Source organism: Planotetraspora mira (genome assembly GCF_016863275.1).
Classification (GTDB): Bacteria; Actinomycetota; Actinomycetes; order Streptosporangiales; family Streptosporangiaceae; genus Planotetraspora; species Planotetraspora mira.
Map to the genome: position 1 here is coordinate 170,360 of NZ_BOOO01000022.1, position 55,954 is coordinate 226,313.

Annotated in this window: 52 protein-coding genes (2 of these 52 cut by a window edge); 28 read left to right on the forward strand and 24 right to left on the reverse strand. The window is 69.6% G+C overall.

The features are described 5' to 3' along the window. A protein-coding gene (locus tag Pmi06nite_RS22095; RefSeq protein ID WP_203954973.1) for a serine/threonine-protein kinase crosses the window boundary here: on the forward strand, positions 1-1,253 show its 3' portion. 55 nt of this gene lie to the left of the window's left edge; the window shows 1,253 of its 1,308 coding nt (coding positions 56-1,308); the start codon falls outside the window, past its left edge; its stop codon occupies positions 1,251-1,253. Positions 1,254-1,472: 219 nt separating this feature from the next. Next, on the forward strand, positions 1,473-1,907 hold the full coding sequence (mscL, locus tag Pmi06nite_RS22100; protein ID WP_203954974.1) for a large conductance mechanosensitive channel protein MscL: 435 nt from the start codon (positions 1,473-1,475) through the stop codon (positions 1,905-1,907). 183 nt (positions 1,908-2,090) lie between these two features. Here the strand turns inward: mscL and Pmi06nite_RS22105 are convergent, their stop codons facing one another. Further along, positions 2,091-2,420, reverse strand: a complete 330-nt coding sequence (locus tag Pmi06nite_RS22105; RefSeq protein WP_203954975.1) for a hypothetical protein — start codon at positions 2,418-2,420, stop codon at positions 2,091-2,093. Positions 2,421-2,766: 346 nt separating this feature from the next. Between Pmi06nite_RS22105 and Pmi06nite_RS22110 the strand changes: the two genes are divergently transcribed. The 3 genes from Pmi06nite_RS22110 to Pmi06nite_RS22120 all read left to right on the forward strand — a co-directional run bounded on the left by Pmi06nite_RS22110 (position 2,767) and on the right by Pmi06nite_RS22120 (position 5,026). Then, positions 2,767-3,618: a helix-turn-helix domain-containing protein gene (locus Pmi06nite_RS22110; RefSeq protein WP_203954976.1), complete on the forward strand. Its 852-nt coding sequence runs from the start codon at positions 2,767-2,769 to the stop codon at positions 3,616-3,618. Between the two features lie 45 nt (positions 3,619-3,663). Further along, positions 3,664-3,879 (forward strand): DUF397 domain-containing protein, encoded by a 216-nt coding sequence (locus Pmi06nite_RS22115; RefSeq protein ID WP_203954977.1) that lies wholly within the window; start codon positions 3,664-3,666, stop codon positions 3,877-3,879. 931 nt (positions 3,880-4,810) lie between these two features. Beyond that, the gene (locus Pmi06nite_RS22120; protein ID WP_203954978.1) at positions 4,811-5,026 is read left to right on the forward strand and encodes a DUF397 domain-containing protein; all 216 of its coding nucleotides are present in this window, start codon (positions 4,811-4,813) and stop codon (positions 5,024-5,026) included. A gap of 256 nt (positions 5,027-5,282) precedes the next feature. Here Pmi06nite_RS22120 and Pmi06nite_RS22125 read toward each other — a convergent pair whose 3' ends face one another. From Pmi06nite_RS22125 to Pmi06nite_RS22150, 6 genes are all read right to left on the reverse strand, one after another. Beyond that, the gene (locus Pmi06nite_RS22125; protein ID WP_203954979.1) at positions 5,283-7,283 is read right to left on the reverse strand and encodes a glycosyl hydrolase family 28-related protein; all 2,001 of its coding nucleotides are present in this window, start codon (positions 7,281-7,283) and stop codon (positions 5,283-5,285) included. Positions 7,284-7,301: 18 nt separating this feature from the next. Continuing rightward, positions 7,302-8,882 (reverse strand): glycoside hydrolase family 13 protein, encoded by a 1,581-nt coding sequence (locus Pmi06nite_RS22130; protein WP_203954980.1) that lies wholly within the window; start codon positions 8,880-8,882, stop codon positions 7,302-7,304. A gap of 30 nt (positions 8,883-8,912) precedes the next feature. After that, positions 8,913-9,896, reverse strand: coding sequence for a carbohydrate ABC transporter permease (locus tag Pmi06nite_RS22135; protein ID WP_203954981.1), 984 nt, complete (start codon positions 9,894-9,896; stop codon positions 8,913-8,915). 12 nt (positions 9,897-9,908) lie between these two features. Then, a complete protein-coding gene (locus Pmi06nite_RS22140) occupies positions 9,909-10,766 on the reverse strand; it encodes a carbohydrate ABC transporter permease (protein ID WP_239114105.1) in 858 nt (285 codons plus the stop codon). A gap of 153 nt (positions 10,767-10,919) precedes the next feature. Next, positions 10,920-12,299 (reverse strand): extracellular solute-binding protein, encoded by a 1,380-nt coding sequence (locus Pmi06nite_RS22145; RefSeq protein WP_203954983.1) that lies wholly within the window; start codon positions 12,297-12,299, stop codon positions 10,920-10,922. 254 nt (positions 12,300-12,553) lie between these two features. Beyond that, positions 12,554-13,645: a LacI family DNA-binding transcriptional regulator gene (locus tag Pmi06nite_RS22150; protein ID WP_203954984.1), complete on the reverse strand. Its 1,092-nt coding sequence runs from the start codon at positions 13,643-13,645 to the stop codon at positions 12,554-12,556. A 290-nt stretch (positions 13,646-13,935) separates the two neighbouring features. Here Pmi06nite_RS22150 and Pmi06nite_RS22155 point away from each other — a divergent pair, with 290 nt between their 5' ends. Further along, a complete protein-coding gene (locus Pmi06nite_RS22155; protein WP_203954985.1) occupies positions 13,936-16,791 on the forward strand; it encodes a galactose-binding domain-containing protein in 2,856 nt (951 codons plus the stop codon). A 130-nt stretch (positions 16,792-16,921) separates the two neighbouring features. On the opposite strand, the gene Pmi06nite_RS22160 is transcribed toward Pmi06nite_RS22155, so the two are convergent. From Pmi06nite_RS22160 to Pmi06nite_RS22180, 5 genes are all read right to left on the reverse strand, one after another. Continuing rightward, positions 16,922-17,914, reverse strand: coding sequence for a LacI family DNA-binding transcriptional regulator (locus Pmi06nite_RS22160; RefSeq protein WP_203954986.1), 993 nt, complete (start codon positions 17,912-17,914; stop codon positions 16,922-16,924). 146 nt (positions 17,915-18,060) lie between these two features. Then, entirely contained in the window at positions 18,061-18,306 is a 246-nt protein-coding gene (locus Pmi06nite_RS22165; RefSeq protein ID WP_203954987.1) for a hypothetical protein, read from the reverse strand. Continuing rightward, the gene (locus Pmi06nite_RS22170; protein WP_203954988.1) at positions 18,306-18,527 is read right to left on the reverse strand and encodes a DUF6158 family protein; all 222 of its coding nucleotides are present in this window, start codon (positions 18,525-18,527) and stop codon (positions 18,306-18,308) included. The genes Pmi06nite_RS22165 and Pmi06nite_RS22170 overlap by 1 nt, the downstream gene beginning before the upstream one ends. A 196-nt stretch (positions 18,528-18,723) precedes the next feature. Next, positions 18,724-18,945 (reverse strand): DUF397 domain-containing protein, encoded by a 222-nt coding sequence (locus Pmi06nite_RS22175; RefSeq protein ID WP_203954989.1) that lies wholly within the window; start codon positions 18,943-18,945, stop codon positions 18,724-18,726. Beyond that, the gene (locus tag Pmi06nite_RS22180; protein WP_203954990.1) at positions 18,942-19,793 is read right to left on the reverse strand and encodes a helix-turn-helix domain-containing protein; all 852 of its coding nucleotides are present in this window, start codon (positions 19,791-19,793) and stop codon (positions 18,942-18,944) included. Before Pmi06nite_RS22180 ends, Pmi06nite_RS22175 begins: the two co-directional genes overlap by 4 nt. Before the next feature lie 144 nt (positions 19,794-19,937). Between Pmi06nite_RS22180 and Pmi06nite_RS22185 the strand changes: the two genes are divergently transcribed. The 9 genes from Pmi06nite_RS22185 to Pmi06nite_RS22220 all read left to right on the forward strand — a co-directional run bounded on the left by Pmi06nite_RS22185 (position 19,938) and on the right by Pmi06nite_RS22220 (position 29,012). Continuing rightward, positions 19,938-20,381 (forward strand): ATP-binding protein, encoded by a 444-nt coding sequence (locus Pmi06nite_RS22185; protein WP_203954991.1) that lies wholly within the window; start codon positions 19,938-19,940, stop codon positions 20,379-20,381. A gap of 76 nt (positions 20,382-20,457) precedes the next feature. Next, positions 20,458-21,900: an MFS transporter gene (locus tag Pmi06nite_RS22190; protein WP_203954992.1), complete on the forward strand. Its 1,443-nt coding sequence runs from the start codon at positions 20,458-20,460 to the stop codon at positions 21,898-21,900. A 69-nt stretch (positions 21,901-21,969) separates the two neighbouring features. Further along, positions 21,970-22,092 carry a hypothetical protein gene (locus tag Pmi06nite_RS42635; protein WP_275409592.1) on the forward strand — a complete coding sequence of 41 codons (123 nt, stop codon included), beginning with the start codon at positions 21,970-21,972 and terminating at the stop codon, positions 22,090-22,092. A 180-nt stretch (positions 22,093-22,272) separates the two neighbouring features. Next, on the forward strand, positions 22,273-22,764 hold the full coding sequence (locus Pmi06nite_RS42020) for a PH domain-containing protein (protein ID WP_239114106.1): 492 nt from the start codon (positions 22,273-22,275) through the stop codon (positions 22,762-22,764). Beyond that, positions 22,761-24,422 carry a PH domain-containing protein gene (locus Pmi06nite_RS22200; RefSeq protein ID WP_203954993.1) on the forward strand — a complete coding sequence of 554 codons (1,662 nt, stop codon included), beginning with the start codon at positions 22,761-22,763 and terminating at the stop codon, positions 24,420-24,422. The genes Pmi06nite_RS42020 and Pmi06nite_RS22200 overlap by 4 nt, the downstream gene beginning before the upstream one ends. A gap of 91 nt (positions 24,423-24,513) precedes the next feature. After that, positions 24,514-25,527, forward strand: a complete 1,014-nt coding sequence (gene speB / locus Pmi06nite_RS22205) for an agmatinase (RefSeq protein WP_239114107.1) — start codon at positions 24,514-24,516, stop codon at positions 25,525-25,527. A gap of 120 nt (positions 25,528-25,647) precedes the next feature. Further along, the gene (locus Pmi06nite_RS22210) at positions 25,648-26,757 is read left to right on the forward strand and encodes a penicillin-binding transpeptidase domain-containing protein (protein WP_203954994.1); all 1,110 of its coding nucleotides are present in this window, start codon (positions 25,648-25,650) and stop codon (positions 26,755-26,757) included. After that, positions 26,754-27,881, forward strand: a complete 1,128-nt coding sequence (gene rodA / locus Pmi06nite_RS22215) for a rod shape-determining protein RodA (RefSeq protein WP_203954995.1) — start codon at positions 26,754-26,756, stop codon at positions 27,879-27,881. The genes Pmi06nite_RS22210 and rodA overlap by 4 nt, the downstream gene beginning before the upstream one ends. 15 nt (positions 27,882-27,896) lie before the next feature. After that, on the forward strand, positions 27,897-29,012 hold the full coding sequence (locus Pmi06nite_RS22220) for a DUF2293 domain-containing protein (RefSeq protein WP_203954996.1): 1,116 nt from the start codon (positions 27,897-27,899) through the stop codon (positions 29,010-29,012). A gap of 8 nt (positions 29,013-29,020) precedes the next feature. Here the strand turns inward: Pmi06nite_RS22220 and Pmi06nite_RS22225 are convergent, their stop codons facing one another. Together Pmi06nite_RS22225 and Pmi06nite_RS22230 are read right to left on the reverse strand one after the other, a co-directional pair. Beyond that, complete coding sequence (locus Pmi06nite_RS22225) at positions 29,021-29,911, reverse strand: serine/threonine-protein kinase (RefSeq protein ID WP_203954997.1); 891 nt, start codon at positions 29,909-29,911, stop codon at positions 29,021-29,023. A gap of 41 nt (positions 29,912-29,952) precedes the next feature. Then, entirely contained in the window at positions 29,953-32,076 is a 2,124-nt protein-coding gene (locus Pmi06nite_RS22230; RefSeq protein ID WP_239114108.1) for an N-6 DNA methylase, read from the reverse strand. A 56-nt stretch (positions 32,077-32,132) separates the two neighbouring features. Between Pmi06nite_RS22230 and Pmi06nite_RS22235 the strand changes: the two genes are divergently transcribed. Beyond that, entirely contained in the window at positions 32,133-32,894 is a 762-nt protein-coding gene (locus tag Pmi06nite_RS22235) for a PP2C family protein-serine/threonine phosphatase (protein ID WP_203954998.1), read from the forward strand. Between the two features lie 258 nt (positions 32,895-33,152). After that, entirely contained in the window at positions 33,153-33,557 is a 405-nt protein-coding gene (locus Pmi06nite_RS22240) for a DUF7144 family membrane protein (RefSeq protein WP_203954999.1), read from the forward strand. 34 nt (positions 33,558-33,591) lie between these two features. On the opposite strand, the gene Pmi06nite_RS22245 is transcribed toward Pmi06nite_RS22240, so the two are convergent. Further along, positions 33,592-34,131 (reverse strand): CGNR zinc finger domain-containing protein, encoded by a 540-nt coding sequence (locus tag Pmi06nite_RS22245; RefSeq protein ID WP_308442523.1) that lies wholly within the window; start codon positions 34,129-34,131, stop codon positions 33,592-33,594. Between the two features lie 102 nt (positions 34,132-34,233). On the opposite strand from Pmi06nite_RS22245, the gene Pmi06nite_RS22250 reads away from it, so the two are divergent. Genes Pmi06nite_RS22250 through Pmi06nite_RS22260 form a run of 3 tightly spaced genes read left to right on the forward strand, consistent with a single transcriptional unit; the run spans position 34,234 to position 37,012 of the window. Further along, on the forward strand, positions 34,234-35,007 hold the full coding sequence (locus Pmi06nite_RS22250; protein WP_203955001.1) for a class I SAM-dependent methyltransferase: 774 nt from the start codon (positions 34,234-34,236) through the stop codon (positions 35,005-35,007). A 52-nt stretch (positions 35,008-35,059) separates the two neighbouring features. Continuing rightward, positions 35,060-36,178, forward strand: coding sequence for an acetate/propionate family kinase (locus tag Pmi06nite_RS22255; RefSeq protein ID WP_203955002.1), 1,119 nt, complete (start codon positions 35,060-35,062; stop codon positions 36,176-36,178). Between the two features lie 42 nt (positions 36,179-36,220). Next, a complete protein-coding gene (locus Pmi06nite_RS22260) occupies positions 36,221-37,012 on the forward strand; it encodes a PhzF family phenazine biosynthesis protein (protein WP_203955003.1) in 792 nt (263 codons plus the stop codon). Between the two features lie 106 nt (positions 37,013-37,118). Here Pmi06nite_RS22260 and Pmi06nite_RS22265 read toward each other — a convergent pair whose 3' ends face one another. Continuing rightward, positions 37,119-38,228 carry a carboxymuconolactone decarboxylase family protein gene (locus Pmi06nite_RS22265; RefSeq protein ID WP_203955004.1) on the reverse strand — a complete coding sequence of 370 codons (1,110 nt, stop codon included), beginning with the start codon at positions 38,226-38,228 and terminating at the stop codon, positions 37,119-37,121. 272 nt (positions 38,229-38,500) lie between these two features. Between Pmi06nite_RS22265 and Pmi06nite_RS22270 the strand changes: the two genes are divergently transcribed. Continuing rightward, positions 38,501-39,793 carry a sensor histidine kinase gene (locus Pmi06nite_RS22270; protein WP_203955005.1) on the forward strand — a complete coding sequence of 431 codons (1,293 nt, stop codon included), beginning with the start codon at positions 38,501-38,503 and terminating at the stop codon, positions 39,791-39,793. After that, the gene (locus tag Pmi06nite_RS22275; RefSeq protein WP_239114109.1) at positions 39,790-40,464 is read left to right on the forward strand and encodes a response regulator; all 675 of its coding nucleotides are present in this window, start codon (positions 39,790-39,792) and stop codon (positions 40,462-40,464) included. The genes Pmi06nite_RS22270 and Pmi06nite_RS22275 overlap by 4 nt, the downstream gene beginning before the upstream one ends. Here Pmi06nite_RS22275 and Pmi06nite_RS22280 read toward each other — a convergent pair. Genes Pmi06nite_RS22280 through Pmi06nite_RS22290 form a run of 3 tightly spaced genes read right to left on the reverse strand, consistent with a single transcriptional unit; the run spans position 40,439 to position 43,966 of the window. Further along, positions 40,439-41,620: an allantoate amidohydrolase gene (locus tag Pmi06nite_RS22280; protein ID WP_203955055.1), complete on the reverse strand. Its 1,182-nt coding sequence runs from the start codon at positions 41,618-41,620 to the stop codon at positions 40,439-40,441. The genes Pmi06nite_RS22275 and Pmi06nite_RS22280 overlap by 26 nt on opposite strands. A gap of 47 nt (positions 41,621-41,667) precedes the next feature. Then, complete coding sequence (gene hutU / locus Pmi06nite_RS22285) at positions 41,668-43,356, reverse strand: urocanate hydratase (protein ID WP_239114110.1); 1,689 nt, start codon at positions 43,354-43,356, stop codon at positions 41,668-41,670. Positions 43,357-43,414: 58 nt separating this feature from the next. Continuing rightward, positions 43,415-43,966 carry an RNA polymerase sigma factor gene (locus Pmi06nite_RS22290; RefSeq protein WP_203955006.1) on the reverse strand — a complete coding sequence of 184 codons (552 nt, stop codon included), beginning with the start codon at positions 43,964-43,966 and terminating at the stop codon, positions 43,415-43,417. 150 nt (positions 43,967-44,116) lie between these two features. On the opposite strand from Pmi06nite_RS22290, the gene Pmi06nite_RS22295 reads away from it, so the two are divergent. The 3 genes from Pmi06nite_RS22295 to ybiA all read left to right on the forward strand — a co-directional run bounded on the left by Pmi06nite_RS22295 (position 44,117) and on the right by ybiA (position 47,233). Next, positions 44,117-45,802, forward strand: a complete 1,686-nt coding sequence (locus tag Pmi06nite_RS22295; protein WP_203955007.1) for a serine/threonine-protein kinase — start codon at positions 44,117-44,119, stop codon at positions 45,800-45,802. Positions 45,803-45,879: 77 nt separating this feature from the next. Then, positions 45,880-46,617, forward strand: a complete 738-nt coding sequence (locus tag Pmi06nite_RS22300) for a DUF4232 domain-containing protein (protein WP_203955008.1) — start codon at positions 45,880-45,882, stop codon at positions 46,615-46,617. Positions 46,618-46,669: 52 nt separating this feature from the next. After that, positions 46,670-47,233, forward strand: coding sequence for a riboflavin biosynthesis intermediates N-glycosidase (ybiA, locus tag Pmi06nite_RS22305; RefSeq protein WP_239114116.1), 564 nt, complete (start codon positions 46,670-46,672; stop codon positions 47,231-47,233). Positions 47,234-47,236: 3 nt separating this feature from the next. Here the strand turns inward: ybiA and Pmi06nite_RS42870 are convergent, their stop codons facing one another. From Pmi06nite_RS42870 to Pmi06nite_RS22330, 5 genes are all read right to left on the reverse strand, one after another. Next, the gene (locus tag Pmi06nite_RS42870; RefSeq protein ID WP_308442524.1) at positions 47,237-47,701 is read right to left on the reverse strand and encodes a DUF6247 family protein; all 465 of its coding nucleotides are present in this window, start codon (positions 47,699-47,701) and stop codon (positions 47,237-47,239) included. Then, the gene (locus Pmi06nite_RS22315) at positions 47,625-48,167 is read right to left on the reverse strand and encodes an RNA 2'-phosphotransferase (protein WP_203955010.1); all 543 of its coding nucleotides are present in this window, start codon (positions 48,165-48,167) and stop codon (positions 47,625-47,627) included. The genes Pmi06nite_RS42870 and Pmi06nite_RS22315 overlap by 77 nt, the downstream gene beginning before the upstream one ends. A 72-nt stretch (positions 48,168-48,239) precedes the next feature. Next, entirely contained in the window at positions 48,240-48,950 is a 711-nt protein-coding gene (locus tag Pmi06nite_RS22320) for a DUF6348 family protein (protein WP_203955011.1), read from the reverse strand. Between the two features lie 168 nt (positions 48,951-49,118). Beyond that, the gene (locus Pmi06nite_RS22325; protein ID WP_239114111.1) at positions 49,119-52,673 is read right to left on the reverse strand and encodes a CARDB domain-containing protein; all 3,555 of its coding nucleotides are present in this window, start codon (positions 52,671-52,673) and stop codon (positions 49,119-49,121) included. 554 nt (positions 52,674-53,227) lie between these two features. Beyond that, on the reverse strand, positions 53,228-54,592 hold the full coding sequence (locus Pmi06nite_RS22330) for a condensation domain-containing protein (protein ID WP_203955013.1): 1,365 nt from the start codon (positions 54,590-54,592) through the stop codon (positions 53,228-53,230). 229 nt (positions 54,593-54,821) lie between these two features. On the opposite strand from Pmi06nite_RS22330, the gene Pmi06nite_RS22335 reads away from it, so the two are divergent. The 3 genes from Pmi06nite_RS22335 to Pmi06nite_RS22340 all read left to right on the forward strand — a co-directional run. Then, positions 54,822-55,094, forward strand: a complete 273-nt coding sequence (locus Pmi06nite_RS22335; RefSeq protein ID WP_203955014.1) for a phosphopantetheine-binding protein — start codon at positions 54,822-54,824, stop codon at positions 55,092-55,094. A gap of 66 nt (positions 55,095-55,160) precedes the next feature. Further along, positions 55,161-55,292: a hypothetical protein gene (locus Pmi06nite_RS42645; protein WP_275409594.1), complete on the forward strand. Its 132-nt coding sequence runs from the start codon at positions 55,161-55,163 to the stop codon at positions 55,290-55,292. Beyond that, positions 55,289-55,954, forward strand: partial view of a non-ribosomal peptide synthetase gene (locus Pmi06nite_RS22340; protein WP_203955015.1) — the 5' end (the start) only. It continues 5,556 nt past the right edge of the window; the window shows 666 of its 6,222 coding nt (coding positions 1-666); its start codon is at positions 55,289-55,291; the stop codon falls past the right edge of the window. The genes Pmi06nite_RS42645 and Pmi06nite_RS22340 overlap by 4 nt, the downstream gene beginning before the upstream one ends.

The window sequence follows — 55,954 nt, forward strand, 5'->3', positions numbered from 1 at the left end:
AGGAACGGATCGCCACAGGCGGGGTGTCGGTCATCTGGCGCGCGTTCGACCAGTCGCTCCAGCGCGTGGTCGCGATCAAGGTGCTGGACGGCTCGCTCGACGGGGACGACCCCGGCCGGGAGCTGATCCGGCGCGAGGCGAGGGCGACCGCCCGGTTGATCCACCCTGACGCCATCGAGGTCTACGACTACGGCGAGACCGTGACGAGCGGCGGGAGGCTCGCGGCCTATGTGGTCATGCGCCTGCTCGAGGGCCGCCCGCTGTCCGACCGGATCGCCGAGGGCCCGCTTCCCTGGCGCGAGGCGACCGCGATAGCCCAGGGACTGGCCAGGGTGCTCGCGGCCGCGCACGAACGGGGTATCGTCCACCGCGATGTGACCCCGGAGAACGTGCTGCTCGCCGCCGACGGTGCCAAGCTGCTCGACTTCGGGATCGCGGCCTTCGTCGGCGAGACCGACGACCACCTCGTTGACGACTTCGGCACGCCGCCCTACGTCGCCCCCGAACGACTCAGGAGTCCGGCCGCCGACCCGGCCGTGGACGTCTACTCCCTCGGCGTCCTGCTCTTCGAGATGCTGACCGGGGCTCCGCCGTACCCGGAGAAGACCTGGGAGGCGATCGAGACCGCGCGGCGCGAAGGGCCGCCGCCCAGCCCCGACGGGGTGCCCGGCCTGCCCGCGCGAATCGCGGAGCTCTGCCGGCGCTGCCTGGCGGCCGACCCCGCCCTCCGTCCGGGAGCCAGGGAGCTCGCGACGGCTCTGCGATCGGCGAGCAGGCCACGTGGATCTCACCGTCTCGGCCGGGGTGCGACCGCGGCCGGTGTCATCGCGCTGGGCGTCGTCCTGCTCGCGGCGGAGGCGCGGGATCGGGGCGAAGTCCCAGGCGTGCCGGTGCAGGTCCAGACCTCGATGCCGGGCGACGGTCCGGCGACCGGGCCCTCCGCCGGTGATGGCGCGACGAATCCGGCCGTTCCGTCTCCAAGCACGGCCACCCGCACCGGCACGACGCTCGACCACACACTCGCCCGCTTCGACTCCCTGGTGGACGGCGGCGAATCGGCGCAGGAGATCGACGCCGACGTCGCACATGACCTCAAGCAGGTGCTGCGCAACTCGGTGAACGACCGGATCGGCGTCGCTGGCGTCCGGGACAAGCTGGGTGACCGCCAGCGCGAGGGCCGGCTGCCCACCTCGCTGAAGCGGAGGCTGGACGACGCCCTCGACCAGGTCGAGGGCGCGCTCTCCGGTAGGTGACTGGGAGCGCTCGCGGACGTCGGTCGCGATTTTCCGGATGCTCGCCGAGAAGGTTCCGTCAGGCGTGACCACCTCGCCACTCGCGCCGCCCGCCTGTCGGCCGACCTGCGGCGTCAGTCGTGAGGCCTGCCGATCCGGTCAGCTCCGCTGTCGAGCCGTAACCGAGATCTTGCCGTCCAGCTTGCACAGTGTTGACCAAACCGGATAGGTCATACCCCCATGACCGGATTCAAGAAATTCCTGATGCGCGGCAACCTCGTGGAGCTCGCGGTCGCCGTCGTCATCGGCGCCGCCTTCAGCGGTTTGATCGAGGCCCTCGTGGCCGATGTCATCACCCCCCTCATCGCCGCGGCGACGGGCGGCAGCCAGCCCGACTTCTCGAAGTACGTCTTTCACGTGAACGGCGCGGAGTTCAAGTACGGCGACTTCATCAACCATGCGTTGTCGTTCCTCATCGTCGCCGCCGTCATCTACTGGCTCGTCGTCATGCCGATGACCCGGCTCCTCAGCCTCTTCACGAAGGACAAGGAGGCGACCGAGAAGCCGTGCCCCGAGTGCCTGAGCGACATCCCCGTCGCCGCGCGCCGCTGCGCCTTCTGCACCGCCGAGCTCACCGTCCCCGCCCCCATCCACCCCGGCAGGCACTCCGCCTGATCTGCCAGATCTCCCCGATCTCCCTGATCTCCCTGATTTCTCGCACCGCGGCCGAGCCTGAATGAACAGGCGAGCCGAGCACCCCCTTGAACGCGCCCTATTTGCGCACGGTCCACCTCGCCCACACGGTGGGCACGGACGACCACTCACTTTCCGCGTGCTCGGCTCGCCCGTGGCCGCGTCTCATCGACGCGCGCTGTCAGGCGTTCCCTGGTCCGGGCTCCCGGGCGGTTCGAGCAGATTGAGCCGACCCGCCCCCCGGCAGGTACGGCAGGCGCTTCCCGAGTCCGTCTCTCCGGTGGCAGCGCAGGACGAGCAGGCCATGAGCGCGGCGAAGCGCCTGTCACGATAGCTGTGCGTGCGCCAAGTCCGCTCGATCTGCCATTGCTGCACCCAGGCGAACATGTCGATCTCGGCGAACGCCGATTCGCTGAGCGCCCAGGCGAGAGCGACGATGCGCATCTGCAATCCCACCTCGGGACGATTACGGACGCCGATGTGGTTGCGATTCACGAAGGATCGTCCTTTGCTTAGCGGCAATTCGGGTGGTCTTCTCCGCTGGGCCGATGTGGCGACATCGGCCCAGCGCTAGTAAGGAAACCGCTGACCGGAATCACGCCCTTCTTCCGAAACCCCTTCAGAGGACCGATAGCGGTGATGTGCGGTATACAGCCAGTTTCGCCCGCCAAGTAAAGCCGTACAACTGTCACTGGCAATTGCCACCGGAATATACCTTTGGCGGATACCTCCGGCCTTTGCCAATGGCGGTTACCTTTGGTGCTTAACAACACCCCTGTCGTCCCCCTTCGGCCTCCCGGTGCGAACCCCCGCAGCGGCACCAGGAAAGAAGACCGCGTCGATGGCGAGTCCCAACCCCACCCTGCGCCGGCGCCAGCTCGCCAACCGGCTGCGAGAACTGCGCCAGGGCAGCGGCCTGACCCTCGACGAGGTGGCGCAGGAGCTGCTCTGCTCGCCCGCCAAAATCAGCCGGCTGGAGACCGCCCAGCGCGGCGTCAGCCAGCGCGACGTCCGCGACCTGTGCCGCATCTACGGACTGACGGACTCGTCCGTCGTCGACACCCTGATGACACTCGCGCGCGAAGCACGGCAGCCCGGGTGGTGGACGGACTACGAAGACCTGGATCTCACTCCCTTCATCGGCCTGGAGGCCGACGCCTCGGCGATCACCGAACACACGACCTGTCTCATCCCCGGCCTCATGCAGACGGAGGAGTACGCCAGGGCGACCCTCCAGGGTCTGCTCCCCCGCATCCGCCGCGAGGTCCTCGAAGAGAGGGTGGACGCCAGGATGAGAAGGCAGCGGCTGATCATGCAGGATGACCCGCCCGACTACTGGGTCCTGTTGGACGAGTCGGTCCTGCGCCGCCATGTCGGCAGCAGGGGGATCATGCGCGCACAACTCGAGTGGGCGATCGAGATCGCCGAACTGCCGCACGTCACCCTTCAGGTCATCCCGTTCAGCGTCGGGGCGTACATGGGCCTCGACAATTCCTTCGTCCTCCTGGAGATCGCCGACGCGGCCGTCTCCGATGTGGTGTGCGTCGAGGGGGTCATGGGCCTCACCTATATGGAGAGGCCCGCCGAGCTGGAGAAATACCGAGAGGTGCTCGATCATCTGAGAGCCTCCGCACTCGACCCACGAGCCTCACTTGCGCTGATCACCGAAGCCGTCAAGATGTACGCAGAGTGATTACGGTTGCCCGCCCTCAGGGGCCGGCCCACCCAAGGAGAGACAATGAGGTCCTCGCGTTCTGCGCACTTCTCTGACCTTGATTGGCGCACCGCCAGCCGGTGCACCGGTGGCAATTGCGTGGAAGTCGCCACGGCGGGCGAGATAGTCGCCGTCCGAGACTCCAAGGACCCAGAAGGGCCTGTGCTCGTCTACACGGCCTCCGAGTGGAGCGAGTTCGCGGCGAAGGTGCGGAAGGGTCAGTACGACCGCCTCGCGTGATCGACTTCCTCGGAGATTCTGAGATGCATCCCGGGTGCATCTCAGAATCTCATAATCGGCCCGCGAGATCAGATCTGGAAAACAAAATTCGAACGATAGCGCCTGGGTCGATCCGGATAAAAGAGTGGCTACAGCCTGTTCAGTCATCATTTATCCTGACCGGCCTTCAATCCGGCCATAAGTGGAACGACAAGCCATCATTTCTGCTCGCTCGAGATTCGAGGCAAAGAGTCCTCACGTCGCTCCACGCAAAGGGTCACGATCCTTTGTCGATCCAAGGAGGAATGACGTGCCACGAGGATCGCGATCCACCCGCTACGCCAGCCTGATAACTGCCATCGTCGCACCTCCCGGCCTAGGCGGCGGCATATGGCTGACGATCCGATCAATTGTCGCGACGTCACCAAGAGAAGCCCTCTTGTGGGCAGCCATAACGACTGCCGGCGGCTACACGATCGCTTTAATCTTCGTATTCTTGTTTTACCTCCCCTCGATCACGACCGCCGCGGGCAGGCTATTCAGTCACTTGGACGTGCGGAGCGAACGAGATGCACAGGCGGCCCTAATCCGAGCACAAGCTCATGCAATAATCCTCGACAGTGAACCCCAAACGATCGATGTCATACCTGGATCAGAAAAGACCGAGAGCACGGAACTTTCACCAAGCCGGGATGCGACCGGGGCAGGCAGGCAAGAAAAAGCCATTCACCCGACGACTGAATCCGGCCCGAGGAACAGTGACGTTCAATCGGGTTGATCCTCGCTCTATGGCGGCTGACCATCTCACAGTCTTCGCCGAGAACCACGCGAACGCTCAGCCCCAGCAGCCACCCCAACACGTGCCAAGATGGTCATATCAGGACACACAATTTACAATCGGGCGTGATGACATCTCACGAGGGACCTCGTCGGCCTCCCGGAGAGGATGCACATGGGGATGGAAACCACTTTTCACGGCGCCAAATGGAACTCCAATTGCACAGGCGGCAGCTGTGTCGAGGTGGCCTTCCAGAACGGCTCAATCGTCGTGCGGGACGGCAAGAGCGGCGATGAAAGTCCCGTTCTCGTGTTCAGCGTCGACGAGTGGGAGGGCTTTCTGGCAGGCGTGCGCGAAGGCGTCTTCACGGTCGCCAGCCTCAGCCGCTGACCGACCATCCGGCCCTGACGGGGCCACCGGAGTACCCACCGATCCGTCCCGGACGACCCGGGCATGCCGCAGACGGCACGAAGGCGCATCCCGGTTGGGATGCGCCTTCGGCATGTGTCGGCCTACGACCGGTGGGTGGTGGCGTCCGGGGGGCGGGTGGTAACCCGCCCCCCGGAGTTTTGGGGCCGGCCATGGGCGGAACCCCCGGAACAGTGGTCCCGCATCGGCCGGCCAGGAGGCGCGGCGTCCTAGTGGGCTATGACCACGGGGACGGGGCCGGGGGCGCGATGACCGGCGGGCGGTCGTCGCAGGTGATGGTGTTCGGCAGCTCCCAGGGGGCGAGCCAGGGGCCGGTGGTGCCGCCGCCGTCGTTGCCGCCGAGGTCCGTCAGCGAGAACTCCGAGCCGGCCGGGGTGAAGTTGAACGACCCGCAGTTGTTGACGCCCACCGCGCCGACGTTGCGGGCGTCCACGTTCTGGAAGGTCGCGGCACCCTTCACGCGGGCGCTGACCACCGAGGTGCCCGTGCCGTCGACCCTGATGTCCTTGAAGTGGACGTTCGTGATCGAGTACAGGTCCTTCACCGGGAAGTCGCTGACGAGCATGATCGCGTTGTAGGTGTTGTCGAGGAAGTGGTCCCCCACGACCTGGATGTCCGCGTCGATGTTCTTCTCCAGCGCGTACAGCCAGATCGCCCCGAGGCCGATGTTCCAGTTCAGCTCGTACGTGCCGGCGCGGACCGTGGTGTTGTCGGTGATCCACAGGTGCCCGGCGAACGCCTCGGCGCCGAAGCGGGAGCCCGCCTGGATGGCGCTGCCCTCGCGGATCGGGTCGGCGATCAGGTTGCCCGAGACCGTGTTGTCCTTGCCGCCGTAGATGGCGATGCCGTTCGCGAGCACCGGCGTCTGCACGGTGTTGTGGTCGAACGTGTTGTTGACGTTGGAGGTCTTCTCCGACCACATGGCGAGGGCGTCGTCACCCGTGTTGCGGATGAAGTTGTTCTTCACGAGCGAGTTCGTGACGCCGGTGTGGAAGTTCAGGCCGTCGGCGATCTGGTCGACGATGACGTTGTTCGTGACCTTCACGTTCTTCATCGGGCCGTCGAACCACAGGCCCACCTTGGTGTGGCGGATGTAGAGGCCGTCGATGGTCGAGTCGCTCATCGCGCCGCCGATGCCGTTCACCTGGTCGGTGTCGATGCGCTCGCGGACGTCGCCCTCGATCGCGAAGCCGGACAGGTGGACGTTCCTGCTGCCGCCGACCGACGCGTCCTTGCCGTAGAACCCGACACCGGTGTGCACGGAACCGTCGGGGGCCGGCGTGCTCAGCGCCACCTCACGGCCCTTGATGATCGTGTACCAGCTGCCGGCGCCTTCGATCGTCACGTCGTCGACGATGATGTGGCGGTTCACCTGGTAGGTGCCCGGCGGGACGTAGACCTTCAGGTGGATGCGCTTCGCGAACGCGATCGCCTTGTCGAACGCGCCGGCGGAGTCGCGCTTGCCGAACGGGTCGGCGCCGAACGCCAGCACGTTCGCCGCGAGCAGGTTGACCTTCGGCGCCCCGACGAGCTGCGAGTCGAAGACGTCGATGACCGTCCACGCGGCCTTCGCGCCGGCGGGGACGGCCAGCCGCACCTTGTCGCCCGCGCGGTACTTCTGGCCGAGCAGCAGACGCTGCTCGTCGTAGAAGTGGTTCGGGCGGAACGGCTTGGTGATCGTCGGGGTGGGCGTCGTGGCGTTGGGCACGCACGCGCACTCGGTGATCCACCAGTCGGGGTGCAGCAGGTCCGCGTTCGGGTCGTTCGTGAACGGATACTGGTTGTACAGCCACGCGTACTGCGACGTGAGGGTCATGGTGGTGCGGTTCTTGCCGTTCACCGTGACGTCGAGCGGCGAGGTGATGCCGCCGCCCCCCGGCGCGTCGGGGATGCTGTACCGCACGTTGATCGCGTTGGCCGCGCTCGGCAACGTGAACTCGACGTACTGCCCGGGCGTGAGTTTGACCGCCTTACGGCCGGATGCCTCCGCGGGCAACGTGTACGCGGTGCGGTCCGGGCCGATGACCGAGCCGTTCGTCCTGGCGTTCTCCGCCTCCTGCTCGGCGAAGTCGACGCTCGCGCCCCGGCCCGCGACGAGCGACGGGGCGAGGGCGGCGCGCGTCACGACCGGGGACGCCGAGGTGGAGGCGGAGGCGGGAGCCGACAGCGCTACGAGACCGGTGGCCGCAAGGGCCACGGATAAGAGGGATCTGAGCATGGGGGGTGTGACCTACCTTCAGGAGGAAAGCCAGGCGGTGGTGTCGGTGGGCAGAAGATCACCGTCAAGGGGTCCGCTCGTCAGCAGGATCGACTCGTGCGGCGGGAGCCGTACCGGCTGGGAGCCGAGGTTGACCACGCAGATCAGGCCGGAGTCGCGAGTGAAGGCCAGGACGCCGTCCCCCAGGGGCAGCCAGGCCATCACACCGTCTCCGAGCCGCTCGCGGCGGATGCCCAGAGCAGCGCGGTAGAGGGACAACATCGATTCGGGGTCGGCCAGCTGGTCCTCGACCGTCATCGTGCTCCAGCCCGCGGGCTGCGGCAGCCAGGGCACGCCCGTGCTGAAGCCGAACGGCGGCTCGCCGCCCGACCACGGCAGCGGCACCCGGCAGCCGTCGCGACCGGGGTCGGTGTGTCCCGACCGGGCCCAGATCGGGTCCTCGCGCAGGTCGTCGGGGATGTCCTCGACCTCCCACAGGCCGAGTTCCTCACCCTGGTAGACGTAGACGCTGCCGGGCAGGGCCATCGCCAGGAGCGCCGCCGCGCGCGCCCGCCGGGTGCCCAGCTCGAAGTCGGACGGCATGCCGTGCTTGCGGTCGCCGTGGTCGAAGGACGTGTCCGCCCTGCCGAACCGGGTCGCCGGCCGGGTCACGTCGTGGTTCGACAACACCCAGGTCGCGGGGGCGCCGATCGGCACGTGAGTGGCCAGCGTCATGTCGATGACGTCGCGCAGGGCGTCCGGCTCCCAGGGGCTCGCCAGGAACGCGAAGTTGAACGCGGTGTGCATCTCGTCGGGACGCAGGTAGAGGGCGAACCGCTCCTGGTCGGGCAGCCAGACCTCGCCGATCAGGACCCGCTGTCCGTAATCGTCGGCGATGCGGCGCCACTCGCGGTAGATCTCGTGGACACCGTCGTGGTCGGTGTAGGACTCCTCGACGCTGTCCAGGTCCTTGACGAGCACGGCCGCGGAGTCGATGCGGATGCCGTCGACGCCCCGGTCGAACCAGAAGCGCAGCACGTCGAGGAACTCCTCCCGCACGGCGGGGTTGTTCCAGTTGAAGTCGGGCTGCTCGGGCGCGAACAGGTGCAGGTACCACTCGCCGTCGGGGACCTGGGTCCACGCCGGCCCACCGAAGATCGACTTCCAGCCGTTCGGCGGGCCGTCGCCGTTTCCAGGACGGAACCAGAACCGCTCCCGAGCCTCCGAACCGGGACCGGCCTCCAGCGCCTCCTGGAACCAGACCATCTGGTCGGAGCCGTGGTTGGGGACGACGTCGACGATGGTGCGGATGCCGAGGTCGTGCGCCTCCTCGATGAGCTTCTCCGCCTCGGCCAGCGTGCCGAAGACCGGCTCGATGTTCCGGTAGTCGGCCACGTCGTAGCCGCCGTCGGCCATGGGCGACGGGTACCACGGATTCAGCCAGATGGCGTCCACACCGAGCTCGGAAAGATACGGGAGACGTGCCCGCAGCCCTGCCAGGTCACCTGTGCCGTCGCCGTTACCGTCGGCGAAACTGCGCAGGTAGACCTGGTAGATCGAGGCACCCCTCCACCATCCGTCGGGATTGCGAATCGTCCCCGGGGACGTGCTGCCGGGCATGCTGAATACAGCTCCTTACGGTGAAGGGCGTCAGCCCTTGAGGCTGCCGGCGGTGAGACCGGCCATGATGTGGCGCTGGAAGATGAAGAAGACGACGATGGTCGGGATGCTCGCGATCACCAGCGAGGCGACCAGCACGTTCTGCGGCATCTGCGAGGACAGCGAGGCGATGCCGATGCTGATGGACATCTTGTCGCTGTCCGGCAGGACCAGCAGCGGCCAGACGAAGTCCCGCCAGACGTTCACCACGGTGAGGATGGAGACCACGCCGAGGATCGGGCGGGAGATCGGCATCACCACCGACCACAGGATGCGGCCGGGCGACGCGCCGTCGATCTCGGCGGCTTCCAGCAGTTCTCTGGGGATCGAGTCGAAGAAGCGCTTGAGCAGGAAGACGTTGAAGCCGTTCGCCGCGGCCGGCAGCCAGATCGCCCACGGGGTGTTGAGCAGGTCCCAGTGGAAGAACGGCACGTCCTTCACGGTGAGGTACGCCGGCAGCATGATGACCAGCGGCGGGATCATCAGCGTCGACAACATCAGGGCCAGGACGACCTTGCCGAGCACCGGGCGGAGCTTGGACAGGGCGTAGGCCGCCGAGACGTCGAACGCGAGGGTCAGCAGCCAGGCGCCGCCCGCGTACAGGGCCGTGTTGCCGAGCAGCCTGCCCAGCTCAAGCAGATCCCACGCCTGCAGGTAGCCGTCCAGCGAGAAGTGGGTCGGCAGGAAGGTCGGCGGGATGGAATTGAGCTCCTCCGTCGACTTCATCGCGCCGGTGATCATCCAGTAGAGCGGGAAGACGAACGCGGCGGTGAAGCTGACGACCGTGATCACCAGCACGGTCCAGTAGATGATCCGGCCGTGGGTGGTGTTGAGCTGGTGCGGCGAGACGGCGGTGCGGAACTGCGTGTTGATCGGCTTGCGCGGGCGCCGGTCCCGGCCCCCGTCGCGCCCCTCCCGGCCGGGAGTGAGCGGCGTTTGCGCGGAACGACCCGGCGTGACAGTGACATTGGACATGGTCGCTCCCCCTTACACCGTGTTGTCGCGCGAGACGCGCAGGTAGATGGCGGAGAACACCATGAGCACGAGCATGAGCATCAGGCCGAGGGCGTTGCCCGCGTTCAGGCTGCCGAAGTTGAAGGCGTACTGATACATGAGATAGACGACGGTGACCGTCGAGTTCTCGGGGCCGCCGCCGGTGAGCAGATAGGGCTCGATGAAGACCTGCATGGTCGCCACGATCTGCAGCAGCAGCATCACCAGCAGGATCAGCTTGGTCTGCGGGATCGTGATGTGCCTGATCCGCTTGAAGAGGCCGGCGCCGTCCAACTCGGCGGCCTCGTACAGCTCGCTCGGGATGGTCTGCAGGGCGGCGAGGTAGATCAGGGTGCCGCTGCCCATGTTCATCCAGGTGGAGACGATGACCAGCGAGATCAGGGCGGTGCCGCTCGAGTTGAGCCACTGGAGCCCGGGCAGGTGGAAGAAGCCGAGGACCTGGTTGAACAGTCCGTAGTCAGGGTTGTAGAACCACTGGAACAGCAGGACGCCCACCGCGGGGGGCAGCATGACCGGCAGGTAGACGACGAAGCGCAGGTAGGCGCGCGCGTGGCGTAATTCGTTGAGGACGATCGCGGTGATGAAGGGAATCACGTAGCCGCACAGCAGTGCGAGCAGCGTGAACATCGCGGTGTTGATCCACGCGGGCGCGAAGGCCGGGTCGCTGAAGACGGTGCGGAAGTTCTTCAACCCCACCCATTCGGGCGCGTCCACGAAGTTCGTCTTCTGGAAGCTGAGGATGACCTGCCGGACCATCGGATACCAGGAGAAGAACGCGAAACAGATAAGAGCGCCGCAGAGGAATCCATAGGCGGTCAGATTGCGTCGCACGGAACGCCGCAGCTTCGAGGGCTGCCGCCGCCTGCGGTTCGTTACCGGGATACTCGCTGTGGTCATCGTTGTGATTCCGATCTCGACGTGCTTGCCGGGGCGCCGACCGTGGCCGGATGACGGCCACGGGCGGCGCCCCGGATTATCGAACGGTCAGCTCTTCGAGGCGAGCATGGAGTTGACCTTCGCCTCAGCGTCGGACAGGAGCTGGTCGACGTTGGCGTCCTTCCGGGTGAGGACGGCCGACATCGGGGTGTCGAGAATCGCGTAGATCTCCTGGGCGTACGGTCCGGGCTCCGGCTTCGGCGAGATGCCCTTGGAGCCTTCGACCCATCCGGCGAACTGTGCGGCGTCGATGTTGGCGTTCGCCGCGCGCAGGTCGGTGACCGCCTTGCCCGACGGTGTGTCCGCGCCGTAAAGGTCGGGGTAGGGCTGACCGACGGTCAGGTCCTGGCCCTTGGCCCGCACGTAGTCGAGCTGGCCCTTGCCCGGGGTGAGGAACTCGTACTCGATCCACTTGAGACCGGCCCTGATCTGGTCCGGGGTGGCCTTCGGGTTGATCATGTAGCCGGCGCCGCCGTTGAGCAGGGCCTTGGCCTCGGGCTGAGCGGTGACGGAGTAGTTCTCGAACTTGCCGCCGAAGTCGTTGCGGAGCGAGATGAGCACGTCGGGCGCGCCCAGCATCATGCCCATCTTGCCGCCGGCCATGGCCTTCATGAGCGCCGGCCACTCGATGTACAGCTGGGAGCCCATGCTGTTGTCGGTCCACCGCATCTGCTGGAGGTTCTGCAGCACGGCCTTGCCTTCGGGCGTGTTGAAGGCGGCCTTCTTGCCGTCGTCGCTGATGACCGAGCCGCCGCGGCCGTAGAGCGAGGCGGTGAAGTGCCAGCCACCGGTGTTGCCGCCGCTGTACTCGCCGTACCCGACGTAACCGGGACCGAGCGCCGCGATCTTCTTGGCGGCGGCCTGCACCTCGGCCCAGGTCTTGGGCGGGGTGTTCGGGTCGAGGCCGGCCTTGGTGAAGACGTCCTTGTTGTAGACCAGGCCCATGCCGTAACCGTCGGTCGGCAGGCCGTAGACCTTGCCGTCCTTCTTGAACAGGTCGAGCGAGCTGTTGTAGTCCGGGAACGTCTTCAGCTCGTTGACGTAGGAGGAGATGTCGGCGGCCTGCCCGCTCTCGATGAGGCGGCCCACGTTGGGGAAGTTGACGTAGAAGACCGTCTCGAGGTCGCCGCTGGCCAGCTTGGGCTCGAAGGTCTTCGGGTCGTAGCAGGGGAAGGCGTCGGTGACCTTCGAGACCGTGATGTTCGGGTACAGCTTCTGGAAGGCCGCGACGTCCTCTTCGAAGGTCGTGCGCTGCACCTTGTTCGTCTTCGGCGGCTCACAGTTGACGCTGATCGACACCGGGGCGTTGGGGTTGGCGGACGGCGCGGCGGACTTGCTCGCGGCGGCGCCGTCGTCGCTACTGCCACAGCCCGCCGCCGCCAGGGCCAAGCCCGCGGCCAGAACTATTGAGAGGTTGCGGGGTTTCATGATTGTTCCCTCCTGGAACGGCGAACCACGACCCGTTTTGGAGCTCGCTGTCTCGGGGGCATGGGGGGCGCCTCCGATCCAGCTCGGTTGCGAGAAACATACAGAGACATGCAGAACGCAGCAATACTCTGTCATTCATGATGCAAAAAAGTGACAGTGAACCCGGGGAAACCTCACCGCATGATCGTTGTCACACTGCGTGAAACGACGGAGCCCCTGGACACAAGGGGTCCAGGGGCTCCGAGAGGGTACGCCTACTCGATCACGGGGGCCAGACGCTGCGGGGATCTCCCGGCCGCCGAGGCCTGGGATGACCCGCTTCGCCCGCCCGGCAAGTCCGCACGCGGCGCGGGCGCGGTCGAGGACCGGACCACCAGTTCAGGCTCGAAGAGCAGTTCGTTCGCGGGGACGCTGGCGGCGTCGATCTGCGCCACCAGCAGTTCGACCGCCGCACGGCCCATGGCGTCGATCGGCTGGCGGACCGTGGTCAACGGCGGATCGATGCAGTTCATGAGGGCCGAGTCGTCATAGCCGATGACCGAGAACTCCTCGGGTACGGCACGGCCCGCGCGGCGGGCGGCCCGGATGGCCCCGAGGGCCAGGACGTCGCTCGCGCAGATCACGCCGGTGACGCCCGCACGGATGAGCTTGGCCGCTCCCGCATGCCCGCCCTCGACGGAGAACATGGTGTGTTCGACCTGGTCAGCGAGCAGTTCGAGGTCGTTGGCGTCGGCGAACGCGCGGAAGGCGGCCAGCTTGCGCCGCGACGGCTCGTGGTCGGGAGGGCCGAGGAGCATGCCGATCCGGCGATGGCCGAGTGCGAGCAGGTGCCCGAGCGCCATCTCGGCGGCCGCGGCGTCGTCGCAGGACACCTGGGGGAAACCGAGGTGGTCCACGGCCGCGTTGACCAGCACCGTGGGCAGCTTCCGCTCCAGCACTCGCTCGTAGTGGTCGTGGGGCGCGTCGCCCTGGGCGTACTGGCCGCCGGCGAAGACGATGCCCGAGACGTGCTGCTGGAGGAGCAGGTCGACGTAGTCCGACTCCGACACCCCGCCGACCGTCCGGGTGCACAACACCGCGGTGAACCCCTGCTGGGCGAGGGCGCCGCCGACGATCTCGGCGAAGGCGGGGAAGATCGGGTTCTGCAGCTCGGGGAGGACCAGGCCGACCAGGCGGCCCCTGTCCCCGCGCAGCTGGGTCGGCCGCTCGTATCCGAGCACGTCGAGGGCGGTCAGCACGGCCTCGCGAGTGGTCTCGGAGACGCCGGGCTTGCCGTTGAGCACGCGGCTCACGGTCGCCTCGCTCACGCCGACCTTCTTGGCCACTTCCGCAAGCCGTCGAGTCATAGGCGCAACTATACGACAAATAGCGCAAGCACTTTCATGAGCTTGCGCATCCGGTCAGGACCCCTCACCAGCAGTCAAGAAAATCTGACCTGCGGAGGATCGTTCCATCAGGCCGTTCACCTGCAGGTTGGTCGCTGACGTAACTGTGGCGTGATATTGCGACTTCTCGTCGAAATATTGCAGTTGCGTGTTCGTGAACCTAATGTGTGGGCCACCTCACCATGTTGCAGAGGTCGACGGTTCAGCGTCCCCGTCGTCCCTCGCGGATCTTCATGCAGAAAGGGTCACTCATGAAACGATCCGGAGCCGCCATCGCGGTGGCCGGGGCGCTGATCGCCCTTGGGAGCGTGGTCACGTTCCCGAGTTCCTCCTCGGCGGCGGTGTCGCCCTCGCCCTTCTCCGTTTCCGGCCGCGGCGCGACCGTGCCCTTCACCGAGATCGAAGCCGAGTCCGCCGCGACGAACGGCGAAGTGATCGGTTCCGACCGGGTGTACACGCGCCTGCCGTCGGAGGCGTCGGGACGCCGCGCCGTACGGCTCGACGCGGCGGGCGAGTACGTCGAGTTCACCCTGCCCAAGGCCGCCAACGCGATGACGGTGCGGTACAGCGTGCCGGACAATTCGGCCGGCACGGGCATCACCGCCCCCATCGACCTGCGCGTCAACGGGACCAAACTGAAGGACCTGTCGTTCACCTCGAAGTACGGCTGGTACTACGGCGGCTACCCGTTCGGCAACCAGCCGGGCAACCAGCCCCACCACTTCTACGACGAGACCCGCACCATGTTCGGCTCGACCCTGGCGGCCGGCACCAAGGTCAGGATCCAGGTGGCCTCCACCTCGGCCTCCCCCTGGTTCGTGGTGGACCTCGCCGACTTCGAACTGGTGCCCGACCCGGTCCCCCAGCCCGCCGGATCGTTGTCCGTCGACGACTTCGGCGCCGTCCGCAACGGCACGAGCGACTCCACCGCCGCGTTCCAGGCGGCCGTCGACGCCGGAAAGGCCCAGGGCAAGGCCGTCTACATCCCCGCGGGCACCTACACGCTCTGGGACCACGTGGTCGTGGACGGCGTGACGCTCCGCGGCGCCGGCCCCTGGTACAGCGTGCTCACCGGCCGCGACCCCACCCAGCGCAACCGCGCCGCCGGCATCTACGGCAAGTACGTCAGCGGCGGCGGATACACCGGTCCCATCCGGTCCCACGAGGCGGGCGGCCCGAGCCGGGGCGTCACCCTGAGGGACTTCGCCATCATCGGTGAGATCACCGAGCGGGTGGACGACGACCAGGTGAACGCCCTCGGCGGCGCGATGACCGACTCCGTGGTGGACAACCTCTGGATCCAGCACACCAAGGTCGGGGCCTGGATGGACGGCCCGATGAACAACTTCACCATCAAGAACAGCCGCATCCTCGACCAGACCGCCGACGGCGTGAACTTCCACACCGGCGTCACGAACTCCACGGTGACCAACACCTTCGTACGCAACAGCGGTGACGACGGCCTGGCGATGTGGCCCGACCGGGTGGCGAACGTCAACAACTCCTTCACCTTCAACACCGTGGTCGCGCCGGTCCTCGCCAACAACATCGTCACCTACGGCGGCAGGGACATAAAGATCACCGACAACGTGGTGAGCGACACGGTGACCAACGGCGGCGGCATCCACATCGCCAACCGCTATCCGGGCGTCAACTCCGGCCAGGGCACCGCGGTCGCCGGCACCATCACGGCCGCGCGCAACACGCTGATCCGGGCCGGCAACAGCGACTTCAACTGGAACTTCGGCGTCGGCGCCATCTGGTTCGACGGGCTCAACGAACCCGTCAACGCGACCATCAACGTGACCGACACCGACATCATCGACAGCTCGTACGAGGCCATCCAGTTCATCGAGGGCACCACGAGCACCGTCAACTTCTCCAATGTGAAGATCGACGGCACCGGGACCTACATGATCCAGGCGCAGTCGGGAGCGACGACCACGTTCAACAACGTGACCGCCGCCCACATCGGTGCGGGGACCGCGATCCACAACTGCGTGGGCAACGCGTTCTCCCCCGTGTACGGCACGGGCAACTCCGGCTGGAGTCCGTCCTCGACCACCTGCACCGGTCAGTGGCCGACGCCGAACTACATCTACGACGGCACCGGCACCCCGCCGCCGGACACCCCCACCCCGACTCCCCCGGTGACCCCGACCCCCACGCCGACTCCGACTCCGCCCACCTGTTCCGTCGGGACCGGTGACCTGGCCCGGGGCAAGCCCGCCACCGCGACCACCAGCACGCAGTCGTTCAGCCCCGCGAACGCGGTGGACGGCGACGCGAACAGCTACTGGGAGTCGGCCAACAACAGCTTCCCGCAGTCGATCACCGTCGACCTGTGCGGCGTCGCATCCGTGAACCGGGTCGCGCTGAAGCTGCCGCCGAGCTCGGCGTGGGCCACCCGCACCCAGACCCTGTCCGTTCAGGGCAGCACCGACGGGTCGAACTTCACGACGCTCGCCGCGTCGGCGGGACGCACCTTCGATCCCGCGAGCGGCAACACCGTGAACATCTCGTTCAACGCGGCCGACGCCCGCTACGTCCGGATCACCGTCACGGGCAACACGGGCTGGCCGGCCGGGCAACTCTCGGCGCTCGAGGTCTACGGGTCCGGATCGACCCCGCCGCCCGTCACCCCCACGCCGACCCCGACCCCGACTCCCACGCCCACTCCTCCTGCCGGAGGGAATCTGGCCGGGGGCAGGCCGATCAGCGCGAGCAGCCACTCTGACGTCTACGTGGCCGGCAACGCCGACGACCGCAACGCGAACACCTACTGGGAGTCGGCCAACAACGCCTTCCCCCAGACGCTGACCGTCGACCTCGGCTCCGCCACCAGCGTCAGCAAGGTCGTGCTCAAGCTGCCGCCCGCCGCCGCCTGGGCCACCCGCACCCAGACGTTGTCCCTCCAGGGCAGCACCGACGGCTCCACCTACAGCACGATCACAGGATCCGCGGGCTACACGTTCAACCCCGCCAGCGGCAACACCGCGACGATCACCTTCCCGGCGACCAGCAGGCGCTACCTGCGGCTGAACATCACCGGCAACACCGGCTGGCCCGCCGGCCAGATCTCCGAGTTCGAGGCGTACGCCTCGTAGTCGGAACGGAAGCCCGTTGGAGGAGTGGACGCCTCCTTCAACGGGAGGCCCGGAGAAGGAGTGGACGCCTCCTTCTCCGGGTTCCGTTCTCGCCGTGCCCATCCATTCTCATCCGGATTCGCCGGAACGCTCAGGACGTGAGAGCTCCCATTCGCCCCGTCGACGACCGGACGACGAGCTCGGGTTCGAAGAGAAGCTCCCCCGTCGCCACGGCCGCGCCGTCGATCTGGCTGACCAGCAGCTCCACGACGGCCCTGCCCATCGCCTCGATCGGCTGCCGGATGGTGGTCAGCGGCGGGTCGACACAGTTCATCAGCGCCGAGTCGTCGTACCCGATGACCGAGACGTCGTCGGGGACGCGCATCCCCTCACGCCTGGCCGCCCTGATCGCGCCGAGCGCGAGCGGGTCACTGCCGCAGACGATGCCGGTGACCTGCTGTCGCAGCAGCTTCACCGCCGCCGCGTGGCCGCCCTCCAGCGAGTGCATGGTGTGCTCGACCCGCTGGCCGCCCTGCCCGCGGAACGCGTCGAGCTTGCGGATCGACGGCATGTGATCCGGCGGGCCCACGATCAGGCCGATGCGCTCGTGGCCCAGCGCGCGCAGGTGTGCCATGGACTGCTCCACCGCGATCGTGTCGTCGCAGGAGACACGCGGGAACTCCCAGTGGTCGGCGGCCGCGTTCACCATCACGGTCGGAAGGCGCCGGTCGATCAGCCGGAGATAGTGCTCATGCACGACGCCCGACTGCGTGTACAGCCCGCCGGCGAAGACCACGCCCGAGACCTGCTGCTGGAGCAGCAGGTCGACGTAGTCGGCCTCGGAGACTCCGCCGACGGTCCGCGTGCACAACACCGGCGTGAATCCCTGCTGGGCGAGCGCACCACCGACGACCTCCGCGAACGCTGGGAAGATCGGGTTCTGCAACTCGGGCAGGACGAGCCCGACCAGCCGGGCACGTTCGCCGCGCAGCTGGGTCGGCCGCTCGTATCCCAGCACGTCGAGGGCGGTCAGCACCGCTTCACGGGTGGCCTCGGAGACCCCCGCCTTGCCATTGAGGACGCGGCTGACCGTGGCCTCGCTGACCCCCACTTTTTTCGCAACTTCAGCAAGCCGTCGCGTCATGGGCGCAAGCATACGACGGCTAATGCCGTACCTTTGCGATCACTTGCGTTGTCAAGCCCCGGTAAAACGCATTGTGTGGCCACGCCGCAAGGCCGGACCAGGCATTCGAACCGGTGCGGAGCCTGCGAGGCCATGCCGTCCCGGATTCAGTAGTCCAGCCCCCAGTCGTGCGGGCCCAGCACGTAGGCCTCGCCTCTGCGCAGCAGCCGTCCTCCGCGGGTCAGCGCCTCCAGTCCGTCCCGCACGGTCTCCTCGGGCAGTCGCACCATCCTGGCGATCTCCCTGACCGTGGCCGCCCGCCCGTCCACGTCCATCGAGGCGACGGCCTCGTAGACGCTGATCTCGATGGCCGACATCTCCTGGACGTCGCCCAATCGCTCGTTGTCACCCATCAGCGCGCCCTCGCTCCACTCCGCAGTCGTCCGGCGTCGATGTGGCGGTCGGGGAACCGTTTGAGGTACTCGCCCTCGAGTTCCTCCGTCCGGGAGGTGTGGTGCTGGAGGGCGTCGTCAGAGCCGTGGAGCAGCGTGTCGGTCCGGGTGTCGTGCAGGCTGCGCAACTCGCGGAACAGATCGTCGTCGGCGAGTTGCCGCGGATCGACTCCCATGGTCATGACGTCCTCCTCATCTGGCTCCGGGCTCGCACCCGGCGACCCCGGCCACCGCCCTCGCCGTATGCCGGTCTCCTGCCCTGTCAAATTGGACCCATTCATCCGATTTGACGACCTTTATTGGGAAAAGGACATCTAAAAATGGCGTACGGCTTGCGCCATATCGAGCGCAAGCCGTACGGGTCAGGTACGTCAGGGGTCAGGACAGGTCGAACTCGCCGCCCTTCACGCCGTCAACGAACGCGTCCCACTCGCCCGCAGTGAACATCAGTTTGGGACCCTCAGGGTTCTTCGAGTCGCGCACGGCGACGCCTTGGTGCAGGAGGGCCACTTCGACACACTGATTGCCCACGGTGTTGGAACGAGCCGCCTTCCGCCAGGTCGCACCGGCCAGGTCCTCCGCTGGATGGATGCCCTTCATCGTCCTGCCATCTCCTTCTCGACCGAATCGATCTTCTCTAGGGACTTCTCCGGGCCGAGCGCGGCGGCGCGAAGATGATCGAAGACCTGGACATACCTGCGGACCTCTTCCTGGCTCTCCAGGTAGAGCTCGCCGCCCATGTTCTCCAGGAACACCACGTCGGAATCCTCGGGGTCGGGGAAGGCGAGGATGGCCAGCGAGCTGCCCATGCCGAGGTAGGCGCCCGCCTCGAAGGGGAGCACCTGGAGGGTGACGTTCGGCTGGACGGCGATCTCCGACAGCCTGCGCAGCTGCTCGGCCATGACGGGCGGCCCCCCGACGGGCCGCCGGAGCGCGGCTTCGTCGAGGACGACCCACAGATCCAGACCATCGGGCACGGTGAGGCGCCGTTGCCGCTCCATGCGGACCGTGATCCGCCTCTCGATCTCCGCCGGGTCCTTCACCAGCGCGGCCCCCACGACCGCACGGGCGTAGGACTCGGTCTCCAGCAGCCCGGGGATGAGCAGCGGCTCGTAGTTGCGGACCGAGGCGGCCTCCGCCTCGAGCCCGACATACGGCCCGGGGAGGACGTCCCCGAACGCGTGCCACCAGCCGCGCCGGCCGGCCTCCCGAGCGAGCTCGAGGAGGGCCTGCCGTTCCGTGCCGCTCACCTGGTAGAGATCGAGCAGGTCCCGAATGGTCCGGCCCTGGGGCCGGGTGTGTCCGGTCTCGATCCGGTACACCGTGGAACTCGCCACCCCGAGGCGGCTCGCCACATCCTCTCTGCTGAGCCTCGACTCACCTCGCAGGCGCGTCAGCTCACCGGCGAGCCGGCGAAGCCGGACCGTCGGGGTGCGTCCTACCCCCATGAGACGACATCTCCCTACGAAAGGAACTTTGCAATAGTGCATTCGCAGTATTGCGTGGCGGAATTCCAAAGTGCAGGATGAATGAAGTCTGGCACGGACCGCACTGCCGCATTGGCTGACGGGTACACAGGGAGTTATCACAGGATGACAATTCTCAACCTCCCGGGGAGAACCGCGATCTCGCGCCCCTTCTCTGGAGATCCGTCACAGGCGGGAGCGGCCCGGCGCTTCGTCGCGGGCCATCTGGGAGAAGGTCATCCCTGCAGGGACGACGCGGTCCAGCTGATCGGCGAGCTCATCGCGGAATGCCTGCGGCACGCGGCCGCCTGCAGGAGCAGGTCCGGCTACGCGGTGGCGGTCCGGGCCACCCCGGAGACCGCCCAGGTGACGATCGCGACGCAGGCCTGCGGATGCTGGACCTCGCCCGCCCGCACACCGGGCCGGGGCGTGCACCTCGTCGACCTGTTCACCGAGCGCTGGGGAGTCTCGGCCACCCGCACGGGGGTCTCGGTCTGGTTCGAGCTCGGGCCCGCGGACACGCGGAGCCAGGAGCAGCCGATCGACGCCCACGTCAAGTATTCGATCTAGGCCGACCCGCCTGTCGATGATTCCTCGGCCCGCTGGCGGGTAGTCGGGCGCCATATCGTGCGATGAAGGGGACGATATGGCGCAGATCACCACCGACATTCCCGCGCGACTCGATCGCCTGCCCTGGGCCCGCTGGCACTGGCTCGTCCTCGCGGGACTCGGCACGGTGTGGGTCCTCGACGGGCTCGAGGTCACCATCGTCGGCGTCATCGGTCCCCGGATCACCCAGGCGGCCAGCGGGCTCGGGCTGACCGACAGCCAGGTGGGGCTGGCCGCCGGCGTGTACGTCGCCGGAGCCTGCCTGGGCGCCCTCATCTTCGGCCACCTGACCGACCGTTTCGGCCGTAAGAAGCTCTTCCTCGTCACGCTCGCCGTCTACCTCGTCGCCACCGTGGCGACGGCGTTCTCCACCGAGGCCTGGTACTTCTTCCTGTGCCGGTTCTTCACGGGCGCCGGCATCGGCGGCGAGTACGCCGCGATCAACTCGGCGATCGACGAGCTGATCCCCGCGCGCGTCCGGGGGACGGTCGACCTGGTCGTCAACGGCTCCTTCTGGCTGGGCACCACGGTGGGCGCCGCGATCGCCATCCCCCTGCTCAATCCGGGCGTGCTCCCCATCGACGTGGGCTGGCGCGTGCTCTTCGGGCTCGGCGCGGTGCTCGGGATCGGCATCCTGCTGATCAGGCGAATGGTGCCGGAGAGTCCCCGGTGGCTGGTCATCCACGGCCGCGAGCGGGAGGCCGAGGACATCGTCGGTGACATCGAGAGGCAGGTCCGTGAGGAGAGCGGCGGGGAACTGGAGCCCCCCGCCGGTGAGATCAGGATCACCCAGCGCACCCACACCCCGCTGACCGAGGTGGCCGCCACGTTGCTGCGCCGCTACCCGAAGCGGACGGTCGTCGGACTCGCCCTCTTCGTCGGGCAGGCCTTCCTGTACAACGCGGTCTTCTTCACCTACGCGCTCGTGCTCGCCACGTTCTTCAAGGTCCCCGACGGCAGCACGCCCTGGTACCTGATCCCCGTGGCCGTCGGCAACTTCCTCGGCCCGGTGCTGCTCGGCAGGTTCTTCGACTCGGTGGGCCGCCGGGCGCTGATCTCCGGCTCCTACATCGTGTCCGGCCTGCTCCTGCTGGGCACGGCGGCGCTCTTCCACAGCGGGGTTCTCTCGGCGGGGACGCTGACCGCCTGCTGGCTGGTGGTGTTCTTCTTCGCGTCGGCGGGAGCGAGTTCGGCCTACCTGACGGTCTCGGAGATCTTCCCGATGGAGACCAGGGCCCTCGCGATCGCCCTGTTCTACGCGGTCGGGACGGGGCTCGGCGGCATCATCGGCCCCGTGCTCTTCGGCCGCCTGGTGGAGAGCGGATCGGTGGGCAACGTCGCGCTGGGGTACGTGGTCGGCGCGGTCCTGATGATGGGCGCCGGCGCGGTCGAGTGGTTCATGGGGGTGGAGGCGGCCAGGCGATCGCTGGAGGACATCGCGCAGCCCTTGAGCGTCCAGGAGGAACGGGTGGCGGGATGACAGCCTGAGTGGTGGGTATCACCCTGTCTGATGCCATAAGGGGCAACCTGTCATACATTCGGGGGAATTATGGCTGAGGCGCCGAAGAAGAAGCACGCCAAGTCCACGGCGAAGGCGAAAAAGACGGCCATCAAGGAAGCCCGCTCGATCAAACAGGCCAAGAGGGACAGGCGGACCACAGAAGGCGAGTGACCCGCGCGATCCCTGTGACGGAAGTGCCCGCGTGCCCTGCTCGCGGGCATTCCGCATCCGCCGCACGAGGTCGCCTACGGGCATCAGCGGCGGGCATCGAGACCTATATGACATTCATCCTGATAAATACAGGATCACCCCCACTGCTTGCTTTCAGGAGCTTCGGGCAGAGTTGAGGGCGTGGAAACCACGACCCTCCGCCCCCCTCAGCACCGGGTGAGCCGCACCGCCCGGTGGTACTGGGCCGCCCGAGCCGCCTTCGGCTGGCTGGTCCTCATCGCCGTCCAGGTCATCTGGCTGGTCGCGGACGGCGACGACGTCGCCCTTCGCCTGGCCGCGCTCATCGCCACCGTGATCGTGGCGGTGACGCACGTCACCGTCATGCCGCTGTGGCGCTACAACGTCCACCGGTGGGAGACCACCCCCGAAGCCGTCTACACCCAGTCGGGCTGGTTCAAGCAGGAGTGGCGGATCGCGCCCGTTTCCCGCATCCAGACCGTCGACAGCGCCCGGGGCCCGTTCGAGCAGCTGTTCAGGCTGGCCAACGTCACCGTCACGACCGCCTCCGCCGCCGGGCCGGTCCGCATCAGCGGGCTCGACCGCGAGACGGCGCAACGGCTCGTCGACGAGCTCACCGCGAACGCGCAGGCCACCGCGGGTGATGCCACGTGACGAGCACGACAGGCGCCGAGTGGCGGCGGCTGAGCCCCCGAATGCTGGTGGTCCACCCGATCCAGGAGGTCGTCCGGCTCGCCCCGGCGCTCATCGGCCTGCTCGTGGCCGGATCGAGCAGCGGCGGCCACGGCCCCCTCTGGAGCCTCGCGGGCCTGGTGGTCGCGGTCCTGTTCGGCACGCTGCGCTGGTTCACGACCACCTACCGCATCACGCCCGAACACGTCCAGGTGCGCAAGGGCCTGGTGCATCGCAAGGTGCTGACCGTGCCCCGCGACCGGGTCCGCACGGTCGACGTCACGGCCAACATCCTGCACCGCGTGCTCGGCCTGGCCAGGGTCGAGGTGGGCACCGGCCGATCCGACAGGAAGGGCGGCGGCGAGCTCAAGCTCGACGCGCTCGGCGCCCCTGAGGCCGCGGGCCTGCGCGGGGAGCTTCTGCACCGCGAGAGCCGTACGGCCGCCGCACCCGAGGACAGCGCTGGGGAAACGGCTGCGGACACGGCCGCCGGCGCATTCGAGGGCGCGGGCACGCCCGCCGTGCCGGCCCCGCGGCAGGCCGCCGTCGAGACGGAACTCGCCGCTCTGCGGCCCGAGTGGATCCGGTTCGGGCCCTTCACCCTCTCCGGGCTCATCACCGTGGGCATCGTCGCCGGTTTCATCTCCCGGCTCGCGTCCGAGGGCAACGTGAATCTGGGGCAGATCGCACCGGTCAAGACCACGCTGGGCTGGTTCGGATCTCTCTCCCTGCCGTTGGAGATCGCGGCGGGCGTCCTGATCCTGACCGTCTTCGTCATGATCGCCTCGACGCTCGGCTACGTCCTCGCCTTCTGGGGATTCCGGCTGACCCGCCATTCCAGCGGGACGCTGCACGTCAACCGGGGTCTCATCACCACGAGAGCGACGACCATCGAGGAACGGCGCCTGCGCGGCCTCGAGGTCAGCGAGCCCCTGTTGCTGCGTGCCGTACGAGGCGCGCGGCTGATCGCCGTGACGACCGGGCTGCGGGTCGGCCAGGGCGCACAACGGGGCGGCTCGATGCTCCTGCCGCCCGCCCCTCTGCGGGAGGCCCAGTCCGTGGCCACGCGGGTGCTGGGGGGCGACGCCGCCACGGTCTCCGGGCCGCTGCTCAAGCACGGGCCCGCGGCCAGGCGGCGCAGGTTCTCCCGGTCCCTCGGCGTGGTCGTCGCGTGGATCGCCGTCTGTCTCGTGTTGTGGGAGTGGTCGGACCTGCCGGCCTGGACCTGGGTGACCGGTCTCGCCCTGCTGCCGGTCACCGCGCTGATCGCGGCGGACAGGTACCGGAACCTCGGGCACGCCCTCGTGGCCGGCCATCTGGTCACCCGATGGGGTTCCCTCGTCCGCAGGCGCGTGGTCCTGGAGTACGACGGGATCATCGGCTGGAACGTCGAGCGCTCGTTCTTCCAGCGTCGTGCCGGGCTCGTCACGCTGACCGCCACCACCGCCGCGGGCCGCCAGGGATACCGCGTGCAGGACGTCGAACTGGGCGAGGCCCTCCGGCTCGCGTCGGCCGGTTCGCCCGGCCTGCTCGATCCGTTCGTGTCAGGCGGAAGGCCCTCGTCGCGACGCGAGCCGCACGTCCCGGCCGAGCCGCACGTCCCGCCCTCGGACATCGCACATCCCCTCATCTCCGGCTGAACGTCACATACCATGACGGCGCCGCCCTCTCGCCGGAGCTGGGATGACAGCTCCGGAGCCCGGCGGACCGCACCAGCGCTGGAGGAGCCCGATGACCCGTTACGGCCCCATGTTCGGCCCCGACGTCACCTTTCTCGGGGTCGAACGCTGCGACCTGGACGACGCGGAGACCTACGCCGGGGCGGACGTCGTCATCGTCGGCGCGCCCTTCGACGGCGGGACGTCGCACCGTCCGGGCGCGCGCTTCGGGTCGAGCGCCATCCGGCAGGCGTGCTACCTCCCGCACGACGGCTCCCGGCCGAGCCTCGCCCTCCGCGTGGACGCGCTCCGGGATCTCCGGGTGCTGGACGCCGGCGACGTGGAGACCTACGCCGGTGACATCGAGGGCAGCCTGCGCGCGATCGAGGACGCGGTCGCGCGCGTCTCGGCCTCGGGCGCGATCCCCATCGTGCTCGGCGGCGATCACACGGTGGCCCTGCCCGACGCCACCGGTGTGGCCCGGCACCACGGCTTCGGCCGGATCTCCATGCTGCACTTCGACGCCCACGCGGACACGGGGGACGTCGAGTTCGGGCATCTGCACGGCCACGGCCAGCCGATGCGCCGCCTGATCGAGTCCGGAGCCGTCCGCGGCGACCGGTTCCTCCAGATCGGCCTGCGGGGCTACTGGCCGGGACCCGACATCCTCGACTGGATGGCCGGGCAGAAGATGCGCTCCTACGAGATGACCGAGATCGTCGCCAGGGGTCTGGACACGTGCCTCACCGAGGCCTACGGCATCGCGCTCGACGACTGCGACGGCGTCTACCTCTCGGTCGACGTCGACGTCTGCGATCCCGGGCACGCCCCGGGGACGGGCACCCCCGAGCCCGGCGGCCTGTCGGCCCGGCAACTGCTCGACGCCGTCCGGAGGACCTGTTACGAACTGCCGGTCGTGGGCGTCGAGATCGTCGAGGTCGCGCCGCCGTACGACCATGCGGAGATCACGGCCTACCTGGGGAACCGCGTCGTCCTCGAGGCGCTGTCCGCCATGGCCCGCCGCCGCAGGGACGCACTGGACGGCACCCGCTGGGACCCCGCCCGCCCCCTGCTCGACGGCCGCTGACTCATCCGGAAACGGTTGATTTACGCGAACCCGTGCCGCACACTACTCGCATGATCGGCGACCGGCTGATCACGCTACGTCGATCTGACCGACGTGCGTAGGGGTGTGCACCGGGGGCGTGTGGCGCTCCTGGCCGTCGTCGTCTCCTCCATGATGCTGACCGTGCTCGGCCGCCTCTGGTACCTGCAGGTCGTCTCGGGTCCGTACTACGCGAAGGCGGCGGCGGACTCACGTCTGCGCACGGTGCCCCTGCCCGCGCCGTGGGGCCGGATCCTCGCCGCCGACGGCCGCCCGCTGACCGCGGACACCCTCGTCGGCCGCGGCGGGCTGGAGACGTGGTACCGCGCCGACCTGGCGGGCCGCGCGGGCGTCCGCGAACTGGCCGTGGACAGCCGGGGAACGGTCACCAGGGTCCTGGGCGAGCGCGGGCCCCGACCGGGGAACACACTGACGACCAGCGTCGACCCGCGGATCCAGCGCCTGGCCGAGCGGGCGCTCGCCGCCCTCGCCGCGAAGGCGGGACGGGAGTCGACGGGCGCGGTGGTCGTGCTGGAGACCTCGACCGGGCGCGTGATCGCCCTCGCCGGCCACGCGGGCCGGGCGACGCCCGCACGGCACGGCGGCGCCATGGGGCTGGACACCGAGAGTCTCTCCGGAGCCTCCGGAGCGCTGATCGCGCAGCGGGCACCCGGGACCGCGCGTGCGATCACGTCTCAAGGAGCGGCAGCGGCCTTCGGCTTCGGGCGACGCACCGGGATCGACTTACCGAACGAGGCGACGGGCTACATTCCGGACTCCGTGCATCCGGAGCACGGTCCGGCCGCCGGCCAGGGCGAGGTCCTGGTCACCCCGCTCCAACTCGCCACGGCCTACGCCGCCGCCGTCAACGGCGGGACGCTCTTCAGCCCTCGCCTGGCCATGACCGTGCTGCGGCCCGACGGCACGGTGGTGCGCACGATCGCCCCGCCCGCCGCCGGCCGGGTGGCGGCCTCCCCCGAGACCCTGCGCGGCATCCGGCACGCCCTCGCCGCGATCCCGTCCCCGGACACGGCCCTCGACGCCCACGGTGGGCCGGGGACATCCTGGTCCGCGTGCTACGTCCCCGCCGAGACGCCCCGGTATGTCGTGGTCGTCGTGTCGTCGCGGACCGGCGGCCACGCCGCCGAGTCGGCGGCGCGGACCATGCGCGAGGGCATCCCCCGGCTCGGCGGCACGACCCGCGGGACATGACGCCCCTCCAGGCGTGGTCGGCGCCGTTCGCCGCGCGCACGCCCATGGACCCGGGGCTGCTGGTCCCGTCGGCCGCCCTCGCGGGCATCGGCCTGCTCCTCGTGGGCTCGGCCACCCGGACCGATCCCGGCTCGGTCCTCGTCCAGCGGCAGGCGTTCGGCGTCTGCCTCGGGCTCGCCCTCATGTGGCTCGTGTCCCGGTCGGAGCCGCGGGTCCTGAGGGCGTACGTCCCGGTGGTCTACCTGCTCGGGATCGCCGGCCTGGTCGCCGTGCTCACGCCGCTCGGCCGCACGGTGAACGGCTCGCAGGCGTGGATCGTGCTCGGCCCCGGGCTCGGGTTCCAGCCCTCCGAGTTCGCCAAGGTGTCGACGATCCTCGCGCTCGCCGGCGTGCTGGGCGGGCGGAGCGACGCCGGGCGGCCGGGCGGCCGGGCCGTGCTCCTCGCCCTCGCGCTGACGGCCGCGCCGGTGCTTCTGATCGCCCTCGAACCCGACTTCGGCACGGCGCTCGTCTTCTGCGCCGTGGCGATCGGCATGATCACACTGTCCGGCGTGCGGATGCGCTGGCTCGCCGGGCTGGCCGCACTGAGCGGTCTCGGCCTCGTCCTGATGTGGCGACTCAGCCTCCTGCGGCCCTACCAACTGCGACGGCTGTCGGTCCTCATCGATCCCGAGGCCGATCCGCTGGGCTCGGGCTATCACGCCACCCAGGCCCGCATCGCGGTCGGCTCGGGCGAGGTGTTCGGGACTGGCCTGTTCCGTGGCGGGCAGACCGCGGGTCACTTCGTCCCCGAGCAGCACACCGACTTCATCTTCACGGTGGCCGGTGAGGAACTCGGCTTCCTCGGCGCCGCCTCCATCGTGGCGCTGGTGACCCTGCTGCTCTGGCGGGGCCTGTGGATCACGGCCTCCAGCGCCTCGTCGTACGGCACGGTGCTCGCCGGCGGGGTGATCTGCTGGCTGGCCTTCCAGGCGTTCGTGAACATGGGCATGACGATCGGCATCGTGCCGATCACGGGCCTGCCGCTCCCCTTCGTCTCCTACGGCGGCTCCGCCATCGTCGCGGCCTTCGCGGCCGTCGGCCTGCTGGACGCCGTCAACCGGACTCGCGAGGCCGTGCCGTAGGGCAGGCTTGGGGGAATGCGGAGCAAGCTGGGCAGCCGGGTGGCGGAGGCGGCGGAGATCGCGCTGGCCACCCGGAAGCATGTGACGGCCCTCGACGTGCTGACCGGGCTGCGCTGGCTGCGCGGCCGCGATGTGGACACCTGGCGGCAGGGACGGGCCGGCGACCTGGAACGGCTGGCGGCCGTGGACGCCTCCCGCATGGCGGAGGCGATCGCGCACCTTCGCGAGTGGGCGGTCAACGGCGGACTCGTCGCCAACGAGGCGGCCTACACCTCCGCGGGCCGGGACCGGCGGCCGCTGCGCTTCACGACCGCGGGCGGCGAAGAACTGGAGCGCTCGTTCCGCGTCCACTGGGTGTCGCCGGACATGAGCGAGGCGGCCCGCCGCCGCCTCGAGGAACGGCAGAACCGCGCCCCCGACCTCGTGGCCGTCGCGCCGGTCGAGTCGTGGACCTGCGCGGGCTGCGCGACCACGACGCGTGTGGACCCCACGCCGAGGACGGCGGAGCCGGCAGGGGATCGGACCGCGGACACGACCGGATTCATGATCACGGAAGCGGACCAGCCGTTCTGCCTGACCTGCGCGGACATGGATCACCTGTTCTTCCTCCCCGCGGGCGACGCCGCGCTCAGCCGCCGGGCCAAGAAGGGCAGCGGCCTGTCGGCCGTCGTCGTCCGGTACAACCGGCGGCGCAAGCGTTACGAGCGGCTCGGCATCCTCATCGAGGAGGCGGCGCTCGCGCTGGCCGAGGAGCAGTGCTTCGCCGACGAGGAGGTACGGCTCCGCCGCCGCGGGCGCGACCGGGAGCGTCGGGCGGGTGAGGACGTGACGTTCCAGGCGGCCATGGCCGAGGAGATCCGCCGCCTGTTCCCCGGGTGCCCGCCGGATCGCGCGGAGGCCGTCGCCCTCCATGCCGGGCAGCGCGGCAGCGGCCGGGTCGGCAGGACGGCGGCCGCCCGCGTCTTCGACGAGAACGCGATCACGCTCGCGGTGGTCGCGAGCGTGCGGCATCTGGACACCGACTACGACCGCCTGCTGATGTCCGGCGTCCCCCGGATGGAGGCCCGTGACCGGATCCGTGACCGCGTCGAGGAGGTCCTGGCCGGCTGGCGGAGCGCTCCACGACGTTAGACGCCGTCTCAGCGGACGCGGCCGACCATCCTCGCGTACATCCGACCGGGGCTCGGGACCGACGACTGGTCGAGGAAGCCCGGCAACATGGGCAGGTCGACCGCGAAGGGCTGCAACCGCTGATAGAGCGTGTAGGCGTCGGAAGGCCGGTCGTCCGGATGCTTCTCCAGCAGTTCGGCGATCAGCCGGTCCAGCTCCGGCGGCACACCGGTGACGCGCGGCGGGCGCTCCTTGACCTGCTTGTCGAACACGGCGTACTCCGTGGGCCCGGTGAACAGCTGCCTTCCGGTGAGCATCTCGTGCAGGACGCAGCCGAGCGCGTAGAGGTCGCTCTTCTGGTCGGCCACGCCGCGCTCGATCTGCTCGGGCGACATGTACGCCGGAGTGCCCAGGATCTGGCCGACCCGGGTGAACTGGGCGGAGTCGCCCTCGCGGAGGATCGCGAGCCCGAAGTCGAGCACTTTGACGCTGCCGTCCGGGCAGAGCATGAGATTCGTCGGCTTGAGGTCGCGGTGACAGATGGACAGCGCGTGCGCCGCGGTGAGCACCGCGCATGCCTGGGCCGCGATCGCCGCCGCCCAGGGGACGGGGAGCGGGCCGTGCTCGCTGACGAGGTCGGCGACCGTCACCCCCTCGATGAACTGCATGACCTGGAAGAGCCGCTGCTCGTAGGTCCCGAAGTCGTACAGCACCGGCGCACCGGGATGGTCGAGCCGGGCGAGGATCCGGGCCTCCCGGATGAAGCGGCGTTCCAGCTCGTCGTCGGGCCCGCCCGGCAGGCGGAGGAACTTGACCGCCACCCTCCGGTCGAGCCGCCGGTCGTGACCGCCGTAGACGGCTCCCATGCCGCCCTGACCCAGGGGCAGGTCGTCAAGCTCGTAACGGTCGCCGATGACCATGCACCCTCCAGTCGGCCTGTCCGGGGGCAAAGCTACACCTTTCAACTACCAGGTCGGAGATGACCCGCGGCGAGCCCCTCCACCCCCAGCCGCACGAGCGCCTCCCCCGCCGCGACCGCCTCCCGCAGACCGTCCTCCAGGGCGAGAAGCTGCCGGAAGGCCTGGCCGTACCGGCTCTGCTCGGCGAGGGGCAGGCGCGGCACCCGCGCCCGTCGTGCGTCGACGCGGCTGGACCCGAGGTGCGGCCGCCCGGCGGTGGCGAACCTGAGGAACCCGGCGAGGAACTCCGGATCGATGCGCGTGCGATCCACCCGGTAGAGCGTGAGCTGGGGGCCCAGCACGGCTCCTGCGCCGGCGATCACCCGTGCCGTGAGGGCGGAGCCCACCACGTCGCCGTCGGCGATAGTCACCAGGCCGTCCTCCGGAGCGGCCCAGCCCGTAGGCGGCCCGCCGCCCGCCAGGTCGTCGGCCGTGAGCACAGGGAAGGCGCCCTCCCCGGAGCCGTCCGGGTCGGCCGCCTTCAACGTCGAGTGCCGTACGGTCACCAGCCCGGCCCTGACCAGCTCGGCGAGTGTCGTAGGCGGCGAGTCCCACCCGGCCGGGGCGTCGCCGGGCACATCCAGATCGCCCAGACCCTCGGTCACCGCGGCGACGAGCGCCTCCGCGACGTCTCTGAAACGGCCGCGTGCCGAGGGGAAGCCGCTCGCGTCGCCTCGCGAGGACAGGTGCCGCGCGGGGCTGAGGTCGACCTCGTCGTCGAGCAGGTCGACGATCCCGACCGCACGGCTCTCGCCCGGCGGCTCGGCCCCGGCCAGGTAGGCGTCCCAGGCGGGCTCCACGAGCGACAGGTCGTCGCCCGCCATCGTCAGCAGGATGGTCGCGGGTTGCCGCTCGCCGGGTTCGGGACGGCGCAGCAGCCACAGGTCGGGGCCGCCTGCCGCCAGGGAGAAGACGGCGCGCACGGCGCCGGCGCGCAACATGTTGGCCCGGATGCGCCTGCCCGAGCGGCGGCTCGCGGCGGCCGCGGGCATCAGGACGGCCACCAGGCCGCCGGGCCGCACGTGGGCGAGGCAGTGCTGCACCCAGGCGAGCTCGGACTCACCGCGCGGCGGCATGCCGTACGTCCAGCGCGGATCGCCCACCAGGTCCTCGTGGCCCCACGCCCGCTCGTTGAACGGCGGATCGCAGACGACGGCGTCGGCGCCCCCCTCGGGGAAGCCGTCGTCCCTGAGGGAGTCCCCCGCGACGATCCGCGCACGCTCCCCGCGCAGCAGCAGCCGCAGCGTGGCGAGCAGCGCCACCGTCTCCCCCGCGTCCTGGCCCACAAGCTCTGTGACGCGCTGGGGCTCACGGGCCTCGTGAGTCTCCTGTGCGGCTTCGCCCGGTGCCATGGCGCCGGGGCCGGGCACCGTGGGATCCTGGCTCCGCGGCCGGGGTTCCTGGCCGGGCAGAGCGCGGTCCCCAGGCGCGACAGGCTCGTCCACCGGCTCACCGCCGGACGGCGTGGCGTCGCTCCGTCCCCGCCTCGCCCCCTTGACCGCGAGGAGAAGAGTGCCCATGCCGCAGGCCGGGTCGAGAACCGATCCCCCCTCGGAGCAGGCCAGCCGGGCCATCAGCTCCGCCACGTCCGCCCGTGTGACCGAGAGCCGGCGGCTGTGGGCCTCCACGTAGCGCTCGCAGAGGAGCTCGAAGGCCGTGGCGGGCCCATGCGCGGCGGCCAGTTCCGAGAGCGGGCCGATCAGCCCGGCGTCCAGGTGGCTCCGTCCTTCGGGTCCGATCGGCAGGTCGGGGGTCGCGGCGGCGACGGCGTCGGCCAGCCGTACGGGCAGGTCGGGACCCGCGGTGAGCCGCCGGAGGCCGTCGGGGTCCCGGAGCGTGTAGAGCAGGAACGCCCCCATGCGGCCGAGCAGGTCCCCCAGGTGCAGGTCGTCTGCCGACATCCTGAGCCGCTGCCATACCCTGTCGGCGACGGACATCTCGAATGTCTTGCCGTTACGCCTGAGCCAGGCCTCGACCTCCGGCAGGGAGAACAGCGGGCTGGAGGTCGTCCCCCCCACGGGCTCGGGGAAGTCGTCGTAGCGGCGGCGCCAGTTGCTCACCGCAGCCCGCCCGACGTCGGCCATCCGCGCGATGTCACCCGCGTTAACCGTCTCATCGAGGCTCATGCGGCCCAGAATATCTACGCTTGTGAAGTGATTCAACCAATGATTTACTCGAAACCATGACGCACAACCGCATTCGGTATGCCGCGGGATCGGACATCGGGCGGTCCCGGACGAAGAACGAGGACTCGGTGTACGCGAGCGAGCACCTGCTCGCCATCGCCGACGGCATGGGCGGGCACGGACACGGGGATGTCGCCAGCGCCGCGGCCATCGAGGCGCTGTCCGCGATCGACGGCGGCGCTCCACCCGAGGACCTCATCACCACGCTGGAGAGCGGCGTGCGGGAAGCGGCCCGCAGGCTCAGCGAACTGGCCGAGCACGATCCCACGCTGGAGCGGATGGGAACCACGATCACCGCGATGTTGTGGGACGGCGAGAGCCGGTTCGCGGTGGCGCACGTCGGCGACTCCCGGGCGTACATGTTGCGGGACGGCGGTCTCTACCAGATCACCCGTGACCACACCCTGGTGCAGTCTCTGGTCGACGACGGGCACATGAGCCCCGACCAGGCCGCCAAGCATCCGAACCGGTCGCTGCTGTTGCGGGCGCTGGAGACGAGCGGGCTTGCCGACCCCGACCTGTCCCTGCGCGACGCGCATCCGGGAGACCGCTACCTGCTCTGTTCGGACGGGCTGACCGCCGTGCTGGAGCCGGAGACGCTTCACCAGGTGCTGACCGCGATCGAGGAGCCCGCCGAGGCCGTCCGCCGCCTGATCGAGCTCGCCAACGAGGGGGGCGGGCCCGACAACATCACCTGCATCGTCGCCGACGTCGCCTTCGACAACCAGAACGGCGACGGCCCGCAGCCCACCGTGTGAGCGGCCCTGTGTGATCAGCACTGCATGATCAGCTCTGCGTGATCAGCTCCGCGTGATCAGCTCCGCGTGACGACCCGCGATGTACGGCCGGCCCCGGCGGCGGCCGTACGAGCGAGTGCACCCTTCGCCTGGCCCACCCGTGCAGTTTTGCCCCTATTTTGTCATTGATCCGTTACTTTCAGTAATCAATGCGGAATATCACCGCATTAAGGGATCTCGCCAATTCGGGGGCACGATCACCGGGCGAAGGGAGTACGCATGCTCGGCACCTGGGCGTCGGGGAGGAAGACCACGCGGTCCGGCTGGCTGGACTTCGCCTCCGTCCTGACCTTGCTGGTGGGCGTCTACAACGTGATCGAGGGCCTGACCGCGCTGATCCGGCCCGAGTACTTCCTGGTGACGACCGAGAAGATCCTGGTCTTCAACTTCACCGCATGGGGATGGATCATGCTGCTCCTCGGCCTCGTGCAGATCGCCGTGGGCCTGGGCATCGCCGTCGGCCGACCGTGGGCACGGATGGCCGGCATCGCCCTCGCGTTCCTCATCGCCATCGTGCACCTGGCCTTCCTCTCGGCCTATCCCGTGTGGTCCATCGTCTCCATCGCGATGTGCGTGCTCGTCATCTACGGCCTGATCGTGGCGCCGAGGAACGCCACGGCCTGAGACCTCGCGGATCCCGCAGGCCCGAGCTGCCCGCTCACGTGTTGCGGGCACGGAAGGCGGCGGTCTTGACGCGGTTCTGGCACGCGGTCGAGCAGAACCTGCGCGTCCCGTTGCGCGAGACGTCGACGTAGACCCGATCGCAGTGCGGCGCCGTACAGACCCCGAGCCGGTCGAACAGGTCACCGCCCAGCACGACGGCGAGCGCCGTCGCGCAACTCGCCGCCCAGTCGCCGGCGCGGGTGCCGCCGGTCCCGTGGAAGTGCAGGTGCCAGGGCTCACCGTCGTGCCGGTCGAGATGCGGGCGGGCGTCCGTCTCCTCCAGCAGTTCGTTGACCTGACGCGCGGCCTCGTCCGCGTCGCCACGCGCCACGGACTCGAAGACCACGCGCAGCGCCGCCGCGACGACGGTCAGTTCGGCCGCCTCCCCGGCGGTCACCTCGGGGTAATGCCGCCCGCCGCTCCGCAGGGCCTGCGTGGCGGCGGACGCCTGCTCCTCGCCGTCCGGCGCAGGGTGGGGCCTGCCGCGGGCCTCGCCGGCGGTCAGTGCGTTGACCAGCCCGACGGCGACCGCCACGACACCATCTGTGTGACTGTTGAAGTTCACTTGACCAGTTACCGACTCTCGCTCTATGTTGTGACTGCCAAAAGCATATAAGACAGTTACAAGGAGAACGGCATGCTGACCTTCGACGTGGCACGGGACTGGATCGACCGCTGGGACCGCCAGCAGGAGGGCTACCTCCCCGACCGCGAGGAGAGGTTCACCGCGCTGATCGACGCCGTCGAGGCGGGGACCGGCCGGCCCGACCCGTTGGTGATCGACCTCGGATGCGGTCCCGGCTCCCTGTCGGCCCGGTTGCTCCACCGCCTCCCGCAGGCCACCATCGTCGCCGTCGACACCGACCCGCTGCTGCTGTCGCTCGGCCGGGCCCGTTACGGCGACACCGCCGGGCTGCGCTTCGCCGACCTCGACCTGCGGACACCGGGATGGACGGCGGGCCTGGGACTCGACCGCCCCGCGGACGTCGCCGTGAGCACGACGGCGCTGCACTGGCTGCCCGAACATCACCTGCGCGCCGTCTACCGGGAACTCGCCGGTGTACTTCGGCCGGGCGGCCTGTTCCTCAACGGCGACCATCTCGGTGTCGACGACACGACGCCCGGCATCGGCCGACTCGAGATCGCGGTTCACCAGATGGAGGAGCGACGGCGCTTCGCCGAGGGACGCCCTGAGGACTGGCGGCAGTGGTGGGACGCGATCGCCGCCGACCCCGCGCTGGCGGACGCCAACGCCGCTCGAGACAGCCGGACCTCCGCCGCGAACCACAGCGGATCGGAGTCCGCCCACCTTTCCACCCATGTGGGCGCGCTGCGGGAGGCGGGTTTCGGCGAGATCGGCACGCTGTGGCAGCGCGGCAACGACCGTCTGCTGTGCGCGATCCGGTCGTGAGCGCCCGGCGCTGAGCCGGTTTGCCGCCCACCCCCCAGGGGAGACGGCACCTATGACTCCGGTGGTCCTCACGGTCAACGCCGGCTCCTCGAGCCTGCGACTCCATCTGATCCGAGACGGTCGGGTGCTCCGCGTCGCGCACAGCGAGCACAGTCCCGACCCCGCGAAGGCCGAGCGTACGATCGCGGACTTCCTCGGCCATGCGGGTGAGCAGGACGGCGGCCGGGTGACCGTGGGGCTCGTCGGGCACCGGCTCGTGCACGGCGGCGACGCCGTGCTCGCTCCGACGGTCGTCGACGACGGCGTGCTGAAGGCGGTGCGCAGGTTCGCCGACCTGGCGCCGCTGCACGTGCCGCCCGCGTTGGCGCTCGTGGAGGCGGCCCGGCGCGTGCTCCCATCGGTGCCACATGTGTTGTGCCCGGACACGGCCTTCCACGCGGGGCTGCCGGCAGAGGCCGCGACATATCCCCTCCCCTCCGAGTGGCGCCGGCGATACGGCCTGCGCAGGTTCGGCTTCCATGGGCTGTCCTACGCCAACGCCACCGGCCGGGCGGCCGAGTTGCTCGGCCGCCCTGCCGGCGAGTTGCAGATGGTCGCCGCCCATCTCGGCGGCGGGTCGTCGGTCTGCGCGGTGCGTGAAGGACGCAGCGTGGACACCTCCATGGGCTTCACTCCGCTGGAGGGCGTGCCGATGAGCACACGGTCGGGCAGCGTCGACCCGGGCATGCTGCTCTGGCTTCTCGCGGACTCGCGGCTGTCGCTCGACGAGCTCAGGGACGGCCTGGAGCACGGTTCCGGGCTGCTCGGGCTGTCGGACGGGCTCTCCGGCGACACCCGCGACCTGGTCGCCTCTCCGGAGCCGGCCGCCGCGCTGGCCCTTGCGGTGTTCGCCCACCGGGTCGGCCGGGAGATCGCGGCGGCCGCGACCAGCCTCGACCGGCTCGACGCGCTGGTCTTCACCGGCGAGATCGGCTGGGACCAGCCCGAGGTGCGGGAGGCCGTATGCCGCAGGCTCGGCCTGCTCGGCCTCGACCCGCCGGTCCGCGGGAACCTCGACGTCGACGGGTTCGTCAGCGCGCCGGGGGCACGGGTGCCCGTCGTGGTGGTCGAGACCCGCGAAGAATTGCAGGTCGCCCGTGAGGCCCTCGCCGCCGTCGGACACGCGCCCTGACGCGAGGCGCGCCCGTCGTGCCGGCTCGTAGAATCCGCAAATATGCGCCTCTACACCGTTGATTCGTTCACCGACCGGCCCTTCCGCGGCAATCCCGCCGGGGTATGTCTCCTTGACGCCCCGGCGCCGGACGAGTGGATGCAGGCCGTCGCCGCCGAGATGCGCCACTCCGAGACGGCCTTCGTCCTCGAGCAGGACGGCGGGCCGCGCTCTCTGCGCTGGTTCACGCCCACGGTCGAGGTCGCCCTCTGCGGGCACGCCACTCTCGCCACGGCGCACGTCCTGTACTCCCTCGGAGCCTCAGGACGGTTGGAGTTCTCCACCCTGAGCGGCGTCCTGACGACGGACCAGGCGGGAGACGGCCTCATCACGATGGACTTCCCGGCCTCCCGGCCCACGGAGGCGCAGGCTCCCGAGGGCCTGGTGGAGTCCCTCGGGGTGAAGCCCGTCTGGGTGGGGCGCAGCCGATTCGACTTCCTCGTGGAGGTCGAGAACGCCGATGTCGTACGGTCGCTGACGCCCGATCTCGACCTGCTGAGCACCGTCGAGACCCGGGGCGTCATGGTGACCGCTCCCGGGGACGACGGGGAGGCCGACTTCGTGTCCCGTTTCTTCGGCCCCCGGGCGGGCGTCCCCGAGGACCCGGTCACCGGATCCGCCCACTGCGTGCTCTCGCCGTACTGGTCGGAGAGGTTCGGCCGTGACACTCTCGTCGGCGCGCAACTCTCCGAGCGGGGCGGAATCGTGCGCACCACTCTGCGCGGAGACCGCGTCGAGTTGGCCGGCCGTGCCGTGACCATCTGGTCCGGCGACCTCACCGCCCTCCCGTCGTGATCATGCACAGGTTCGGCGGCAGCCCCTCTGGCCTGCACGAACATCGGGCGTGATCATGCACACATTCGGTGATCACGGCGCTGACCCGGGCATTCGCACTTCGTGATCATGCACGGGCCTTCCTGCTCAGGCCCGCCTCGATGTGGTTCACGGCCGTGATGGCGCCGTACGCCAGCAGGCGCACCAGATCGGCGTCGCCGTCCGGGGTGGCGGTCCGGGTGGCGGAGCGCCACGCGGCCACGTCCGCGTCGGCGATCCGGTACGGCGCGACCGCGGCGAGCAGGGCAAGCCGGGCGGCGGGACGATCGGCCTCCGGCAGGCAGGCCGTCTGATCGGACGGCCAGCCGCCCACCAGAGGCGGATGCGCGCCGTCCCACTCCTCTACCTGGGCCTCGACGACCCGGCGGGCCTCGGGACCGAGCAACTCCCCGCCACACCCTGCGGCGGCGCGCAGGGCGGCGAACGCGGCGGCTATCGCGGAGCCGCCCGGCGAGCCCGCCGTCCATGCGGGCGCCATGTCGATCGAAGAGCCCGAGCCATCCGGCGAGCCCGAGCCGGTCGAGGAGCCCGATCCGTCCGGATAGCCCTCGAGCAGCGGAAGGCTCCGGCCCGGCGTCCGCCGCCGCCGCGTCGTGCGGGCCACCGCACGCCCGCCGGCCCGGCGCACGAGCCGCCACCGCTGGACGCCGCCGGGGAGCAGGTCGTCGGTCAGGAGCGCCGACACCATGCGGTTGATGAAGTGGAAGGCCAGTGCGGTCCCGATGTGCTCGGCCGCGAGGGCGACGGGGAAGGGCGGCTCCGCGGAATCGGCCGCGCCGGCCTCGTGGGCTGTGCGGGTGGCCATGGCCCACGCGAGCAACCGCGCGTGCCGGGGGTCGGTGGGCGTGCCGCCGCGCGCGACCGTCTCCGCGAGTTCGTGGGCGCCGGTCGCGTGGAGCAGCACCGTGTGCGCGTCGACGCAGAAGGGACATCGGTTGGCCAGAGACACCGCGACGGCCACGACCTCCTTGTCCGTCCTGGAGGCGTCTCCGGCGACCAGCGACTCACGCAGCATGGCCCACGTGGCGGCCAGCAGATCGGGCGCGGGCGAAAGGGTCATGAACAGCGGCATGCGGGCGAGGCCGAAGTCCTCGGCCAACTGACGGTAGACGCCGGCGACCTGGCCGGTGGCCGCTCCCGTCGTGATCGGGGTGATGTATCGGAACGGCATGGACATGGCGGGCCTCCAGTGCCTGCGGGACGGTGCGATCGGCGCATACGTGCGGCGACGGTTCGCCGGCGGCGCAGTGGCCCTGGTGCCTCGCCATCGGCTCGCCGGCGTCCTCATCGATGCTGCTCGCCGGACTGCCGCGTGTCGTCGGGCGAGGGGAGGCCGTCGCCGTCACTCCCTCACGGTCCCCGGCGTGGGGGCGTACTCCACGGGAAGTAGCGCCGGATCGGTCCCGTGGGAGGAGGACCGCAGCCCCGGAGGCGGATTATGGTGCGTTCATGAACGGTGATCGCGGCTTACGTGCCCACGCGCCGGACCTCGCGCTCGCCGTCGCGGTCGGGGCTCTGCTGGCGATCGGTGGCGCGATCATTCCCTCGCAGGTGGTCGGGACTTCGGACCTGCTCGGGTACGCCGCCACCGTCGTGGGGGCCCTGGGTCTCGCCGTCTGCCGCCGCGCCCCTGTCGTGGCACTGGTCGTCACCTCCATCGGCATGCTGGTCTACCTTCTGCAGTGGGGCGCGACGACGTCCGCGGCCTTCCCCGTGCTGATCGCCGTCTTCATCGCCGTGCAGGCCGGCCACCGCGTGCCGGCGATCGTCACCAGTGCGGTCTTCCTGGGCGGCAGCCTGGCGATCGCCCTGTCGTCCACCACGGCGCCCGGGACGGCGCCGCCGGTCCTCCGCGACATCGCCGATCGCACGGGCCTGCTCCTCGGCTGGTTCGTGGCCGCCAACGTGGCGGGCGTGGTCACCCGGCACCGCCAGGCGTATCTGCAGCAGGTGGAGCAGCGGGCGATCGAGGCCGAGCGGACGCGCGAGGAGACCGCCCTGCGCCGGGCCGGAGAGGAGCGTCTGCGGATCGCCCGCGAGCTGCACGACTCGCTGACGCACAGCATCTCCATCATCAAGGTCCAGTCGGGCGTGGCCGTTCACCTCGCGCGCAAGCGCGGCGAGGAGGTGCCCGACGCCCTGGTCGCCATCCAGGAGGCGAGCGGCGAGGCGATGCGCGAGCTGCGGGCGACGCTCGAGGTGTTGCGCGTCCCCGGCGACGAGACGGCCGGGGGCGGGGTGGACCGGATCGCCGAACTGGCCGAGCGCGCGCGGTCGACCGGCGTGCCCACCGATCTCGAGATCAGCGGGACTCCTCGGGCGCTGCCCTCCGACGTCGACCGCGCGGTCTACCGCATCGTCCAGGAGTCACTCACCAACATCACCCGGCATGCGGGCCCCGCGACGGCCAGCATCCGGGTCCGCTACACCCCGGACGGCCTGGTCGTACAGGTCGACGACGACGGGCAGGCGAAGCCGGGGGCCGCCCCGACGCCCGGCTTCGGGCTCACCGGCATGCGCGAACGGGTCGCCGCGCTCGGCGGGAGGCTCCAGGCGGAGCCACGCGCAGGGGGTGGTTTCAGCGTCCGCGCGGAGATCCCGCTGCCCCCTCCACAACAGACCGACGCACAGACCGGCGCACAACAGGCCGGCGCTCACCTGGACCGCACGGGCACGCGGCTGGACGGAACGCGACAGAACGGCACGCGGCCTCACGCGCCGGTCGGCGAGGGAACGGCGTGAACCGCGCGATCCGCGTGCTCCTCGTCGACGACCAGGCGCTCATCCGCGCCGGGTTCCGCGCGCTGCTCGAGGCCGAGGACGACATCGAGGTGGTCGGCGAGGCCCGCGACGGCCAGCAGGGCGTGGCGCTGGCGGAACAGCACCTGCCGGACGTCGCCCTGGTCGACGTCCAGATGCCCGGGATGGACGGCATCGAGACCACCCGCCGGATCGCCGCCGACCCCCGCCTGGAAGGCGTGCGCGTGGTGATCCTCACCAACTTCGGCCTGGACGACTACGTCTTCCAGGCCCTGCGCGCGGGCGCGAGCGGGTTCCTCCTCAAGGACACCGAGCCGGCGGAGTTGCTGCGAGCCGTCCGGGTCGCCTCCCTCGGCGAGGCGCTCCTGTCGCCCGCCATCACCCGCAGGCTCATCAGCGAGTACGTCTCCCGCCCGCCGGACACCATCAGGCCGTCGGCCCTGGAGGTCCTCACCAACCGTGAGCGTGAGGTCGTCGCGCTGGTCGCGCGCGGGCTCACCAACGACGACATCGCCGGGCGCATGGTGATCAGCCCGTACACCGCCAAGACCCACGTCAGCAGGGCCATGACCAAGCTCGGGGCACGCGACCGGGCGCAGCTCGTCGTCTTCGCCTACGAGTCGGGCCTCATCGCCGCGCGGGACCCTCTCTGACGGGGTCCGCCAGCAGGTCCTCCAGGACGCGGGCGAGTGCGGCCACCCCGGCCAGGCAGTCGGCCCGCTCGGCATGCTCCTCCGGGGAGTGCGAGACACCCGTCGGGTTGCGCACGAACAACATGGCCGTAGGGATGGCGGAGGCGAGGATGCCCGCGTCGTGACCCGCGCCGGTGGGCAGGACGGGAGCCCCGCCGAGCAACCCCGCCAGACGGTCCCTGAGCGGGCCGTCGAAGTCCACCACCGGCGTGTACGACTCGCGGGTCACCTCCGCTCCCGACGCGCGGGTGATCTCCGCCACGAGCGCGTCGAGGACGCCGGGATCGGCGGCCCGGGAGTCCAGCCAGGCGGTGACCCGCGACGCGATGGCGTTGGTGCCGTTGGGCTCCACCGCGACCTTCCCGAAGGTGGCGAGCGCGCCGGCACGACGCGCCCGCTCCTGGGCGTCCAGTACGGCGGCGGCGAACGCCGGCATCGGGTCGCGGCGGTCCTCCATGCGCGTCGTGCCCGCGTGGTTCGCCTGGCCGCGGAAGTCGAACCGCCAGCGGCCGTGCGGCCAGATCGCGGAGGCGACCCCGATCGGGGCGTCGCCCAGATTCCTGCCCTGCTCGACATGGAGCTCCACGAAGGCGGCGATCCTCGACAGCCGTTCCTCGTCACGCCCGAGCGCCGAAGGGTCCCGCCCGGCCCTCTCCACGGCGGTCGCCAGGGTCACACCGCCGTCGTCCGTGAGGGCCCGGGCCCGGCCGGGATCGAGCACTCCGGTCATGAGCCGTGACCCGACGCAGGCGACGCCGAACCTGGCGCCCTCCTCGTCGCCGAAGTTGACGATCCCGAGCGGACGCGATCCGGTCGCGTCGTGCTCCCGCAGCAGGTCGAGCGCCGCGAAGGCCGACACCACCCCGAGGGGCCCGTCGAAGGCGCCCCCGTCCGGCACCGAGTCGAGGTGGGAGCCGGTGACGACGGCGCCGCCGGCGGCCGGGTCCCCCGACCAGGCCCACTGGTTGCCGTTGCCGTCGACCTCGTAGGCGAGCCCCCTGGTACGCGCCTGCTCCTCGAACCAGGCCCGGCACTCGGCGTCGGCGGCCGTCCACGCGTGGCGGCGGTAGCCGCCGCTCCCGCCGTGCCGCCCCACCGGGAGCAGCTCCGCCCACATGCGGCGGAAGCCGTCCTCGGCCTGTGCCGAGGCCTCCTCCGGATCGATCACTCGCCCTCGCTCATCGGGATCCGCACGCCGCGCTCCTGCGCGACCTCGGCCGCACGGTCGTAGCCGGCGTCGACGTGCCGGATGACGCCCATCCCCGGGTCGTTGGTCAGGACCCGCCGGATCTTCTCTCCGGCCAGAGCCGTGCCGTCGGCGACGGTGACCTGGCCCGCGTGGATCGATCGGCCGATCCCGACGCCGCCGCCGTGGTGGATGGACACCCATGACGCGCCGGACGCGACGTTGACCATCGCGTTGAGCAGCGGCCAGTCGGCGATCGCGTCGGAGCCGTCGAGCATGGCCTCGGTCTCCCGGTACGGCGAGGCCACGCTGCCGGCGTCGAGATGGTCGCGGCCGATCACGATCGGGGCCTGGAGCTCGCCCGAGGCGACCATGTCGTTGAACCGCTCACCGGCTCTGTCCCGCTCGCCGTACCCCAGCCAGCAGATCCGGGCGGGCAGCCCCTGGAACTTGACCCGCTCGCCCGCCATCCTGATCCAGCGGGCCAGCGGCTCGTTGTCGGGGAAGAGCTCGAGGATCGCCTTGTCGGTCTTCGCGATGTCCTCGGCCTCGCCCGACAGGGCCGCCCAGCGGAACGGGCCCTTGCCCTCGCAGAACAGCGGCCGGATGTAGGCGGGCACGAAACCGGGGAAGTCGAAGGCCCGGCCGTAGCCGGCGAGCTCCGCCTCGCCGCGGATGGAGTTGCCGTAGTCGAAGACCTCGGCGCCCGCGTCCTGAAAGCCCACCATGGCCGCCACGTGCCTGGCCATCGACGCGCGGGCCCTTTCCGTGAAGCCCTCGGGGTCCTTGGCCGCCTCGGCCGCCATGTCCTCGAACGCCATGCCGACCGGCAGGTAGCTCAGCGGGTCGTGCGCGGACGTCTGGTCGGTCACGACGTCGATCTCCGCGCTGCGGGCCAGCAGTTCCGGTACGGCCACCGCGGCGTTGGCCTCGACGCCGATCGACAACGGGCGGCGCAGGTCGCGTGCCTCATAGGCCAGGCGCAGGGCCTCGTCGAGGTTCGCGGCCTTGACGTCGAGGTAGCCGTGCTCGATGCGCCGGTCGATCGAGCGAGGATCACAGTCGACGCAGATCGCCACGCCGCCGTTCATCGTGACCGCGAGCGGCTGGGCGCCGCCCATGCCCCCGAGCCCGGCGGTGAGCGTGATCGTGCCGGCCAGCGATCCGCCGAACCTCTTGGCCGCGACGGCCGCGAACGTCTCGTAGGTGCCCTGAAGGATGCCCTGCGTGCCGATGTAGATCCACGATCCCGCGGTCATCTGGCCGTACATGGTCAGGCCGAGCTGCTCCAGCCGCCTGAACTCGGGCCAGGTCGCCCAGTCGCCGACCAGGTTGGAGTTCGCGAGGAGCACGCGGGGCGCCCACTCGTGCGTGGTCATCACCCCCACCGGACGGCCGGACTGCACGAGCAGCGTCTCGTCGGCCCGCAACGTGCCGAGGGTCCGGACGATCGCGTCGAACGACCGCCAGTCACGGGCCGCCCTGCCGGTCCCTCCGTAGACCACGAGCTTGTCGGGATGCTCGGCGACCTCCGGGTCGAGGTTGTTCATCAACATCCGCAGGGCGGCCTCCTGCTGCCATCCCTGAGTGTTCAGCGACGTGCCCCGCGGCGCCCTCACCGGGCGTGGACCGCTCTGCTCCATGTTCACGACCTCCTCGACGGCCATCGCGTGCGGCCGCCACGTTCATTCATATCCAAGACATCGACTGGAGCGCGAGAGCGGGTCAGGCCCCTTCGGCCAGCCACTCCTGCACCTGCTTGCGCGCGTGGTGCAACCGGGACTTCAGGGTGCCCAGCGGGATCTCGAGCCGCTCGACGATCTCGGAGTACTCCATCTCGCCGATGTCGCGGTAGACCAGCGGGGCCACCAGATGAGGGCTCTCGCGCTCGAGCCTCTCCAGGGCCTCCAGCAGGTCGAGGCGCGAGCCGGCGATCACGCTGGTGGTGCGCGGGTCGGGAAGGAGATTCTCCTCGGAGGTGATGTGCTCCTCCCCTGCCCGCCTCTTGAGCTCCCGGTACTTCTGACGTGAGCAGTTCGCGATCACGGTGTACAGCCAGGTGTTGAACTTGCTGCGCCCCTCGAAGGTGTGGATCTTTCTCGCCACCTGCAGCAGCACGTCCTGCGCGGCCTCCTCCGCGTCCTCCCGGTACGGCAGGAAGCGGCCGCAGCGCCGTACGACATCGGGCTGGATGCGCCGGAGCAGAAGATCAAGTGAGGCGGCGTCGCCTGCGGCCGCCTGCGCGGCGAGGGCGTCCGTCTCCGATGCGGGCGGCACGGGGGCGACTCCTTCTGTGGCTTCCTGTGGCTTCGTCCGAAGATTCAGCCGACTCGTCCGCCGCTCCTGCTGCCGGTTCGCCGAGGGGTTATGGGGTGGGTCGACGGGCGGCGCGTCGGGCGAGCGGAGAACCCGGGCATGATATACGGCATGCCCCCTCCCCCGCAGATAGGCCGCTACCGGCTAGAACGACGTCTGGGCTCCGGCGCGTTCGCCACCGTGTGGCTGGCCCACGACGATCTGCTGGAAGCACCCGTCGCGGTCAAGGTCATGGCGGAGAACTGGGCCTACCGCATGGACATCCGGGAGCGGTTCCTCTCCGAGGCCCGGCTGCTGCGCCGGGCCGCGTCCAGCAGCGTGGTGCAGGTCTTCGACATCGGCCAGCTTCCGGACGAGCGGCCGTATTTCGTGATGGAGCACGCCGACCGCGGCACGCTGGAAGACCGGCTGGCCGAGGGCCCGATGCCCCTGGTGGAGGCGCTGCGACTGGCGGCGGAGACCGCTCACGGGGTGGCCGCCCTCCATGAGGCGGGGATCGTGCACCGGGACATCAAACCGTCCAACGTGCTGATCAGGAGCGCGGCGGGTGGCCGCGAGCGGGTGCTGGTGGCCGATCTCGGGCTGGCCAAGAGCCTCGCGCAGGCCTCCGGTCTCACCATGGCCGCGGGATCGGCCGGCTACATGGCGCCCGAACAGGCCGAACCGACCGCGGGCATCGACGCGCGGGCCGACGTGTACGGCCTGGGAGCGCTCGTCTACCACCTGGTCACGGGAAGCGTTCCCGGATCCCCCGGGAAGGTCGTCCCCGCCGGCGACCTACGCCCTGACCTGCCGGAAGGCGTCCAGCAGACCATCCAGCGCGCCATGGAACCCGACAGGGAGCGGCGGTGGCCGACAGCGGCGAGCCTGGCGGCCGAGCTTGAGGCCCAGCTCAGCGGGCTGGTCGACGCACCGGCCGGAGAACCGGTCGGCGAGCCTGCCGACGTGCCCGCTCATGGACAGGGCGATGAGCAGGGCGGCGAGCCTGGCCGCACGCGGCTCCTCGATCCCCACGGTGAAACAGGCATCACGCGGCTGGGCGGAGGTCAGCACGTGGAGCCGGCCGTCACGGAGATCGGCCAGGAGGCGGCCCGGCGATACAACGGGCAGGGCGACGAGACGGCCGGCGAGTCAGGCGCGGGACAGGCCGACGAGACGGCCAACGATACGAGTGACGGGACGAGTGACGGGACGGGCGTGCGACCGGCGGGCCGACCAGCCGCGCCGCCACGACGCCGTGGCCGGCGGGCTCCGCTGGCCGCCGCGCTCGCCGCCGCCGTACTGGTGCTCGCCGGGGCGGGGGTCGCCACCTACCTGGCGTCCTCCGGTCCCCCCGCGGGTCTGATGGAAGTGAGCGACGCAACCGGGCGCATCAAGCTGAAGGTGCCCGCGGCATGGGGACGTCAGGTGGTCACCGCGGGCTGGAACCCGAAAAGCCTGGGGCTGGCCGACGCCCAGGAGCCCGGTCTCACCGTGGCTGACGATCTGGAAGACTGGCAGGACCTGAAGGCCCAGGTCAGCGGCGTGCTCGTGGGGCTCACCTCGCAGGCCGCCCTGGCCGGCCGGATGACGACGATCACCCACGACGACTGCCGGTACGACGGCGACCGGCCGTACGCGGACGGCGAGTGGAGAGGCCAGGTGCGGCGCTGGACCGACTGCGCGTCCGGCAGCCTCGAAGAGATCTACCTGACCGGAGCGGGCGAAGGCGCTCCCTGGATATACGTGCAGATCCGCCAGCACGGCGGCGCGGACGCGACCGACCAGATCATCGGCGACCTCGAGGTCAAAGGATGACGCGGCGATCCGCGAGAACTTTTCGCGCCCGGGACCCCATCTCACCGGGTGAAGAGAGTTCGCACATGATCCAGGAAATGAGTGAAGACGTGGCTGACCATCGGGAATCCGGCATCGAGCGGCGCGGGGAGTCGATGCTCCCGAGTGCGGGCGTGCCGCGAGCCCTGCTGTACACGCTGACCGCGGCCGCCTCCATCGCCGTCCTGGCCGGCTGCACGAGCGTCACCAACGCGTCCGGCGCCCAGAGCCCGCAGACACTCCCGGGGTCGGCTCAGCCCGCGGACGTGCCCACAGACGACGCACCCGCCGCACCTGAGACGCCCTCCGCACCCGAGGCGCCCTCCCCGCCGTCCGTCGACCCGGCCCAGAAGCCGAGCCCCCCGGCGAAACCGCCGGCGATTCCCGCCTGCGCCACGAGCCAGTTGAAGATCACCCAGAAGGCGCCGGATGTGGGGGCAGGTCAGCTGAACATGGTGCTGATCTTCACCAACGCGTCCAAGTCCGTCTGCACCCTCAGCGGCTATCCCGGCGTCTCGTACGTCGCGGAGGACGGTGTCCAGTCGGGCAACGCCGCCGAGCGCAGCGGAGGCTCCGCGACCACCGTGATGCTCAAGCCCGGCGCCGCGGCGGTCTCCAAGCTGCACGACAGCAACGGCGTCGGCGGATACGACCCGAAGCAGTGCGCGCTGTCCCCTGCCCAGGGGCTGCGGATCTATCCGCCGAACCAGAAGGCCGCGGTGTTCCTCCCCTGGAAGACCACGCACTGCGCCGGCAAGACCATCCACTCGCTGACCGTCGGGCCCGTCGGGAGCTGAAATCAGCTGGCCTCCGGAGACGGGAACCGGCACAGTGACGACGGTGTCGAAGATCGTGAGACTCCCCCGCTCCGTCGATGAGGCGGTCGCCGCCGAGCAGGCCGGCGAGAGATTGCGTTACGTGTTCTTCTGGGGTCACCAGCCCGCTCCGGACGGAAGCGCCGGAGCCGGGTGCCTCAGCCAGTGGTGGCCCGTGGAGTTCACCGAGGACGGCCACGTCTTCCGGTCGGCCGAGCACTACATGATGGCGCACAAGGCCTGGCTGTTCGGCGACGAGGAGACGGCGACCGCGATCCTCGCGGCGGACCATCCCGCCGAGGCCCAGAAGCTGGGCCGTAGAGTCCGCGGGTTCGACGACGCGACGTGGACCGCGCACCGGTTCGCGATCGTGACGCGAGGCAATGTCGCGAAGTTCGGGCAGCATCCCGAGCTTGGCGCGTTCCTGCTCGGCACACGCGCCAGAGTCCTGGTCGAGGCCAGCCCGCGCGACCGGATCTGGGGCATCGGGCTCGGCGCGGCCGACGAACTGGCGGCCTCTCCCGCCACCTGGCGGGGCCTGAACCTGCTCGGTTTCGCCCTCATGGACGCCAGAGACGCGCTCGAACCCTCGACCTGACGATCAGCGCTGGATCTCCTGTGCCTGCTCCACCATGACCGCGTAGGCGAGAGGATCCGCCTTTAGCACCGCCTGCCGCCACCAGGACTCCACGCACTCGTGGAGCGGAGTCAGATCCAGTTCGTCCGCCGCGCTCCGGAGGGCTTCGCGATACTCGCGGTCGAAGGCGTCCAGATCTTCCACGGGGAGGGCCGCACGAATGGCACGAGGACTGCGATCTTCTCGAAGCGACGCACGGATCTCGGCGGGCGTGCGCCCGCGGTGTGGCTCGTGAGGTTGTGCCGTCATGACCAGTTCCTCTCCCTCGACTAGAGGATACCGAGGCGGACGCTCCTGGTTCGTGGACGAACCCGGGCCGGTGGACAACTCTCCACCTCGCAGAACGCCCGGGTCAGCCGGGGAGGCGGATGAACGCCGGCGGGACATGGTCCACCAGCCACACCCCGTTGTCGCTGCGGTAGAAGACATGCCCGGCGGCGTGCATCGAGCCCGAGTCGACCGACAGGACGACGGGCCTGCCCCGGCGGGCGCCCACGCGGGTGGCGGTCTCCCGGTCGGGCGACAGGTGCACGTGGTGCCGGTTCATCGGGCGCAACCCGTCGGCTGTGATCGACGGCAGGACGGCGGCCACCGTGCCGTGGAAGAGATACGCGGGCGGCTCGATCGGCGGCAGGTCCAGGTCGACGGTCACCGAGTGCCCCTGGTTCGCGCGGATCCGGCCGTCCACGACCGAGTACCGCCGCTTGTCGTTGTTCGCAACCACCTCGGCGAGTTCGGACTCCGAGACCGGGAACCCGTGCGCGGCGACCGCCCGCAGCAGGTCGTCGACGTCCACCCAGCCGTGGGGATCGAGCGTGATGCCGATCCGGTCCGGCTGGTGCCGTAGGTGCTTGGAGAGATACTTCGAGACCTTCTTCAATCTTTGTTCGTCCATCAGCTCGCAGTGTGACGCACGCCTCGCGTGCCGCGCACCGGAATTATCCGGGCAACCGCCCTTCGTCTCAGGTCACGCGTTCTCCGCCGTCGCGGGCTCCTGCGGGTGCACGAGCAGCATGAACGTCCGGGCGTATGACAGGCCGTCCTGCTTCCTGGGCCAGTCCAGCCCGGCCAGGGCGAGCGACGCGCCTTCGTGGACGCCACCGTTGACTCGCACCTCCGCGATCTCGCGACCGGCGCTGCCGCCGAAGAACACCTTGACCCCGATCAGGGAGCCGCGATCCAGCGCGTCGTGCAAGGCGGGGGCGAGTCTGGGGAGCAGCGGATTGTCGATCAGCCACTGCTGTACGACGTCATGGCCCTCGCCCGCGCCCCATCCCGAGATCCCGCCGTGGATGGTGTGCCAGCCGGGGAACCCCTCCGGGTCGTCCGCGGGAAAGTGCGCGGCGAAGGAACCGTCGCGCCTGAGCAGTTCCAGCAGGGCGGCTCCCGTCGTGCCGAGCCACATCTCGATGGCCCGGTCCACCGCCTCCTCCACCGTGGATCCGAGCCCTGTCGTGCAGTCGGATATCAACGTCTCCACCGGACGGTCCAGGTTGAAGACGAAGTTCAGATCGAGGTGCCTGGCCGAACCCGTGTGATCCTCCCCGAGGAAGATCCCCAGCGTGCCCGGCCCCTTGATCATGCTTTCCCTGACGGCCCAGGGGTCGCCTGTCGCGGCCGACAGGCGTCGCGCCAGCTTGTCCAGCACGACCTCGTCGGGCAACCGCACGTCGTCCATTCCGGAGCCACCTTGCTTCTCGACCGGCTATTCACCCCGAATTAGGGCGCATCCGGATTATTTGGCATATCCGGTCCGCGCCGCAGGGCATTTTCCGGCAGGAGAAACGGCGGTGCCGCCGGGAGTCGGACTCCCGGCGGCACCTGTCTCCGTATGGCCTCTAGAGGTCTACGGGTTCTGGACGATGGTGAAGGTGGAGGTCGTGTTCTTGATGTTCTGAGCGTTGTTGCTCATCGTCAGGTGGTTGAACGTCGCGGAGCCGACCGCCGGCCCCTGGCCCGCCTCCGGCATCTCGTTGACCCAGATGCCGAATCCGGACTTGGCGTCGAAGGCGTCTCCGCTCTTCTGCGCACCCGTGATCGAGACGTTCGTGAGGATCGTGTCGGTGACGGGGTTCTGCGGCTGGTTCCCGACGTAGTTCGTCTGGAACATGATGCCGCTGTAGGTCGGGTCCACGATGTCCACGTTGCTCACGCGGATGCCCTGGAACACCTTGGAGGCCGAGAAGATCCAGATTCCGGGGAAGGTCTGCGCGCCCCAGAAGTGGCCACCCGCGCGGACGATCGAGATGTTGTCGAACGTCGTGGGCGGGCTGGCGCCGAACCCGTTCATCGGGTACCCGAAGTCGAGCGAGCTGATCGTGATGCCCGAGTAGGTCAGGGTGTCGGCGATGTAGATGTTCTTGAACGTGTTGGCGTAGCCGCCGTAGACCGCGACACCGGCCGCACGCCAGGGCAGGATCGCCGTCAGGTTCTCGTAGACGTTGTTTATCTCGTCGGCGCCTCCCGCGTCGATCGCCGAGAACAGCGCGAAGCTGTCATCGCCGGTCGTGCGAGCCTCGTTGTTGCTCACGAGGTTGCCGGTGCTCCCGTTGGTCATGTTGACGCCGTCCGCGAACGTGTCACGGATGCGGGAGTTCTTGATCGTGACGTTGTCGGTGTTCGCGCCCCAGTACATGCAGACCGTGTGCTCGACCCAGACGTTGTCGATCGTCATGTTCGCGACGTTGGACCAGTTGAACACCTTGCCGGGGCCGTCGATGCGGGTGACGTAGTTGCCGAAGTAGGCGAAGCCGGAGAACGACGAGCCGTTCGCCGACGACTGCGCGTCGAAGCCGACGTCGGTGTTGTCCTGCGTCGTGGGCGCGTAGAACCGCGTGTACCACGGGCCCGCTCCGACGATCTTGAGGGCCTTGCCGTACACGTTGAACTTGCCCGTCGTCTGGTAGTCGCCGGTAGGCAGGTAGACACCGACGAGGTTGGCGTCCTGGCGCGCCCTGTCGAGCGCGTTCTGCACGTCCTGGTGGGAGAAACCGGTCGGCACCGCGTAGTGGGCGGCGTCGGGGTTGGCGATCGGCGAGACCTGCTCGAGGTCGATGAAGTCGATCGCGTAGTTGGTGGTGTTGGCGGCGTCCTTCTGCAGCCTGATCGTGCTGCCGGCCGGGACGGTGGTCCCGAGCAGGACGTTGGCCTCGTCGTAGATGTGACGCGGCCCCGCTGCCGGCGAGTTCTGCGGCCCGGTCTCGTTGCCGTACAGCCAGGCGTACTTGGACGTCAGGTTGATGGGCTTGAGGAAGGTGCCGTTGACGTAGATGTTCAGCGTCGAGTTGATGCCGCCGCCGCCCGCGGAGTCCGGGATGGAGAAGCGGGTGACGAGGGTGTTGGTGCTCGCCTTGGTGGTGAACTCGACGTAGCTGCCGGTGCTGTTCAGCGTGACGGCCCTGCGGCCGGACGCCTCACCCGCGAGGGTGCCGATGTCCCTGCTCGGGCCGACGACCTGCGCGCCGCCGCCGACGACGCCGCTCTCCGCCTCGTAGGTGTCGTACGGCATGTTCGCGCCGCGGCCGACGAAGAACGGCTGGGACAGGGTGTTGTTGCCCTGCTTGACCGGCAGTTCGTTGGTGTCGTTGGCCAGCACGGTCTTGACGGTGTACTTGCCGTTGGCGGCCGTCCACGTCCCGAGGTTGACGGGGCTCGTGGTGGCGCCGGCGGCGATCGCGCCGCTGTAGGAGCTGGTCAGCGTCCTGACGACGGTGCCGGAGTCGTTGGTGACGGTGAGGGTGATCGCGTGGGCGCCACCCGCCGAGGCCACGGTGCCCTGGTTCTTGAGGGCGACGGAGAAGGTGACGACGTTGCCGCTCGCCGGGTTGCTGGGGGTCCAGCTCGCCGTCGGGACCAGGTCGGAGCTGTCGACGGGCCTGACGACCACCGAGGTCGAACTGGCGAAGGAGTTGTTGGTCTCGTTCTGCTCGATGACGCTGTTGGCCTCGTCGACCTTGGCGCTCAGGGCGTAGGTGCCGGCGTCACGGGGACCGATGTTCGCGGTGACCGTGGTGGACGCTCCTGCGGCGAGTGCGCCGACGGAAGCGGTGCCGACCTTCGTGGTGCCGAAGTAGAAGTTGACGTTCGTCGCGCCGGAGTTCGCCGATCCCTGGTTCTTGACGGTCGCCGACAGGGTGACGGCGTCGGTCTCGACCGGGTTGGCGGGCGACGACGACAGGCCCGTGACCGTGAGGTCCGGGTTCGGGGCCGGAGTGCCGAATACCTGGAACTCGGCGGCCTGACCGGCGGGGGCGCCGGTGTTGGAGGTGATCTTGAGCTGGACGTCGGCGACCCTGGCGCTGACCGGGATCGTCACCGAGTTGCCGGAGCCGGGGTTGAAGACGTACGGCGTCGGGCCGGACAGGCTGGTGAATCCGGTCGCGCTCTGCTCGCGGCCGAGGATCTCGATCGTCTGGGTGCGCTGACCCCACGCGTTGTCGGGGTTGAGCTTGATCACGACCCGGTTGATGTCGGCGTTGGCGCCGAGCGGCACGGTCAGCGTGCTGGGGTAGGCGCCGCTCGCGCCTTCCCAGTAGGTGGCCACGTTGTCGTCGACGGCGTTGCCCGGCACGAACGTGAAGACCGAGCCCGACGCGGTGACCGACTTGCCGACGGCCAGGTTGGTGCCGCCGCCGGTGCCACCGGAGCCGTTGCGCGTGACGGTGTTGCTGTTCCCCGACTGCTTGCCGGAGGCGTCCTTGGCCTTGACGAAGTAGGACACCGTGGCCGTGGTCGGCTGGGTGTCGGTGTAGGTCAGGACGTTGCCCGCGACGCTCCCGCGGAGCGCGTTGTTGGCGTAGACGTCGTAGCCGGTCACGCCCACGTCGTCGGTGGACGCGCCCCAGGTCAGCTTGATCTGGCCGGAGGCGGGCTCGGTGTAGGACAGGTTCGACGGCGCGCTCGGCGGCGTGACGTCACCACCCGTGACCGGGCCGTAGACCTCGAACTCGGAGATCTGGCCGGCGGGCCAGCCGGTGTTGCCGGTGATGTTCAGCCGGATGTACCGCGCGGTCGTCGCGGTGAAGTTGATCGTCACGGTGTTGCCGGTGGCGGGGTTGAAGGTGTAGCCCGCAGAGCCGACGGCCGTGGTGGCCGGGGGGGACGAGGTCCCGGTCAGGACCGACAGGGTCTCCGTACGGGTGGCCCACGCGCTCGGCGCGGGAACCTTCAGGACGACCTGGTTGACGCTGACGGCGGACCCGAGGTCCACCTGGATCCACTGCGGGAAGGCGTTGTTGGCGCTCTCCCAGTAGGTGTTCTGGTTGCCGTCGTTGGCGTTGCCCGCGCCGTAGACGTCGGCGAAGCTGCTCGCCGTCACAGTCTTTCCCGCCGCCAGGTTGGGGCCCGCGGCCGAGGCCGGGAGTATCGGTCCGGCGAGGACGAGCAGGCTGGTCGCCAGCATCGCCCCTATCAGCCGTAACCCTAATTTCTTGCTTTTCATCGCGTTTCTCTATCTCTCGTCTGGAACGACAGGGAGTGGCGAGGAGACCGCGATCTCCACGCGCGACGCACACGGCCGAGCCGGTCAGCGTGACTCCAGGGGGCGCCGAGCGCCCTCCGGCCGCTGTGAGCTGGCGGCGAGCGTGCGGGCACTGCCAATGCCGACATCACCGAAGGCCTCTCCGTGGATGGGCCGGGGCGGATGCACGGACGCAGTGCTTTCCTGCCGCAAGTTGCGAAAAATTGCAGAGAAACTAACAGGGCTTTGATGGGATCTTGCACCGGACTGGCCAAATGTTACATACGCGCTACGGAGTCGTCAACGGTTAGACAGGACCGATGTCAACACAGCTCACAAGGGGGGAGGCGACCTCGGCGGAAACGACTTCACGGCCTGCCGGACCGCACGCGAGACGACGCCCTACGCGATGACCGCGCGCGACGCGTACGCGCACTCGGGGCGAAATTTCGCCCCATTCATAATTTCGGGCGGAATTATGTGCACGTCCTGAAGGACTAATCCGTCCGGCCGAATTCCGGCGGCGGGCCCTCGTGGCCGGACGCCGCCCAGACCATCACGTCCTCGATGTGCCAGAGCATCGCCGCGGCGACGTCCCCCCAGCCGGTGTCCTCGTGCCACGCGAGGGTGAGCAACGCTCCGGAGACCCGGTGCTGGACCGTAAGGATGTACCGCGAGCCGCCGGGACGGGGCGGGGAGAAGCGCACGACCCCCTGATGGGCCGGATCCCCGAAGGGGAAGCTGTCCCTCCCCCACGACCTGCTGTTGGCCGCGCTGCCGACCAGTGCGTTGTCGATGTAGTTGAACCGCGCGGAACTCGCGCCGGTGCCCCGCAGGCTCCCGAGCACGTCGTCCTCGAGAGGGCCGGCCACACCGGGATCGAAATTGGCGAAGCGGTGGCCCTGCAGTTGCCGGGCGGCGCACACGGCGAGCCTCTCGCGGTAGGCACCCGCGCGGGGGCCGGGCACGACGACCGGTACGGGCATCACGGCCTTGCGCACCGACCCCTGGACCCCCGCGGAGAGCCGGTTGGCGGACAGGGCGAAAACGCCGGCCGAGGGAGTCTCCTCCACCTCGCACACCGCGGCCCCGAACGCGAGGAGGTAGCCGGTCGAGACCGACGTCCCGGCCGTCGCGGCGATGGTCTCCGCGGCCTCAGCCGCACGGCGCGAGGCCAGCCTGCAGGTGTGCAGCACCGGGAAGTCGTCGCGCTTCACGGTCTTCGGTGACCAGTCCCCGAGCGAGTCCCTGAGCGTGACCAGTTGCCGCCGCCAGTGGGTGCGAGCCCGCTCCTGGTGGCGCGTCCCGCCGGGACCCTCCTCCCACAGGGCCGTGTCGAGGGGTTGCTCGACGCTCTCCAGCGGACCGCCGAACGGCTCCCGCCCCTTCGCCCTGGCCTTGATCGCCCGCTCCAGGTCGCGGCAGAGCACGCGCATGCCCCACCCGTCGACGGCGGAGTGGTCGACGACCACGCCGATGCGCCGGACGCGACCGCCGGCGGTGAGCAGGACGAACAGAACGGGCCACTGTTCGTGCAACCGGAACGACGTGCGCGCGGCCGCCTGGAACGCCTCGCCGGCGGGGTCGTCGGGGGCCACGCGGATCACCTCGGCCAGGCCCTCGCCGACCGGGCAGACGTCCTGCCGGCTCGCCCGCACGATGAGCGAGCGCAGACCCTCGTGGCGGACGAGCAGGTCGGCGATGCCGGCCGTGACCTCTCCCTGGGTGAAGTCGTGACCGGGCAGGACGGCGCTGAAGTTGGCCTCGAACGACCATTCGCTCTCGGAGTCGGCGCCGAGGTCTTCGAACCATTCACGCTGGGCCCAGTTGAGGCGCCCACCTCGTTCAACGGTCATTGACATGTCGCCCTCCCCGTTCGCAAGCGATGGGAGATTATTATCGGGATATTGCAGGGATGTATATAACCATGTCAGTCTTTCACCGGGATTATTGCGGCTTGCGCACCCGATATTGCGCCACGCCGTCAAACGATCTCGCCGACCTGCCATTTCGCGGCTGCTCTGAACCCCTGCCGCGCGCCGTATCCAGGACGGGGATCCTGGCCGATCGGGGGAGCATGCCATTCACGACATGAGAGAGCCTCAAACTCGGGCGGACGGGGTGGCGAATGCCGCCGAACGGGGAGAAGATCTCGTCGAGCAGGTGCGCCGGATCTGGGAGGAGGTCCTGGGGATCTCCCCCATCGACACCGACGACGACCTCTTCGATCTAGGAGGGCACTCGCTGACCATCACCCAGATCATCGCGAGGATGCGCAAGCGACTCGGTGTCGAGGTGCCTCTGGACGTGTTCTTCGACGAGCCCACCATCGCGGGGGTGGTCGATGCGGTCCGGAACGGCTGACCTGCGGCCCGGGCGGCTCGCCCGGGCATGACCCGCCATTCGGCCCGCACGCTCAGGTCCACGCGCATGCCCAAGTCCACCCGCATGCCCGAGTCCACCCGCATGCCCGAGTCCACCCGCATGTTCAAGTCCACCGGCACGCACAGGTTCACCGCCAGGCACAGGTTCACCGGCACGCTCAGGGAGGCGTCGCGATGACCGGGTTGACTCTCGCCCAGGAACGGCTGTGGATCCTCCACCGCCTCAACCCCGACGACGCCTCCTACAACCTGCCGATGATGTTGCGGGTGCGAGGCGCGCTGAACGCCGAGGCGCTCGAACGCGCGCTCGCGGTCGTCCTCGATCGGCACGAGATGTTGCGCTGCCGGTTCGCCGAGCACGGAGGCACGCCGGTGCGGGTCCCCACGGACCCCGCCCGGGTCGAGCTCGCCCACTGCGCGGACATCGAGGAGGCCCGCGCGTTCGCGGGGGAGATGGCCGGCCGGCCGTTCGACCTCGAACGCGGGCCGATGATTCGCATGGCCCTGCTCACGCTTGCTCCCGAGGACCACATCCTGGTCATCGTCGTCCATCACATCGTGGCGGACGGCTGGTCGCTCCAGGTGCTGAGGCGGGACATCTCAGACGTGTACGCGGCGTTCGAAGCCGGCAAGCCGTCGCCACTGGCGCCCCTGCCGATGACCTACGACGACCACGTGCGCCGCCGGCACGAGAACACCGGCGACGAGGCGTCGACGGCCTACTGGACCTCGACGCTGTCCGGCTCCCAGCCGCTGGAACTGCCCACCGACCGCCCCCGGCCCCCGGTGCGGTCGGGCCGGGGCGACCACATCGACTTCGACATGCCCGCCGACCTGCTC

Bases quoted from the DNA above. Each gene is read 5' to 3' on its own strand.
- Pmi06nite_RS42635 (WP_275409592.1), top strand. From the start codon at position 21,970: ATGGCTGAGGCGCCGAAGAAGAAGCACGCCAAGTCCACGGCGAAGGCG.
- Pmi06nite_RS22255 (WP_203955002.1), top strand. From the start codon at position 35,060: ATGACTCCGGTGGTCCTCACGGTCAACGCCGGCTCCTCGAGCCTGCGA.
- Pmi06nite_RS22180 (WP_203954990.1), bottom strand. From the start codon at position 19,793: ATGGGGGTAGGACGCACCCCGACGGTCCGGCTTCGCCGGCTCGCCGGT.
- Pmi06nite_RS22225 (WP_203954997.1), bottom strand. From the start codon at position 29,911: ATGGTCATCGGCGACCGTTACGAGCTTGACGACCTGCCCCTGGGTCAG.
- Pmi06nite_RS22220 (WP_203954996.1), top strand. From the start codon at position 27,897: ATGCGGAGCAAGCTGGGCAGCCGGGTGGCGGAGGCGGCGGAGATCGCG.
- rodA (WP_203954995.1), top strand. From the start codon at position 26,754: ATGACGCCCCTCCAGGCGTGGTCGGCGCCGTTCGCCGCGCGCACGCCC.
- Pmi06nite_RS22330 (WP_203955013.1), bottom strand. From the start codon at position 54,592: ATGTCAATGACCGTTGAACGAGGTGGGCGCCTCAACTGGGCCCAGCGT.
- Pmi06nite_RS22335 (WP_203955014.1), top strand. From the start codon at position 54,822: ATGAGAGAGCCTCAAACTCGGGCGGACGGGGTGGCGAATGCCGCCGAA.
- Pmi06nite_RS22260 (WP_203955003.1), top strand. From the start codon at position 36,221: ATGCGCCTCTACACCGTTGATTCGTTCACCGACCGGCCCTTCCGCGGC.
- Pmi06nite_RS22240 (WP_203954999.1), top strand. From the start codon at position 33,153: ATGCTCGGCACCTGGGCGTCGGGGAGGAAGACCACGCGGTCCGGCTGG.
- Pmi06nite_RS22300 (WP_203955008.1), top strand. From the start codon at position 45,880: ATGAGTGAAGACGTGGCTGACCATCGGGAATCCGGCATCGAGCGGCGC.
- Pmi06nite_RS22230 (WP_239114108.1), bottom strand. From the start codon at position 32,076: ATGAGCCTCGATGAGACGGTTAACGCGGGTGACATCGCGCGGATGGCC.
- Pmi06nite_RS22270 (WP_203955005.1), top strand. From the start codon at position 38,501: ATGAACGGTGATCGCGGCTTACGTGCCCACGCGCCGGACCTCGCGCTC.
- Pmi06nite_RS42870 (WP_308442524.1), bottom strand. From the start codon at position 47,701: ATGTCTTCTACCGCAGCGACAACGGGGTGTGGCTGGTGGACCATGTCC.
- Pmi06nite_RS22125 (WP_203954979.1), bottom strand. From the start codon at position 7,283: ATGCTCAGATCCCTCTTATCCGTGGCCCTTGCGGCCACCGGTCTCGTA.
- Pmi06nite_RS42645 (WP_275409594.1), top strand. From the start codon at position 55,161: ATGCCCAAGTCCACCCGCATGCCCGAGTCCACCCGCATGCCCGAGTCC.
- Pmi06nite_RS22130 (WP_203954980.1), bottom strand. From the start codon at position 8,882: ATGCCCGGCAGCACGTCCCCGGGGACGATTCGCAATCCCGACGGATGG.
- hutU (WP_239114110.1), bottom strand. From the start codon at position 43,356: ATGGCCGTCGAGGAGGTCGTGAACATGGAGCAGAGCGGTCCACGCCCG.
- Pmi06nite_RS22295 (WP_203955007.1), top strand. From the start codon at position 44,117: ATGCCCCCTCCCCCGCAGATAGGCCGCTACCGGCTAGAACGACGTCTG.
- Pmi06nite_RS22170 (WP_203954988.1), bottom strand. From the start codon at position 18,527: ATGACCATGGGAGTCGATCCGCGGCAACTCGCCGACGACGATCTGTTC.
- Pmi06nite_RS22235 (WP_203954998.1), top strand. From the start codon at position 32,133: ATGACGCACAACCGCATTCGGTATGCCGCGGGATCGGACATCGGGCGG.
- Pmi06nite_RS22165 (WP_203954987.1), bottom strand. From the start codon at position 18,306: ATGGGTGACAACGAGCGATTGGGCGACGTCCAGGAGATGTCGGCCATC.
- Pmi06nite_RS22155 (WP_203954985.1), top strand. From the start codon at position 13,936: ATGAAACGATCCGGAGCCGCCATCGCGGTGGCCGGGGCGCTGATCGCC.
- Pmi06nite_RS22115 (WP_203954977.1), top strand. From the start codon at position 3,664: ATGAGGTCCTCGCGTTCTGCGCACTTCTCTGACCTTGATTGGCGCACC.
- Pmi06nite_RS22120 (WP_203954978.1), top strand. From the start codon at position 4,811: ATGGGGATGGAAACCACTTTTCACGGCGCCAAATGGAACTCCAATTGC.
- Pmi06nite_RS22320 (WP_203955011.1), bottom strand. From the start codon at position 48,950: ATGGACGACGTGCGGTTGCCCGACGAGGTCGTGCTGGACAAGCTGGCG.
- Pmi06nite_RS22150 (WP_203954984.1), bottom strand. From the start codon at position 13,645: ATGACTCGACGGCTTGCGGAAGTGGCCAAGAAGGTCGGCGTGAGCGAG.
- Pmi06nite_RS22185 (WP_203954991.1), top strand. From the start codon at position 19,938: ATGACAATTCTCAACCTCCCGGGGAGAACCGCGATCTCGCGCCCCTTC.
- speB (WP_239114107.1), top strand. From the start codon at position 24,514: ATGACCCGTTACGGCCCCATGTTCGGCCCCGACGTCACCTTTCTCGGG.
- Pmi06nite_RS22160 (WP_203954986.1), bottom strand. From the start codon at position 17,914: ATGACGCGACGGCTTGCTGAAGTTGCGAAAAAAGTGGGGGTCAGCGAG.
- Pmi06nite_RS22135 (WP_203954981.1), bottom strand. From the start codon at position 9,896: ATGTCCAATGTCACTGTCACGCCGGGTCGTTCCGCGCAAACGCCGCTC.
- Pmi06nite_RS22280 (WP_203955055.1), bottom strand. From the start codon at position 41,620: ATGTGGGCGGAGCTGCTCCCGGTGGGGCGGCACGGCGGGAGCGGCGGC.
- Pmi06nite_RS22175 (WP_203954989.1), bottom strand. From the start codon at position 18,945: ATGAAGGGCATCCATCCAGCGGAGGACCTGGCCGGTGCGACCTGGCGG.
- Pmi06nite_RS22145 (WP_203954983.1), bottom strand. From the start codon at position 12,299: ATGAAACCCCGCAACCTCTCAATAGTTCTGGCCGCGGGCTTGGCCCTG.
- Pmi06nite_RS22190 (WP_203954992.1), top strand. From the start codon at position 20,458: ATGGCGCAGATCACCACCGACATTCCCGCGCGACTCGATCGCCTGCCC.
- Pmi06nite_RS22315 (WP_203955010.1), bottom strand. From the start codon at position 48,167: ATGGACGAACAAAGATTGAAGAAGGTCTCGAAGTATCTCTCCAAGCAC.
- Pmi06nite_RS22250 (WP_203955001.1), top strand. From the start codon at position 34,234: ATGCTGACCTTCGACGTGGCACGGGACTGGATCGACCGCTGGGACCGC.
- Pmi06nite_RS22110 (WP_203954976.1), top strand. From the start codon at position 2,767: ATGGCGAGTCCCAACCCCACCCTGCGCCGGCGCCAGCTCGCCAACCGG.
- mscL (WP_203954974.1), top strand. From the start codon at position 1,473: ATGACCGGATTCAAGAAATTCCTGATGCGCGGCAACCTCGTGGAGCTC.
- Pmi06nite_RS22265 (WP_203955004.1), bottom strand. From the start codon at position 38,228: ATGTCCATGCCGTTCCGATACATCACCCCGATCACGACGGGAGCGGCC.
- Pmi06nite_RS22325 (WP_239114111.1), bottom strand. From the start codon at position 52,673: ATGCTGGCGACCAGCCTGCTCGTCCTCGCCGGACCGATACTCCCGGCC.